Origin of the sequence: Streptomyces sp. NPDC079020 (assembly GCF_044542225.1) — a bacterium.
Classification (GTDB): Bacteria; Actinomycetota; Actinomycetes; order Streptomycetales; family Streptomycetaceae; genus Streptomyces.
This window is the reverse complement of record NZ_JBITUB010000005.1, coordinates 111,643-167,474: the sequence shown is the minus strand read 5'-3', so window position 1 is coordinate 167,474 and position 55,832 is coordinate 111,643. Positions and strand designations below refer to the sequence as shown.

Annotated in this window: 52 protein-coding genes and 3 pseudogenes (1 of these 55 running past the window's edge); 29 read left to right on the top strand and 26 right to left on the bottom strand. The window is 70.9% G+C overall.

From position 1 onward, the window contains the following. Positions 1-19: 19 nt before the first annotated feature. Entirely contained in the window at positions 20-349 is a 330-nt protein-coding gene (locus ACIGJO_RS12550) for a deoxyxylulose-5-phosphate synthase (RefSeq protein WP_399956164.1), read from the bottom strand. A 119-nt stretch (positions 350-468) separates the two neighbouring features. Next, complete coding sequence (locus tag ACIGJO_RS12545; protein WP_399956161.1) at positions 469-900, bottom strand: nuclear transport factor 2 family protein; 432 nt, start codon at positions 898-900, stop codon at positions 469-471. A 94-nt stretch (positions 901-994) separates the two neighbouring features. On the opposite strand from ACIGJO_RS12545, the gene ACIGJO_RS12540 reads away from it, so the two are divergent. From ACIGJO_RS12540 to ACIGJO_RS12530, 3 genes are all read left to right on the top strand, one after another. After that, the gene (locus tag ACIGJO_RS12540; protein WP_399956931.1) at positions 995-1,564 is read left to right on the top strand and encodes a PadR family transcriptional regulator; all 570 of its coding nucleotides are present in this window, start codon (positions 995-997) and stop codon (positions 1,562-1,564) included. Further along, the gene (locus ACIGJO_RS12535; protein ID WP_399956158.1) at positions 1,551-2,333 is read left to right on the top strand and encodes an SGNH/GDSL hydrolase family protein; all 783 of its coding nucleotides are present in this window, start codon (positions 1,551-1,553) and stop codon (positions 2,331-2,333) included. Before ACIGJO_RS12540 ends, ACIGJO_RS12535 begins: the two co-directional genes overlap by 14 nt. Before the next feature lie 99 nt (positions 2,334-2,432). Further along, positions 2,433-3,437 carry an alpha/beta hydrolase gene (locus ACIGJO_RS12530; protein WP_399956155.1) on the top strand — a complete coding sequence of 335 codons (1,005 nt, stop codon included), beginning with the start codon at positions 2,433-2,435 and terminating at the stop codon, positions 3,435-3,437. Between the two features lie 118 nt (positions 3,438-3,555). Here the strand turns inward: ACIGJO_RS12530 and ACIGJO_RS12525 are convergent, their stop codons facing one another. Together ACIGJO_RS12525 and ACIGJO_RS12520 are read right to left on the bottom strand one after the other, a co-directional pair. After that, positions 3,556-4,557 carry an amidinotransferase gene (locus tag ACIGJO_RS12525; RefSeq protein WP_399956152.1) on the bottom strand — a complete coding sequence of 334 codons (1,002 nt, stop codon included), beginning with the start codon at positions 4,555-4,557 and terminating at the stop codon, positions 3,556-3,558. Next, complete coding sequence (locus ACIGJO_RS12520; protein WP_399956149.1) at positions 4,554-5,063, bottom strand: hypothetical protein; 510 nt, start codon at positions 5,061-5,063, stop codon at positions 4,554-4,556. Before ACIGJO_RS12520 ends, ACIGJO_RS12525 begins: the two co-directional genes overlap by 4 nt. Before the next feature lie 173 nt (positions 5,064-5,236). Between ACIGJO_RS12520 and ACIGJO_RS12515 the strand changes: the two genes are divergently transcribed. Then, positions 5,237-5,764 (top strand): DinB family protein, encoded by a 528-nt coding sequence (locus tag ACIGJO_RS12515; RefSeq protein WP_399956146.1) that lies wholly within the window; start codon positions 5,237-5,239, stop codon positions 5,762-5,764. Positions 5,765-6,137: 373 nt separating this feature from the next. Here ACIGJO_RS12515 and ACIGJO_RS12510 read toward each other — a convergent pair whose 3' ends face one another. The 8 genes from ACIGJO_RS12510 to ACIGJO_RS12475 form a co-directional block, all read right to left on the bottom strand. Beyond that, complete coding sequence (locus tag ACIGJO_RS12510) at positions 6,138-6,938, bottom strand: APH(3'') family aminoglycoside O-phosphotransferase (RefSeq protein WP_399956143.1); 801 nt, start codon at positions 6,936-6,938, stop codon at positions 6,138-6,140. Between the two features lie 91 nt (positions 6,939-7,029). Further along, entirely contained in the window at positions 7,030-7,440 is a 411-nt protein-coding gene (locus tag ACIGJO_RS12505) for a RidA family protein (RefSeq protein WP_399956140.1), read from the bottom strand. 191 nt (positions 7,441-7,631) lie between these two features. Beyond that, complete coding sequence (locus tag ACIGJO_RS12500) at positions 7,632-10,439, bottom strand: hypothetical protein (protein ID WP_399956137.1); 2,808 nt, start codon at positions 10,437-10,439, stop codon at positions 7,632-7,634. After that, positions 10,436-11,548 carry an AAA family ATPase gene (locus tag ACIGJO_RS12495; protein ID WP_266928638.1) on the bottom strand — a complete coding sequence of 371 codons (1,113 nt, stop codon included), beginning with the start codon at positions 11,546-11,548 and terminating at the stop codon, positions 10,436-10,438. The genes ACIGJO_RS12500 and ACIGJO_RS12495 overlap by 4 nt, the downstream gene beginning before the upstream one ends. Positions 11,549-11,568: 20 nt before the next feature. Continuing rightward, positions 11,569-12,996, bottom strand: a complete 1,428-nt coding sequence (locus ACIGJO_RS12490) for a VWA domain-containing protein (RefSeq protein WP_399956133.1) — start codon at positions 12,994-12,996, stop codon at positions 11,569-11,571. Next, complete coding sequence (locus ACIGJO_RS12485; protein ID WP_399956130.1) at positions 12,993-14,411, bottom strand: hypothetical protein; 1,419 nt, start codon at positions 14,409-14,411, stop codon at positions 12,993-12,995. Before ACIGJO_RS12485 ends, ACIGJO_RS12490 begins: the two co-directional genes overlap by 4 nt. Further along, positions 14,381-14,884 (bottom strand): hypothetical protein, encoded by a 504-nt coding sequence (locus ACIGJO_RS12480; protein ID WP_399956127.1) that lies wholly within the window; start codon positions 14,882-14,884, stop codon positions 14,381-14,383. The genes ACIGJO_RS12485 and ACIGJO_RS12480 overlap by 31 nt, the downstream gene beginning before the upstream one ends. A gap of 528 nt (positions 14,885-15,412) precedes the next feature. Then, entirely contained in the window at positions 15,413-15,838 is a 426-nt protein-coding gene (locus ACIGJO_RS12475; RefSeq protein WP_399956124.1) for a hypothetical protein, read from the bottom strand. A 243-nt stretch (positions 15,839-16,081) separates the two neighbouring features. Here ACIGJO_RS12475 and ACIGJO_RS12470 point away from each other — a divergent pair, with 243 nt between their 5' ends. From ACIGJO_RS12470 to ACIGJO_RS12450, 5 genes are all read left to right on the top strand, one after another. Then, entirely contained in the window at positions 16,082-17,533 is a 1,452-nt protein-coding gene (locus ACIGJO_RS12470; RefSeq protein WP_399956121.1) for a hypothetical protein, read from the top strand. Beyond that, positions 17,533-18,891: a hypothetical protein gene (locus ACIGJO_RS12465; RefSeq protein ID WP_399956118.1), complete on the top strand. Its 1,359-nt coding sequence runs from the start codon at positions 17,533-17,535 to the stop codon at positions 18,889-18,891. The genes ACIGJO_RS12470 and ACIGJO_RS12465 overlap by 1 nt, the downstream gene beginning before the upstream one ends. Before the next feature lie 61 nt (positions 18,892-18,952). Next, positions 18,953-20,632: a hypothetical protein gene (locus tag ACIGJO_RS12460; RefSeq protein WP_399956115.1), complete on the top strand. Its 1,680-nt coding sequence runs from the start codon at positions 18,953-18,955 to the stop codon at positions 20,630-20,632. Next, complete coding sequence (locus tag ACIGJO_RS12455) at positions 20,629-21,951, top strand: CHAT domain-containing protein (protein WP_399956112.1); 1,323 nt, start codon at positions 20,629-20,631, stop codon at positions 21,949-21,951. The genes ACIGJO_RS12460 and ACIGJO_RS12455 overlap by 4 nt, the downstream gene beginning before the upstream one ends. A gap of 540 nt (positions 21,952-22,491) precedes the next feature. Next, a complete protein-coding gene (locus ACIGJO_RS12450; RefSeq protein WP_399956109.1) occupies positions 22,492-24,063 on the top strand; it encodes an ABC transporter substrate-binding protein in 1,572 nt (523 codons plus the stop codon). Between the two features lie 148 nt (positions 24,064-24,211). On the opposite strand, the gene ACIGJO_RS12445 is transcribed toward ACIGJO_RS12450, so the two are convergent. Further along, a complete protein-coding gene (locus ACIGJO_RS12445) occupies positions 24,212-24,418 on the bottom strand; it encodes a cold shock domain-containing protein (protein ID WP_399956106.1) in 207 nt (68 codons plus the stop codon). Positions 24,419-24,741: 323 nt separating this feature from the next. Between ACIGJO_RS12445 and ACIGJO_RS12440 the strand changes: the two genes are divergently transcribed. The 4 genes and pseudogenes from ACIGJO_RS12440 (at position 24,742) to ACIGJO_RS12425 (ending at position 29,068) form a co-directional block, all read left to right on the top strand. Continuing rightward, entirely contained in the window at positions 24,742-25,569 is an 828-nt protein-coding gene (locus ACIGJO_RS12440; protein ID WP_399956104.1) for a M55 family metallopeptidase, read from the top strand. Between the two features lie 70 nt (positions 25,570-25,639). After that, a pseudogene (locus ACIGJO_RS12435) lies at positions 25,640-26,368 on the top strand (class I SAM-dependent methyltransferase); the annotation flags it as partial. Between the two features lie 323 nt (positions 26,369-26,691). Beyond that, entirely contained in the window at positions 26,692-27,582 is an 891-nt protein-coding gene (locus tag ACIGJO_RS12430) for a M20/M25/M40 family metallo-hydrolase (protein ID WP_399956101.1), read from the top strand. A gap of 37 nt (positions 27,583-27,619) precedes the next feature. Next, positions 27,620-29,068, top strand: a complete 1,449-nt coding sequence (locus ACIGJO_RS12425; protein WP_399956098.1) for a M1 family metallopeptidase — start codon at positions 27,620-27,622, stop codon at positions 29,066-29,068. A gap of 202 nt (positions 29,069-29,270) precedes the next feature. On the opposite strand, the gene ACIGJO_RS12420 is transcribed toward ACIGJO_RS12425, so the two are convergent. After that, positions 29,271-31,442 (bottom strand): TerD family protein, encoded by a 2,172-nt coding sequence (locus tag ACIGJO_RS12420; protein WP_399956095.1) that lies wholly within the window; start codon positions 31,440-31,442, stop codon positions 29,271-29,273. 92 nt (positions 31,443-31,534) lie between these two features. Next, on the bottom strand, positions 31,535-34,060 hold the full coding sequence (locus tag ACIGJO_RS12415; protein WP_399956092.1) for a helix-turn-helix domain-containing protein: 2,526 nt from the start codon (positions 34,058-34,060) through the stop codon (positions 31,535-31,537). A gap of 234 nt (positions 34,061-34,294) precedes the next feature. Here ACIGJO_RS12415 and ACIGJO_RS12410 point away from each other — a divergent pair, with 234 nt between their 5' ends. The 4 genes from ACIGJO_RS12410 to ACIGJO_RS12395 all read left to right on the top strand — a co-directional run bounded on the left by ACIGJO_RS12410 (position 34,295) and on the right by ACIGJO_RS12395 (position 37,920). Then, complete coding sequence (locus tag ACIGJO_RS12410) at positions 34,295-34,522, top strand: hypothetical protein (RefSeq protein ID WP_399956089.1); 228 nt, start codon at positions 34,295-34,297, stop codon at positions 34,520-34,522. A gap of 126 nt (positions 34,523-34,648) precedes the next feature. Then, on the top strand, positions 34,649-35,872 hold the full coding sequence (locus ACIGJO_RS12405) for a serine hydrolase domain-containing protein (RefSeq protein WP_399956086.1): 1,224 nt from the start codon (positions 34,649-34,651) through the stop codon (positions 35,870-35,872). A gap of 154 nt (positions 35,873-36,026) precedes the next feature. Further along, entirely contained in the window at positions 36,027-37,049 is a 1,023-nt protein-coding gene (locus ACIGJO_RS12400; RefSeq protein WP_399956083.1) for an alpha/beta hydrolase, read from the top strand. A 442-nt stretch (positions 37,050-37,491) separates the two neighbouring features. After that, positions 37,492-37,920, top strand: coding sequence for a DUF3592 domain-containing protein (locus ACIGJO_RS12395; RefSeq protein WP_399956080.1), 429 nt, complete (start codon positions 37,492-37,494; stop codon positions 37,918-37,920). 25 nt (positions 37,921-37,945) lie between these two features. Here the strand turns inward: ACIGJO_RS12395 and ACIGJO_RS12390 are convergent, their stop codons facing one another. Further along, the gene (locus ACIGJO_RS12390; RefSeq protein ID WP_399956077.1) at positions 37,946-38,821 is read right to left on the bottom strand and encodes a hypothetical protein; all 876 of its coding nucleotides are present in this window, start codon (positions 38,819-38,821) and stop codon (positions 37,946-37,948) included. 110 nt (positions 38,822-38,931) lie between these two features. Beyond that, positions 38,932-39,774, bottom strand: coding sequence for an SDR family NAD(P)-dependent oxidoreductase (locus ACIGJO_RS12385; protein ID WP_399956074.1), 843 nt, complete (start codon positions 39,772-39,774; stop codon positions 38,932-38,934). A gap of 210 nt (positions 39,775-39,984) precedes the next feature. Here ACIGJO_RS12385 and ACIGJO_RS12380 point away from each other — a divergent pair, with 210 nt between their 5' ends. Together ACIGJO_RS12380 and ACIGJO_RS12375 are read left to right on the top strand one after the other, a co-directional pair. Then, positions 39,985-40,584 carry a TetR/AcrR family transcriptional regulator gene (locus ACIGJO_RS12380; protein ID WP_399956071.1) on the top strand — a complete coding sequence of 200 codons (600 nt, stop codon included), beginning with the start codon at positions 39,985-39,987 and terminating at the stop codon, positions 40,582-40,584. Between the two features lie 126 nt (positions 40,585-40,710). Then, positions 40,711-40,986, top strand: a complete 276-nt coding sequence (locus ACIGJO_RS12375) for a hypothetical protein (protein ID WP_399956068.1) — start codon at positions 40,711-40,713, stop codon at positions 40,984-40,986. A 314-nt stretch (positions 40,987-41,300) separates the two neighbouring features. Here ACIGJO_RS12375 and ACIGJO_RS12370 read toward each other — a convergent pair whose 3' ends face one another. From ACIGJO_RS12370 to ACIGJO_RS12345, 6 genes are all read right to left on the bottom strand, one after another. Continuing rightward, positions 41,301-41,711, bottom strand: coding sequence for a VOC family protein (locus ACIGJO_RS12370; RefSeq protein ID WP_399956065.1), 411 nt, complete (start codon positions 41,709-41,711; stop codon positions 41,301-41,303). A gap of 230 nt (positions 41,712-41,941) precedes the next feature. Next, positions 41,942-42,469: a hypothetical protein gene (locus tag ACIGJO_RS12365; RefSeq protein WP_399956062.1), complete on the bottom strand. Its 528-nt coding sequence runs from the start codon at positions 42,467-42,469 to the stop codon at positions 41,942-41,944. 416 nt (positions 42,470-42,885) lie between these two features. Further along, positions 42,886-43,728, bottom strand: a complete 843-nt coding sequence (locus tag ACIGJO_RS12360) for a DUF4097 family beta strand repeat-containing protein (RefSeq protein WP_399956059.1) — start codon at positions 43,726-43,728, stop codon at positions 42,886-42,888. A gap of 82 nt (positions 43,729-43,810) precedes the next feature. After that, positions 43,811-44,335, bottom strand: a complete 525-nt coding sequence (locus tag ACIGJO_RS12355) for a toxin-antitoxin system HicB family antitoxin (RefSeq protein WP_399956055.1) — start codon at positions 44,333-44,335, stop codon at positions 43,811-43,813. 264 nt (positions 44,336-44,599) lie between these two features. After that, positions 44,600-45,268, bottom strand: a complete 669-nt coding sequence (locus tag ACIGJO_RS12350) for a class I SAM-dependent methyltransferase (RefSeq protein ID WP_399956052.1) — start codon at positions 45,266-45,268, stop codon at positions 44,600-44,602. A gap of 9 nt (positions 45,269-45,277) precedes the next feature. Further along, a complete protein-coding gene (locus tag ACIGJO_RS12345; protein WP_399956049.1) occupies positions 45,278-45,835 on the bottom strand; it encodes a GNAT family N-acetyltransferase in 558 nt (185 codons plus the stop codon). 234 nt (positions 45,836-46,069) lie between these two features. On the opposite strand from ACIGJO_RS12345, the gene ACIGJO_RS12340 reads away from it, so the two are divergent. Both ACIGJO_RS12340 and ACIGJO_RS12335 read left to right on the top strand, forming a co-directional pair. Further along, positions 46,070-47,545, top strand: a complete 1,476-nt coding sequence (locus ACIGJO_RS12340) for an amidohydrolase family protein (protein ID WP_399956046.1) — start codon at positions 46,070-46,072, stop codon at positions 47,543-47,545. Between the two features lie 189 nt (positions 47,546-47,734). After that, complete coding sequence (locus ACIGJO_RS12335) at positions 47,735-48,250, top strand: FAD-dependent oxidoreductase (RefSeq protein ID WP_399956043.1); 516 nt, start codon at positions 47,735-47,737, stop codon at positions 48,248-48,250. A 64-nt stretch (positions 48,251-48,314) separates the two neighbouring features. Here ACIGJO_RS12335 and ACIGJO_RS12330 read toward each other — a convergent pair. After that, positions 48,315-48,513, bottom strand: a pseudogene (locus ACIGJO_RS12330) (ketosteroid isomerase); the annotation flags it as partial. 93 nt (positions 48,514-48,606) lie between these two features. Between ACIGJO_RS12330 and ACIGJO_RS12325 the strand changes: the two are divergent. The 5 genes and pseudogenes from ACIGJO_RS12325 (at position 48,607) to ACIGJO_RS12305 (ending at position 52,766) form a co-directional block, all read left to right on the top strand. Beyond that, complete coding sequence (locus ACIGJO_RS12325; RefSeq protein ID WP_399956040.1) at positions 48,607-49,917, top strand: hypothetical protein; 1,311 nt, start codon at positions 48,607-48,609, stop codon at positions 49,915-49,917. 148 nt (positions 49,918-50,065) lie between these two features. Further along, positions 50,066-50,992 carry an aminoglycoside phosphotransferase family protein gene (locus tag ACIGJO_RS12320; protein WP_399956038.1) on the top strand — a complete coding sequence of 309 codons (927 nt, stop codon included), beginning with the start codon at positions 50,066-50,068 and terminating at the stop codon, positions 50,990-50,992. A gap of 279 nt (positions 50,993-51,271) precedes the next feature. After that, a complete protein-coding gene (locus ACIGJO_RS12315) occupies positions 51,272-51,715 on the top strand; it encodes a hypothetical protein (protein WP_399956035.1) in 444 nt (147 codons plus the stop codon). A 107-nt stretch (positions 51,716-51,822) separates the two neighbouring features. Beyond that, a pseudogene (locus ACIGJO_RS12310) lies at positions 51,823-52,476 on the top strand (alpha/beta fold hydrolase); the annotation flags it as partial. Between the two features lie 17 nt (positions 52,477-52,493). Next, the gene (locus tag ACIGJO_RS12305; RefSeq protein WP_399956031.1) at positions 52,494-52,766 is read left to right on the top strand and encodes an alpha/beta fold hydrolase; all 273 of its coding nucleotides are present in this window, start codon (positions 52,494-52,496) and stop codon (positions 52,764-52,766) included. 98 nt (positions 52,767-52,864) lie between these two features. Here the strand turns inward: ACIGJO_RS12305 and ACIGJO_RS12300 are convergent, their stop codons facing one another. Further along, a complete protein-coding gene (locus ACIGJO_RS12300; protein WP_399956029.1) occupies positions 52,865-53,107 on the bottom strand; it encodes a hypothetical protein in 243 nt (80 codons plus the stop codon). Positions 53,108-53,336: 229 nt separating this feature from the next. On the opposite strand from ACIGJO_RS12300, the gene ACIGJO_RS12295 reads away from it, so the two are divergent. Continuing rightward, the gene (locus tag ACIGJO_RS12295; protein WP_399956026.1) at positions 53,337-53,909 is read left to right on the top strand and encodes a dihydrofolate reductase family protein; all 573 of its coding nucleotides are present in this window, start codon (positions 53,337-53,339) and stop codon (positions 53,907-53,909) included. Positions 53,910-53,990: 81 nt separating this feature from the next. After that, entirely contained in the window at positions 53,991-54,446 is a 456-nt protein-coding gene (locus ACIGJO_RS12290; protein WP_399956022.1) for a TIGR03618 family F420-dependent PPOX class oxidoreductase, read from the top strand. Positions 54,447-54,619: 173 nt separating this feature from the next. Here ACIGJO_RS12290 and ACIGJO_RS12285 read toward each other — a convergent pair whose 3' ends face one another. Beyond that, positions 54,620-55,156 carry a hypothetical protein gene (locus ACIGJO_RS12285; RefSeq protein WP_399956019.1) on the bottom strand — a complete coding sequence of 179 codons (537 nt, stop codon included), beginning with the start codon at positions 55,154-55,156 and terminating at the stop codon, positions 54,620-54,622. 114 nt (positions 55,157-55,270) lie between these two features. On the opposite strand from ACIGJO_RS12285, the gene ACIGJO_RS12280 reads away from it, so the two are divergent. Next, positions 55,271-55,832, top strand: the 5' portion of a protein-coding gene (locus tag ACIGJO_RS12280) for a DinB family protein (protein WP_399956016.1). 38 nt of this gene lie beyond the right edge of the window; only the first 562 of its 600 coding nucleotides appear in the window; the start codon lies at positions 55,271-55,273; its stop codon lies off the right edge, out of view.

Sequence of the window (55,832 nt, the reverse complement as noted above, 5' to 3'; positions counted from 1 at the left end):
GCGCGCCGCGGGGTAGGGGTCACGGCAGGTCGCGCCGTACGAGCGACCTGGCGATGGGCTCACCGCTCCGCTCGGCGAACGTCATCCGCTCACGCACCTCGTGCAGGGTACGCGGCCGGTAACCCGGCCCGCCGCAGCAGCTCTTGTGGAAGCGGATGCCCGCGTTGAGCAGGACGGAGAGTGTGCGCCAGGCCGCCGTGTCCCGGCGCCGGGGCACGGCGAAGGCCGATCCCGCATGGATCAGTGACCGTGCGCAGCGCGGGCAGATCCGTTGCCTCTCGTTGTCGTAGGGCTGCTTGTACGAGGCCCGGCAGGGCAGGCAGACGTACGAGGTCTTCGCATGGGTCATGCGGTCAGCTTAGGTATCGCCCCTCGGTGGCCGCGACGAGGTTTCGGGGCCGGCCCGGGCGTACGCCCGGGGCGGTGCGACAGCGGCCGACGGGCCTGGGTGCATGACGGGACGGGCCTTCAGTGGTCCGACGGGGCCGGGACGAGGCCGTCGGCGACCAGACCGGCGAGGACCGCCTTGCTCAGCACCTGCACCGCGGACTGCGGACGGACCATCACGGTGAACTCCTTGATCCGCCCGTCGTCGTCGAAGTGGAGCAGGTCGATGCCGTGGATCTCCTTGCCGTTCACGGTGGCACGGAAGAGCAGCACGGCCGAAGGGGACTCGGTGCCATCGGTGCCCGTCTGCGCGGCGCCGTCGAAGCGCCCGACGTAACGGAAGTCAGCGAACGTGCGCAGGAGGACCCCGAAGAGCCCCAGCACCATCGGCCTGCCTTCGAACGGGGTGAACTTCACCGGGCTGTAGAAGCGGACGTCCTCGGTGAACAGATCCTCCAGGGTGGTGAGATCGCGGCTGTCGACGGCGGCACGGAAGCGGTCCGCAGTGGTCATGGCTCCTCCTGGATACTCATGAAAGTGATTAGTCATTTTCTTGACTATCATGGAGGTGGTGTTCGTGGACAGAGGCGAGAAGGAGGCGGTCCGATTGGCTTTGCGTCACGCCGTGCTGGCGGCGCTGCTCGATGCGGAGCTCAGCGGGTATCAGCTGGCCAAGGCGTTCGACACGGGAGTGGCGAACTTCTGGCACGCCCTGCCGCAGCAGCTGTACGCCGAGCTGACGAAGCTGGAGAAGGAAGGGCTGATCACGGGCCGTGAGGTGGTTCAGGAGGCCCGCCCCAACAAGCGCCTGTTCCGTGTCACCGGCACCGGCCTGGCCGAACTGGAACAGTTCGCGGAGTCGGCCGCCAAACCCTCCTTCATCCGTGAGGACCTGCTCGTCAAGGTCCAGGCCGCCGACCATCTGGACGCCGGGACCCTGATCGCGCAGCTCACCGAACGGGCCGCCTTCGCCGAGGCCCGGATCGGACGGTTCGCCGAGCTGCTGAGGAACATGCGCGGTGAGCGCAGCGAGGAGGATTTCCTGCGCCACGGCGAGCGGATCGGGCCCTATCTGACCTGCCGGCGCGGCCTGGACTTCGAACGGGGCAACCGGGACTGGTGCATTCGCACCGCGGCGATCCTGCGGGAGAGGGAGGCGGCCCGTGCCGGGCGATGACCAGGTGCGGCGCTTCGTCGCCCTCGGGGACAGCCAGACGGAGGGGCTGGGCGACGGCGACGACACCGCAGGGCTGCGGGGTTGGGCCGACCGGCTCGCCGAGCGGCTCGCGCCGCACAACCCCGGTATCCAGTACGCCAATCTGGCCGTACGCGGCCGGCTCGCCGGGCAGGTCCGTGAGGAACAGCTCGCCCCGGCCCTCGCTCTGCGGCCCGACCTGGCCACCGTCGTCGCGGGTGTCAACGACCTGCTGCGGCCCCGCTTCGACGCCGACGAGGTCGCGGATCACCTGGAGGCGATGTTCGCGGCGCTCACCGGCGGGGGAGCCCGCGTCGCGACCCTCACCTTCCCCGACATGGCACGGATCACTCCGCTCGCCCGCCCGGTCGCCCCACGCGTCACCGCTCTGAACCACCGCATCCGGCTGGCGGCGCACCGGCACGGCGTCGTGGTGGCCGAAACCACGCACCACCCCGTGGTCACCGACCCCCGTCTGTGGAGCCCCGACCGGCTCCACGCCGGACCGCTCGGCCACGACCGGATCGCCGCCGCGGTCGCCGAGGCCCTGGGCGTGCCGGGCGCGGACGACTCCTGGACCCACCCCCTGCCCGGCCCGCGGGCCGCCCCCGCCGGATGGCGCACCGCGGCGGGCGACCTGCGATGGGCCGCCTCCTTCCTCGGCCCCTGGCTCGTCCGCCGCCTCCAGGGCCGCTCCTCCGGCGACGGCCGCACGGCCAAGCGCCCGGACCTGCTGCCCGTACACGGGTGAGGTGAGGGAGGAGACCCCGAGGCGGTCACTCCCGCCTGCCGTGATCCCCCACCGGGTGCCGTCCTCATGACGTGGCGGATTCCGGTCGAAGAATCAGGCATGACGAACTCACGCACACGCCGCACGGTCCTCACGGGCGCGGCCTTCCTCGGGGCCGGCGGACTGCTCGGTGCCGCTCCCGCCGCCGGTGCCACGAGCCGGGTGATCGCGGAGCGGAGGCCGGACGAACGGCTGGTCGAGCTGACCCTCGACTCCCCGGCTCTGGGCGGCCCCGCCACCGTGGCGCTGCTGACCCCGCGCGGCTGGGACCGGCGCCGCCCCGGCGACCGCTGGCCCACCCTCTATCTGCTCGCCGGCGGGGACGGCGACCGGACGACCTGGACGACCCTGTTCCGGGTGCAGGAGCTGGCCGAACTGCGCGATGTCCTGGTCGTCATGCCGGGCATGCCGTTGTTCGGGTTCTGGACCGACTGGTGGAACCACGGGAAGAAGGGCGCGCCCCGGGTGCGTACGTACTTCCTCCGCGAAGTCATGCCGCTGATGGAGCAGAGCTACGGTGCCGGGCCCGTCCGGGCGGCGGCGGGGGAGTCCCAGGGCGGCTTCGGCGCACTGGGCTTCGCGGCCAGGATTCCCGGGCTGTTCGGCGCGGTCGCCGCGTTCGGGGCCCCCGTCCACCCCGTCCGGCACCCGGAGATGTGGCTCTCCGGAGCCGGATTCCTGGAGGTGGACGGCTACGCGATCTTCGGCGACCCGTGGAAGGACTGGGAGGTCTGGCTCGGCTGGGATCCCTACCACCGCGCCCAGGGACTGCGCCGCACGGCCGTCTATCTGGCCTCCGGTGACGGAACCCCCGGGCCTCTCGACGGGGAGGAACCCGATCCGCATATTCCGGGCACGGAGAAATGGGCCGCGCTCGCCGACGACGATGTCGTCTCCCTCACCGAAGCCGTCTGCTGCGAGGAGACACGGCTGCTCAGTGACCGGCTCACGTCCCTGGGCGCCCCCGTGACCACGCACATCTACCCCGGCACCCACAGCGGGACCTACGGGTACCGCGAACTGCGCCATGCGCTGCCGATGCTGTTGTCCGCCCTGCGCCGCTGAAGCGGAGGGACGCCCGCTGCCCCGCGTTCCCGCGCCGCGTCGGTCCGGAGCCGCCGGCGTGCGCGAGGTGGGCACAGCCGACGCCGTTCCGGCCGGTCGGGTGCGGTGGCCGGACCGGTCACAGCTCCCTGACGAGCGGGTGGTGCGAGCAGCGGAAGCCGCCGGCGAACGGGGTGACCGCGTCGTAGGGCAGCGTGTGCACCGTGACGTCACGCGCGGTGAGCTCCTCCGCCAGGTGGGAGAGCCGTTCGTCGACGACGACTTCGCCCGGTGCCAGCACCAGGCTGTTGCCCGCCAGCAGGTTGACGGCTTCCCGGAGACCGATGTCGATCAGTTCCCAGTCCGCGACCGGCGCGGGGACGCCCTCGGTGAACTGTTCGCGGCAGATGACCGCCAGGCCCTCCCGGACGGTGGTGAGGCCGTCGTCGAGATGGATGACATCCGCGGTGAGGGGCACCTCATGGACGCGGTATCCGTCGCCGAGCCGCTCTGCCAGCCACCGGGCGCCGGCCGCGTCGGACGCCGTGCCGCCCCCCATTCCGACGAGGATGTCGCTTCCCATGAGCAGGACATCGCCGCCCTCCAGGAAGGGACCGGTGGCCGCCGCGATGTCCGGGACCGGTACGGGAGCCGGTGGCGGCATGACGGCCCAGCGCGCTCCCCTCGCCACGGCCTCCTCGAACACCGGCCGCAGGCCGAAGCGTTCCATGTAGCGGACCGGCAGCCGGAGAGCTGATTCCACGACCAGGTCGCCGACCACGACCATCGGGTCACGCACGAACGTCTGCATATGGAACGTGCCGCTGTCGCCGTACGGCGCGAGCTCGCTCTCCGTCAGCTCGCGCGGACGATGGACCTTCACCCCTCGGCCGGTGAGGAAGCGGGCGAGCCCCTCGACCTGTTCGACACACCGGCCGTAGCCGTCGGGATCCGCCTCCGACCACGGAAGACCGGCCCACCGGGGCATGTCGGCCCTGGTCCGTTCAGGCAGGAACCCCAGGGACGCGGGCACCCCCGAGGCGAGCGCGGCGGGGAACGTGAAGTCGATGACACGTCCGACGACCGTTTCCCTGAGGACGCCCCAGTCGTGGGTGACGTTGATCCGTTCGGACGCGGTCATGAGCCGGTCTCCTTTCCTTGGCGTACGGCGGGACGTACGGCAGCGATGTCCGGAGGAACGTGCGGCTGTGGCGGACAGCCGCGAGGGGAGGTTCCGCCCGGCAGGCGGTGCCAGAAGGCGAGCCGGTGCCCGGCGGCGTAGTCGACGGGCACGATGGCGTAGTCGACGGGCCCGATGGCGTCCGGAGCCAGTGACTGGGTGTACGGAACATCGGCCTCCGGCATGAACCGGGGCCACTTCGGCCGGCCGGGACCGTTCGGCGTACCGGTGCGGGCGAAGCGTGCCCATCGGTGCGCGCCCTTCGGCGCACCGGCGTGGGGAATGCCGAGGAAGACACGGTGGCCGGCCGTCCGGATGCCGCGGACCCGGCCGTCCCCGGTACGGACCACGGTCGTGGTGTCGTTCCGGGCCGCTGCGGCCGGCGCCTCCGAGGGAGCCGCTGCCGCTGCCGTCAACACGGTCACTCCCATGAGTGCGGCTGCCACGGCACCGCGCTTCCCTGTCATGTCCGGACTTCTCCTTCGGGGATCTGAAAGCATCCGAGCGCACCGCAAGGATGGTTCCTTGTGGAGTGATCGGCCGGTTTGTCCTCGGGCTCCACGGTGACGGCGGGATATCACCTGAATGTCGTCCCTGAGGCGACTGGGACGGAAGCGGCGCACTGTGCCAGGGTTGGCGGATGAACGCCTCTCGATGCGAACTGCTGCGCTGGCAGTTCGACTTGACCTGGTCGCTGTTCGACTATCACCTGGACCGGCTGGAGCCCGAGGACTTCCTGTGGGAGCCGGCCGGACTCTGCTGGACGGTGCGCCGGGGCAGCGACGGAACGTGGGTGCCGGACTGGGCCGAGAGCGAGCCCACGCCTGTTCCGGTCCCGACGTCGGGCTGGATCAGCTGGCATATCGGCTGGTGGTGGAGCGTGACCATCGACCACCTTCAGGGGCGGGTGCCGAGGGAGCGGGAGGAGATCACCTGGCCCGGTGACGGCGAAGCCGCCGTCGCATGGCTGCGTGATCTGCGTACGGACTGGCTGTCAGTGCTGGAACGGCTCACGGACGCCGACCTGGACGCCGTCGCGCCGTTCTCCTGGCACAACGACCCCGCCCATACCGTCGCGCACACGGTGGCCTGGGTGAACGCCGAGTTGATGAAGAACGTGGCCGAGATCGGCCAACTCCGGCTCCTGCGGGCGGTGTCCACCGGCTGAACCCGGCCCGTCCGGAGAGGATTCCCTCGCGGCCCCCGGATCCGCCTGCCGCAGGGGTGCCGAGGTGCCCGGGCGGGCGGCGTGACGGCGTCGGCCCGGGAACCTCGGGGGGCTGGCGCCAAACAGGGGACTCGGACCTGGGCGCAGCCCGTTCACCTTCTCGCGCCGGACGGAACCCGCGCGGTGACGCGCGGGCGGACGGACCGGGCGTCACCTCATCGGCTGCCCGCCGTCCCTGCCCCGCCGCCACCCTCTCCGGGTGAGAGCCGATCCCATGACGGGGCGCCGATGCCGCGACGGGCGCCGGTCAGCCGCGGACCGGCGCCCGGGGCCCGCACCTGCGGGTCACCGGGCCGCGACGCGGGCACACGGCCTACCCCCAGGTGAGCGGGTCGAGATGGAGATAGAACCGTTCACGGTCCCGGTCGAGCGCGATGCCGTACCGGTCGGCGAACGCTTCGTCCGCCCAGGCGGCCTGCCGGGTGTCGGCCCATGTCTCCCGGGAGTTGGCGAGAAGCAGGGCGATGTCGGCGTACGGGTCGGCCGCTCCCAGGCGGCCGAGATCGATGAAGCCCGCCACGTCCTTGGTCTCCGGATCGAGGATGATGTTGGGCAGACACAGGTCGCCGTGACAGACGACGGCCTCGGCGGCCTCCTGGGCCAGGCGGCGGTCGAGTTCGGGGACGAGGCGCGCGAGCAGTTCCCCGGCGGGAGTTCGCCGCTGGTCCTCCGGCAGGAACTCCGGATCGACCGCTCCTCTCGCGACGACGTCGCGGGCCCGCGCGATCATCCGCGCGAGGTCACGGCTGAACGGGCATCGGCGCAGGGGCAATCCGTGCAGACGGTGCACGGCGTCAGCGATCGAACCCCATGCCGCCCGGAGTTCCGCAGCCGGGACACGGTCGGCGGGTACGCCCACGACGGCGCTGGTGACCAGGCAGGCGCCGCCGGGGGAGAGGCGCCAGTCGAGTACACATGGACCGGGAACGCCCTGTCGGCTCAGCCATTCGACACGGTCCCGCTCCTCCTCCAACGGGGCCGCACGGTCCGCCGGGACGCACTTGGCGAACCGCGAGCCATCAGCCGAACGGAAGACAGCGGCGTCGGACTCACCGGCCGCGACGGGCTCCCAGCCGCCGTCCCGCGGCAGCCCCCCGAACGACGGACCGATCACGTGGGCCACCCCCACGAACCGCACGACGTGCCGCCGCAGACAGCGGGAAACCGCGCGTTCCCCGCTTCGGAGGCGGAGGTTCCCCTGGGCATCAGGAGTCGACCACGGCGGCGACGGCTTCGATCTCGACGAGCTGATCGTTGTACCCGAGCACCGTGACACCCATCAGGGTGCTGGGAACGTCATGGTCGCCGAACGCGTCCCGGACCACCTCCCAGGCGGTCACCAGGTCCTCCTGACGAGTGGAAGCGACGAGGACCCTTGTACTGATGACGTCCTGCGGAGACGCGTCGGCGGCGGCGAGAGCGGCCCGCAAGTTCTCGAAGGCCTTCGCCGCCTGGCCCGCGTAGTCCCCGACCGCCACCGTGGAGCCGTCCTCGTCGAGCGGGCACGCCCCGGCGAGGAAGATCAGCCGGGACTCCGCCGGCGCGGTGGCGGCGTAGGCGTACTCGGCGACGTCGGACAGGACGGAGGAGCGGATCAACGTAACGGCACGAGTCATGGTCGTACGCGTCCTTTCGCTTCAGGCACGGGACAGGGGGCCATCCTCGCAAGGTCCCGCGGACGGCGCCCCTCCTTTTCCGCCCGTGGCCAGGAGGGCTCGCGGACCGCGGACCCGACTCCGGCCGCACGGGCGAGTCCCGTACGGCCGGAGCCACCGCCGGGCCGCGTCCGGCCGGTACATCGCCGGAGTCAGGGGCCGGTCAGCAGCGCCTCCAGAGCTTCCGCCGTCGCGGGGTGGCGGGCGGTGAGCACCGCGCCGGACGCGGCGGAACCGGGTGTCTCCCACACCCCGTCGCAGCCCAGCAGGGCGGCCACCGCGTCGCAGGCCGCCGGGTGAGCGGCGAGCAGTACGCCGGTGCCGGTGCCGGTGCTGGGCGCGGGGCGCACAGCCTCGTCGGCCGGCTGGTCCAGCCAGGGCGGCACCCACTCGTCCAGCGCCGCGAGCCGGCCCGGGAAGATCCGCCCCGCCTCGCGGATGAGCAGGGGGGCCAGCTCCGCGCCGTCGGCGCGCAAGGTGCTGATCAGGGTCGGCAGCCACGGCAGCAGCACCGGATCCGGCAGGCGCGCGAACGCGCTCGACACCCGCTCCACGACGAAGTCGGACAGCTGCGGCACCGGTTCCAGCGCATGGAGGAAGCCGCTGAGATAGCGCGGATAGGCGGAGACCACCAGGGGGTTGCCCAGCATCTCCTCGCAGCGCGTGCGAAGGCCGGCCCGGGACAGCTGCCCCAGGTGCGTCTGAGCCGCCCACAGCAGCGCCACCTTGGACGGCTCCTGCGGATGCGCCTGCGCGACCGCCAGCTCCAGCTGGGTTCGGTCACATCCGAGCGACAGCGCCAGACTCTCCATGCTGAACAGGAAGCCCAGCATCGCGGCGACCTGACGGACGGTCGCGTCCTCGTCGGTGAACGCCGTCGGCAGCAGGGTGCAGTAGTGCGCGTAACCGGCCTTGACGAAGGACTCGATCCACGGCGGCAGCACCGGTTCGGCGGTCCGGTAGTACGCCAGGAGCCGGCGCACCCGGCGCAGCACCTCCGGCGCGCCGTCCACGCTGCGCTCGGTCGTCAGGATCTCCAGGGCGCGCGTGCCCAGCTCGTCGGCCAGGCGACGGCTGCGCAGATACAACGTCGCGTCCTCGACGGCCTGGAGGGCGGTCGCCGCCGTGGCGTGCGGGGCGTACGCGGCGCGCCGCAGACGCTGCTCCAGGACCTGCTCGATGCTGACGCCCTCGTAACCGAGCTCGATGAGGGCCCGCTGATGGGTGCCCAGTGCCAGGTCCCAGGACTCCTGGATCGGCCGCTCCCCGAGCTTCCGCTCACCCATGATCGGCCGCGCGGCGTTGTGCGGCAGCAGCCGGCGCAGCATCCACAGAACGTCGGAGCACCGTTCCAGTTCGGGCCGGGAGGACATGTCGAGCAACGCCCTTTGCACACCGCGCTGCTGGAGCTTCAGGTCCAGCGGAGCGAGCCGGTCGTGGACGTCGCGGGCCAGGGGCGGCAGCGCGTCGTATCCGACCTGGCCGACGCGGTCGCCGCCCATCATGATCTCCACGAGCCGGCGCACATCGCGCCGGCCCGGCACGGCGTCCTTCTCGATACAGGTGATCGCCGCGTCCTGGAAGTCGTACGGCGTGGGCCTGGCCCGGTCGCGCATCCCGGCCAGCAGGATCGATGTCTCGAACACGGCGATGGCGTCGGCGGTGGAGGCGAGGTAGCCGTTGCGGCGCGCGGCGCGCACGATCTCCACCGACCAGCCGAGGAGTTCGTTCTCGTCCAGTTGGTCCAGGACGGGCGGACGGCGCAGGAAACCGGTGAGCCTGTCCGAGGGCGCCTCTGTCGTCGCGGGGACGGGTGGCGCGGCGGGCTTGCCCGGTTTCGACGCCTTCTTCGTACCCGCCTGCCCCGCGAGCCGGAACGGCCGTACCTTCGCGCGCTTGACGTTCTGCGCCCACTGGGTCGCGGCGATGGACACCGAACCGGCGGCAAGGCCGAACTGCGCCTCGATGGCCGAGTGACTGGAGGGGATCAGGCCGTGCTGCCAGGTGCTCGCGCCGGGCGGACTGATCTCGAACGTGTCGGTGCCGTGCACGCCGAACTCCGCGACCCGGCTTGCCGCGTGGAAGGCGCCGCAGACGTAGAGGCAGTCCGCGGGGTCGGTACCGGACGCGGCGAGGTGTTCGCGCATCCGGGTCCACATGTAGCGCTCACGGTCCTCGTCCGTGCCGGACCGCTCGGGATCACCGGGCGCCAGCCGTCGGAACAGGCTGCCGATCAGCAGCATGACCTGCCGGTAGGTGTCGTGATCACTGTCGCCCAGGGGGAGTTCGACGTACTGGTGCCACCACTCCGACCAGTGCCGCACCCGCCCGTGGTGCAGCAGGTGTTCCTCCAGTTCGGCGAAGCGCGGCCGCAGGTCGCCGATCTCCACACCGACCGCGTCGCCGTGCAGCGCGGCCTCCTCCTCGGCGGGCGGCGCGTCGGGACCCGCGGCAGGCCCGCCGGGCCCGGTCCCGCGCATCTGCCACTGGAACACATGGTCCGAGGAGCGGTCGACGAGAACCAGCTCGACGCCCGGTGTGTCCAGCGCGTACGCGATCGCCTGGTACTCCGCCGACGCCTCGGTGATCGGAGCGACGACGGACAGCGGTGCCCATTCCGCCGGGAACCCCTCGATCTCGCTGGCGAACGCCTGCACCGCCACCGGGAGCCGGCAGTTGCGCAGCTCGGGCAGGAGCGGCGCCATGTCCTCGCACAGCTCCAGATAGACGACCTTCGGCTGCTTCTCCCGCAGCCGCCGCGCCATCGCGATCGCCGAGGCGGGTGAGTGATGGCAGACGGGGAAGATCTCCAGCGGTTCGCGCACCGCGCGGTCGACGTCGTCGACCATGCCGAGCAGGATGCCCTCCAGCGCGTCGGGCCCGTCGGCGAACACGGAGGCGGCTTCCTCCAGCTGCGTACGCAGCGCGTGGAAGGCCGGCCCTTCGGGCACGGCGCTCATGACAGGGTGGCGATCGCGTCGCGACCGCCCTCCAGGAACTCCGGCCAGGACCCGCCCTCCTCCTTGCTGCGCGGCTCGACGACACCGTGCAGGTACTTGTTGAGGATCGCCAGGTCCTCCGGCTCACGCCGCGCCAGGGACCCGACGAGCGACGAGGCGAGGGCACGGGCGGTCAGCGTGTGCTCGCCGAAGAAGTTGCTGTGCAGGATCGCGTCCTCCAGCACACCGATCTGCTCGGCGCTCGACAGCGCGGACTCCAGCTTCTCGTCGTCGCTGCCCGCCGCGGCGGCGGAGGCGCGCAGATCCGCGAAGCTCTGCAGCAGCACATCCAGCAGCGTCGGCGGCACGTCCAGCTCGATCCGGTGGCGGCGCAGCAGCTCCTCGGTGCGGAAACGGACGATCTCCGCCTCGGCCTTCCTGTTCGTCACGACGGGGATGCGGACGAAGTTGAAGCGGCGCTTGAGCGCGGAGGACAGGTCGTTGACGCCCCGGTCGCGGCTGTTGGCCGTGGCGATCACGGAGAAACCGGGCTTGGCGAAGACGATGTTGTCACTGTCCAGCTCCGGGACGGAGACGTACTTCTCCGACAGGATCGAGATCAGCGCGTCCTGGACATCACTCGTGGAGCGGGTGAGTTCCTCGAAGCGGCCGATCGCTCCGGACTCCATCGCGGTCATGATCGGCGAGGGGATCATCGACTCCCGTGACTGGCCCTTGGCGATCACCATGGACACGTTCCAGGAGTACTTGATGTGGTCCTCGGTGGTGCCGGCCGTGCCCTGCACCACCAGGGTGGAGTTGCGGCTTATCGCGGCGGACAGCAGCTCGGCCAGCCAGCTCTTGCCCGTTCCCGGATCACCGATCAGCAGCAGGCCGCGGTCGGACGCCAGAGTGACGATGGAGCGCTCGACGAAACTGCGGTCGCCGAACCACTTCTGCGGGATCTCCCGGTCGAGGCCGTCGGAGCGCTCCGAGCCCAGGATGAACAGACGGACCATCTTCGGGGACAGGCGCCAGGAGAACGGCTTGGGGCCGTCGTCGACCGACTCCAGCCAGTCCAGCTCCTCCGCGTACTTGATCTCGGCGGGGGCGCGCAACAGGTCGGACATATCGGGGCCTTTCTTAAGTCTTAAGCGAGAAAAGTCTTGAGCTCATGGACGAGCTTGCGAATGTGGCCGGAGAGCACCGGCGTACCGAGATCCTTGAAGCGCTCCCGGAACCACGGGTTGACGCTGCCGCGGCCGGCACTGTTCACCGATCCGACGGGGATGAATTTGGCCCCCGAGCGGTGGATGGCGGCCATGTTCTCGAACAGCTGCTCAACGCGTGTTTCGTAGAAGTCCGAGATCCACACCACGACGGTGTTGCGGGGCTCGGCGATCTTGGGCTGGGTGAGCGACATGGCGACCATGCCGTCGTTTCCCCCACCGAGATTGGTGCGCAGCAGGGTCTCGAAGGGGTCGTGCACCCATGGCGTGAGGTCGAGCGCCTGGGTGTCGTACGCGATGAGGTGGACGTCGACCTTGGGAAGCCCGGCGAAGATCGAGGCCAGGATCGTGCAGTTGACCATCGAGTCGACCATGGAGCCCGACTGGTCGACGACCACGATCAGCCGCTGAGGCGTCGTCCTGCGGGCGGTGTGGCGGTAGTGGAGGCGGTCGACATACAGCCGCTCCTCCTCGGGGCTCCAGTTGGTGAGGTTCTTCCAGATCGTGCGGTCGATGTCCAGGTTGCGGAAGACCCGCTTGGGCGGCACCGAGCGGTCCAGCGCGCCGACCGTCGATTTCTCCACCTGTGTGCGCAGCACCTCGGCGACTTCGTCGACGAAACGGCGGATCAGCGCCTTGGCGTTGGCCAGGGCCACACCGGACAGGTTGTCCTTGTCGCGCAGGAGCTGCTCGATCAGCGACATGCTCGGCGTCAGCTGCGCGGCGAGCTGCGGATCGGCGAGCACCTCACGAAGACGCATCCGCTTGACGAGGTCGGCCTCGATGGCACCGAGCTCCGGGCCGAGGGCGGGAATCAGCCGGCTGAGATCGGGTGCCGCACCGCGGCTCCCGGACCCGTGCGGTCCGACGCCGTGGCCCGTCGCGCCCCCCGCCGGCCGGCCGCCGCGCAGCCCGCCCGGCTCACAGCCCAGCGCCCGCTCCAGCCAGCCCGCGTCGGACTGCCAGCGCGACAACTGCCCGGCGGTGACCGTGCCGGTGCCGGGGGCGAAGACATTGAGCAGCACCTTCGACACGAGCGCCGCGCGCCGTACCTCGGCGGCACGGTCACGTCCCTCGTCCCCCGTGCCGTCGTCCGCGGTGCTCCCGGGTCCGGGCACCATCAGCCCGTCGAATTCGGCGGCCAGCTCGGGATGGCGCTGCACGATCGCGCCCACGGACGCCTGCGGGTCCAGCAGTGCGGCGGGCAGGTCCATGTCCTCGACGACCGCGAGGCTCGACGACTCCAGCGTCGCCTGCTCCTCGGGGTCGAAGAGCCTGGCGAGGAGCCGCCAGTAGAGAACCTGGCGCCGGTTGTCGTGCGCGGTCACCGCGGGATCCTGTTCCGTCATTTCCGCAACAGCCTTCCGGCGCGCTCGCGCAGTACCGCCGCGGCGTCGGTCGCGGCCTTCTCGGCCCTGACTCCCGCCTTGTCGGCCGTGCCCCCGGCCCAGGCCCCGGCGTGAACCGCGACAGCCTTCTTCCGCACGAGCGTCTCGACGGCGAGCGGCTGCACGCTGTACGTTCTGTCGTCCCAGCGCAGCAGACCGATGCACGCCCTGGACGCCGCCACGGCCTCGGGGGTGAGCGGGCCGGCGGCAGGCACGCGGTCGGTGTCGACGGCCAGGCGGTATCCGGCGACGGTGAAGCCCGGCGCCTCCCCGTCGCTCCACGCCTCGTACCCTTCAAGGAAGACCGGCACGGCGATGCGTGCCGGGTGCCGGTCCAGAGGGGCGGTCGGCGAAGCGGTCGCGGTGGGCAGCGCCACCCGGGCCGTGGTCAGCGCGTCGGCGGGCTCGCCCCGGCGCGCGTGCGCGTCGCTCCAGACGAGGTCGCCCTCGGCGGTGAGCGGCATGCCGGTCAGATCCATCGAGAGGCCTTCGCCCAGGGCCGCCAGGAGCGACATGTGCGGGCGGAGCAATTGCCAGAGCCCGGCTCCGAGGACCGTGTCGGGCTTCGGCACCGATACGGAGGCACGCACCAGCCGGGATGCCGTGCCGTCCGCCGGCTCGAACACCGCGTGCACCTGGGCCTGTACGGCCGTGGGGTGCTCGTGCACGTCCACGCCGAGGGGCAGGAGGCGGCCGGTGGCCGGACCGGTCACCGGCACGTCGGCGGCACCCGGCAGGGTCAGCAGCATCGCGCGTGACCACAGGTCGGCCCAGCGGCGTGCCGGAATCCGGTCCAGTGCCGCGCCGGGGCAGGAGGCGGCAAGTTCGGCGGCGAAGCCGTCGAGGAGCGCGGCCGGGCGGCGCAGGGCCGGGTCCGGAAGCATCGCGGAGACGACCGGCGTCGCCCCGGACACCAGGTCGTGGTCGATACCCCGCCACCCGGCGCGCGCCAGGTCGGACAGCCAGGACCGCGCCGCGGCGAGCAGGTTCGTCTCCTGGGGCGCGTCGGGCTCCGGCCCGGTCGCGTCGCCGCGTGCCCGGCCGGCCGCCTCCTCGACACGTTCCAGCAGCGCGTCGTGGACGGAGCCGAGCAGTGCGGTGCGGGCGGCGGCGAGAGCGACGAAGTGGTCCTCGCCCGCCGCCCCGGCCGCGGCCTTCTCCGCCGCTTCGGCGACCCTGGCGGCCAGCGGTGTCCCGGCGACCGCCCGCGCGATGTCCGCCAGTCCGGCGGCCTCGGCCGGCCGGGGGCGGAGGAGGCCCGCGACCAGGGCCCGGTCGAAGGAGTCGACGGCGGTCAGTGCCTCGTCCAGCCCGGCGATGGACTCGGCGAGCAGGTCGGCGCGCATCAGGCCGCCGCCCTGGTGGGCGGGAACCACTGCATCTCCGGCAACGGCACGGTGGCCGGGGCGAGTTCCAGATAGGCGAGGTGGCGCAGGAAGCGGCTGAAGACGGGGGCGGCGGCCCCGGCGTCCCCCTGCGGGGGACGTGTGCCGGTCATGCCGGAGGTGATGGACTGCGCGCTCGGCTCCCCGCCCGCGTCCTCGACCCGGAGGTAGCGGGCGACGCGCTCGGCGCCGTACTGGAGCACCGCCTCGCTGATCAGGGCCCGGAGGTGATTGCAGAACGAGCCCCGGGCGCCGCCGCAGGGCCGGTTGTTGTTGGTGCTGCAGGTGAACGCGTAGGTGCCGGCCGCGACCGACGAGACATAGACCCGCGCGATGTCCGAACCGCTGGACACCACACCCTGCAGCCGTCCGTCGGCCAGTTCGACGAACGGCACCTTGGCGAGTTTGCGTGGACGCGCGGGTGGGATCACCCGTGCGGTACTCGACCTCTCCCAGTCGGACAACTCACCATCTCCTGTACGCCAGAGGGAAGTCCACGCCGAGCGGCGGGACACGACTGAACATACTTGCGACCACTGACAACACCGATCAGGTGCGTCGGCCGCCGCCCCGGCACGGGACGTGGAGAGAGGTGCGTACGGGAGGGGGAAGGGCCGCCAGAGGCGTTGCCGCAGGGGAGAGGGACAACGGTGCGATGTCCGTACCGAAGTGGGGGCCTCGTAGGGGTCTTCTCGGCATCCGGAGCCGCCCGGCGGGCGATTTGCGGCGCACCAGCGGACGCGGCGCTTCCGGCGCCGGTCACCGGTGCCGCCGCTCCCGCCGGCGGTCTGATCCCCCACGGAACAGACCGGCCGCGGCGGGAGCGGTGACCCGGTAGGTGATTGGGCGGTGCCGCCGACGTGGTCGTGCTCGACACGTGCGGCCGGTGGTCCGTCCGGCCGCGGCGACGCTCATGCCCCGCTCAGCGGACCGGCCGCCTCAGCCGACGGCCGGGCCGCGCCGTCTGCGCGGTGCCTCCGGATTGCCGGGCCTCACGAAACACCGGCGTAGAGGTAGACACCGGGCTGCGCGGGGTCGGCGACCATCAGCACCTGCTCGCCGGCACGGGGTATCCGCAGTTTCGACACGATGGTCTGGAGCTCGATCCGGCCGGCCACCCCGGACGGCTGGGGGACCAGATCGACGACGAGTTCGACGACCGGCTCGAAGTTGACCAGCTTGCCCGTGTCGGCGATCGAGACGACGACGGCGGGTACGGGAGGCACCCCCATGGCGATCAGCTGCTGGGCGGTGAGGCCGGTGTTGTAGGCGCCGACCGACTCCTGGAGCCGGGCGAAGTCCTCGCCGCCCACGAACGCGCGTGTGGTCCGGCCGTAGAAGCCCTTGCCGCTCGCGACCTTGTTGGCGATCTCGTGGGCCCGCTCTTCGCGGCTCTTGCGGCGTCCGAAGAGTCCCATGGTGTTCTTCCCCTCTGCTGATGTCATGCCTCGGCGTGCCGGGCACCGGTGGTGAGGAGCCCGGGTGGCACGTGCCGGCCTTGCTCGCAGGGGCCCTGCTGTGAGGACCGTGCGGATGACCGTGGCGGCCATCAGGTCCTCTTCCCACCGTCGGACCTCCCGACGCTCTGGAGGCTAGACGGCCTGGCCGGCCTACCGATCCCAGGTTCGCCCGCCCGCTTCCGTCCGTCGTACTCTCGTGCCATGCCGTCCTCGACCCAGCCGCCGGGCGAACGCGTACCGCGCGCCATGGTCATCGACAGAGCCTGGCGCGGCCTCGGACCGGGGCTGGATCCGCTGAGCGGCCCCGGGGGCGCGCCCCTGACCCGGACGGTCAAGCTGATCGTGCTCCCCCTGCTGGTCAGGCCTTCGCTGCGGCCGGAACTCGCGACGGACTACCTCGGCCACACGGAGGCCGCGCGCCTTGAGGAACTGATCCACGGCGACCGCGCGCGCCTCGTGGCGACGGCGCGGTGGTTCACCCTGCTGAAGAAGACCCGCCGGGCCCTGGGCATCGTGGCGGGCAACCCCCAGGACCTGTACTTCCAGCTCTGCTTCGAGCTGGCCGCCGAACACGGAACGCCTTCGGCCGGCTCGGAGGCGCTGGCCAGGGCCACCCTCGAAGGGGTCGTGGACGCGGCCGGCGGCCGTACGGTGGAGGCGCTGAAGGACCATCTGGCCGACCCCCTCCGGCGTACGGCGCTGGAACGGGAACTGGCCGCCGCCTGGGAGAGCCGTCGGCCGGCCCCCGCCCGTGACGCGGTCGCCGCGGCCGCTCTGGCCACCGAAGTGCTCGAAGCCTGTGGCGCGACAGGCAGCTGTGATGCGACGGGCGCCCGTGGGCCGACAGGTCCGGAGCCGGCTTCGCAGGCCTTCACGGCCCTGATCGACGGCGAGTACGGGAGTCTGCTCGGCCGTGCGCTGTGGGCACACCCGCACGGAGTCTGGGGGCGCGAGGACCTGCCGGCCCATCTGAAGCTGACCGGACACCGGGTTCCCCCGCGCCCGGAGGTCGGCCGGGGAGCCTCGACCGCCACGCTTCCGGCACCGCTGGACCGCACGCTCTTCGAGCGGGTCTTCGCCGCGCTCCAGGCATCGGCGCGACGCGAGGAGCTGCCGACGGTGCCGGAGCTGGTCCGGCGCGAGGCCGGCCGCAGCTGCGCTCCGCTGGGCCTGTACGACGAGAGCCTGCGGGTCGCCGTGGTCCTCGGCGGCCGGCTCGCGGTGGGTCTCGATCCGCTGGGCAGCGGGGAAACCGCCGGACCGGGGCGATCCGGGGAGGCCGGGCTGGGCCGCACCGCGGCGCACCGGGCCGTCAACAGCCGCTGGCAGCGCGAGGCATCGGTCCTCCACGCCCGCAGGATGACCGTTTCTCCCCGGCGCGACCCGGACGGCGGGGTCCTGGACGCGCTCGCCCAGGACCTCCGGACGCCGTGGGTCGCCTACATGCGGCGCCTGTGGGTGAGGCTGCACGGGCGGGATGTCCGCGACGCGTCGCTGGACGGCATCGGCCCGGCCTGGGCGGTCCTCGACGGGGTGGCCCGCTCCGTGATGATGGATCACCGTGCCAGGGTCCGGGCAGCCTTGCGCACGCTCTCCGCGAAGGCGCCGGACCCGGGCACCGCGGTGCGGCCGGCCGGGCCGAGGAGCACGTGATGCCCGAGCCCGCCATCACGGTCACACGTGCGGGGGACGGCACGATCCTGGTCGCGACAGGGCAGGCCGTGCCCGGTGCGCCGGAAGGGCCCGTCGGGTTCGGGCCCGCCTTCGCACGGTCCGTACTCGATGTGGCGGGTGCGATTCTGACCTGGCCCGTTCTCCGTGCTCCGGGCCTGCCCGCGGCGGAGATCCATGACCCCGGGAGTGCGCAGCAGTGGCTGTGGGCGGTCTACGGCGAGCGCACCGCGGCCGCTGTCCAGGCGTGCGCGGAGGGCGGCGCGGACCGCACCGAGGTGGCGGCGGACGGGACCGCGCTGGCGGACCGCGCCGCCCGGCTCGCCCTCGGACACTGGGCGGCCCGATGGTGGCCGACGTCGTACCTGGACGGCATCCCCGGGCTCGAACCGGACCTGCTGGGGCTGGAACTGGCCGCGCTCACCCATGAGTGCCAGCAACTGTTCGGCACCCCCTACGACACCGCCCCCGACGCCTCGTACGGCATTCCGCACGAGACCGCCCAGCACCTCGCGTACGGCACCGCGTACGGCATCTCCGGAGACCGGCCCGACGACTGCGTGGCCGAACTGGTCGAGGACCATCAGGCCGGGCTCGGCCCACTGATCCAGTGGTGGCGCTCGGCACCGGAACCGTCCGGAACGGGAGACCATCAGCGACGCCACGTGGAGCACGTCCTGCGGCTGATCGACGAGGCCGCGGACAACGCCGGTCTGGACGGCCCGGCGCTGCGCCATCTCCGTATCTCCCTCGGCCGGGACAGCCCTAAGACCCCGCCGGCCGGCCTCGGCGCACTGTTCGCCCGGACCGCCGACTACGCCCTCGCGGCGGCGGGCGAACCTCCCGTCGCGGGAGGCCGGGTGATCGGACGGGGCTCGGGGACCAACGAATGGCATCGCTATCCGCCCGGCTTCGTCGACGCGGCCGAGAACGCCGTGTCCTGGACCGCCCGCGCGGTCGGTGCGCGCCGGGAGATCGAGGTCGAGGTCGTCACGGACGCCGCGGCGCCCGATTCGGCTGTGCCACTCGTCGCGGAGGTGCGTGTGGACGGCGGCCCGGAGAAACGGGTCCCCCTGAGAAGAGGGGGCGACACCTGGACCGGCCGGGCGCACCTGGAACTGATGGCCTCGACGGTGACGCCACGGATCGAGGTGGGCGTCCTGCTGCCCGGGTTCGATCCGGGCCCCGGTGACATCGGCGACGCCGCGTACCGTGAGGGGATCCGCTCCCTGGTCCGGCGACGGCTCTCGGACGCCGCGGCGGAACCCGTGCCGCACGACGCGTTCCCGGGGCCGTTCCTCGCCGAGATCGTCGCGGCGACCACCACCCAGGACTTCTAGTGCCCTCCCGGTACGCCGTGCCGGACAACTCCCCGAGCAGGCGGAGAACCTGATGGAACCCATGGACGGAAGGGACCCGATGGACCCGGAGCCGGCCGAGAGCGCTGCGGCGCCGCTGTTCGGCGAGCCGTTCGACAGTGGCCTCGCGCTGGCGGAGCTCCATCAGACGACCCCGGATCTCGCCGCCGCCGGGGCCGTCTGCGCGGAGCTGCTCACCCTGGCCGAGAACATGGAGGACACGGCCGACGTGCGGTTCCTGCGGGCGCATCTGATGTCCAACATCGGAGTGCTCCGGCTGATGGCCGCGGATCCGGCCGCCGCGGCGGAACCGATCGAGCGGGCTCTGGGACTCCTGCGCGGCATCCGGTCCGAGCCGATGGGGCCGCTGGGCCGCCAGCGATGGCTGGAGGTGCTGGTGAAGACGCTGCTGGGCAGGGCCGACCTGCTGCGCGGGTCCGGACGTCTGGACGAGGCACTGGCATCCCTCGACGAAGCGGCGGCGCTGCTGCCGGAGTTCGACGATCCCGAGGGATGGCGCACCGCCGAACTGGGCCTGAACCGGGTACATCTGCTGATCGAGCGCGGTGAATGGGGCAGGGCCGAGGAACTGGCCTCGGCACTGGTGGACACCACGCCCGCGACCGTGGTCCCCGCCGTGCCGCGCCTGCTGACCGGCCTCGGGCTGATCTGCGCCTCGACCGGCCGGTTCGAAACAGCCGAGGACTACTTCGCCCGAGCGGAGGAGGGCTATCGGGCAACGGCGGACACCGGTGAGCGGCAGCAGCTGACGGCGCACCGGGCGTATGCCGCGATGCGCCGGGGCGACCTGGACCTTGCCGAGCGGCTGTATGCCGAGGCGTCCGCGGTCTTCGAGCGGCGGCGGCAGTACGGCGATCTGGCGGTCTGTGAGCAGGCGCGGGGCTTCCTCGCCGGGCTGCGCGGCGACCCCGCCCGCGCGGCCGGACTGATGGATTCGAGCCTGGCCCGCTTCGAACGGCTCGGTGCCGCGATCGCCACCGCCGACACCAGGCTGCTGTCCGCCCAGCAGGCCTACGCCCGGGGGGACATCACCGGGATGCGGCGGCTGACCCAGCAGGCGCGCGAGGTGTACGAGGCGCAGGGAGTGTACGAGCGGTGCGCACAGGTGGACCTCATGCTCGCGGCGGCCCTTGAGGACCATATGAACCGGGCGGATCACGGGGACCGGCTGATGGCATCCATCGGTACCGCGATCTCCCTGGCGCTCCCGGCCGCGCTCGCGCTGGAGGCGGCACGGTACGACTTCGTCACCGCTCACGCGCGCAGCCAGTGGCTGGAGCTGGCCGACGACGCGATGCGCCTGGTATTCCGCCTCGCCGTACGCCGTCAGGATCAGGGGCTCCTCTTCGAACTCGTGGAGCACCGCTGCGCGGGGGCCTCGCTCGCCCTGGACCGTACGCCGCCGGAGGCTTCGAGTGCGGCCCGCGAGAGGGCACGGGCCGCCGGGGACGCGGAGGGCGTCTTTCCGGCCTCCGGGATGAAGGCCCACGGGCACAGCGGCGGTCCGGCGCTGCTGGGGGGCGCCGGTGCGGCGGAGGCCGCCGCCTCGGTCGGACTGCGTGTGGCGCCGCCGCCGCAGGTGCGGATGTCGCCGGAATCCGGCCGCACCGCGCTCCAGGAGTACATCGCGGCGGCCGAATTCCGCTATCACCGGCGGATCGTGAGTGAGGAAGAGGTGTCGCCCTGGACGCCGACGACATGACGGACCGCCCGGTGGTTCAGGTCCGGCTGGCCGACGCCGGTGACCTGTTCATGACCTGGACATGGACGAGCGGGGCCCGCGGGTTCGGCACCGGGCACGCGCCCGGCGCCGAGGTCGACCGGGCGGTCGGCGCGCTGGCCGCCGCGCTGCCCGGAGCGGGCCCGGCAGACGGCACCGGTGCGGGCGCGGACGGTACGGCGGCAACGGCGGGCGGAGCGATCCGGACCGACGGTGCGGAGGGGATGCGGCGCGCCTTCGACTCCGGGGCGATGGCCGGCCGCGCGAGCGAGCACCGCCTCGCGCGGATCCTCTCCGAGGCATTGTGGCCGCCGGGGCTGACGGCGCAGATCCGCCATGTGTCGGCGGGCGGCGCGCGGCCTCGCGTCCGGATACAGCCCTCGCCCCGGGTCGCCCAGGTGCCGTGGGAACTCCTCGCCGTCGACGGTGAGGGCGTCCGGCTCATCGACCTCGCGGATGTCGTGACGACCGCACCGGTCTCGCTGCGGCGCCCGGCCCGTGCCGGGCGCCCGGCGTCGGACGGGGGCGCCGTCGTCCTCGTCCTCGACCCCAGGGTGCCCGGCTTCCGGGCCGACTCCCCGCTCGGCTCCGTACTCGGGCCTCCGGGCTCGGACCGTGCGCTGCTCTCGCTCGTGCAGAGCCGCCTCGACGCGGGCGGTGTCGTACCGCCCCTGCGCACGGCGGCGGAAGCCTTCCGGCGTACGGACCTGGACCGGGACTGGCTGAGCGGGGTGCTGCGCGAGGGCGCGGACCGGCTGATGTATGTCGGACATGTGAGCAGTGCGCCCGTCGGGGGCGGGCAGAGCGAGGACGTCACGCTCCATCTGTGCTGCGGTCCGGGAACGGAAGGTCTCACCGATGTGGTCCGCACGCACCGGCCGCTGTCGGCCAAGGACCTCCTCCTGGGCACTCTGCCCCTCCGGGCGGACGGCAGGGCGGGGGCGGAGCTGTGGCCCGCACCACGCCGGGTCGCGCTGATCGCCTGTGAGAGCGGTGGCGATCTGCGGTTCGCCGAATCCTTCGGCCTGGCGACGGCGATGATCCACAATGGTGCGGAGCTGGTCACCGCCACCCGCTGGGCGCTGCCGACGAACCTCGCGTTCCACCGGCTGGCCGGAGTGGCGCAGTCCGTACGCCCGCTGTCGGAGGCGGTCATCGCCGTCGACACCGCCCATGAGCACCGCGACCCCGTGCACCGGCTCGGCCGCTGGCAGCGGGAGCAGCTGGACCACTGGCGCACCGGCGGCCGCATCGAACACTCACCCCTGCTGTGGGCGGCGATGACCTGCATCGTGGTGTGACCGGTGTGCGTCCGCCCGTACGGGCGGACGCATGACGGCATCCCGGTCCCACCCGGACCCTTCGTGCGGATCGATTGCGGCATGCGGTCGTCCGGCGTTCACCTCAAGGTCCTCAATCTGTTCGTATAGACGGACAGGTTGTACTGAGGCATGAAGCATCCGGCTTGACCAGTTGGATTTCCGAGATGTCCGGACACTCATTCGCGGGTTTGGGTCCGCGCGGGTTCGGAAAGCTGCCGAACGAAGATTTTTTTCGTACGATGTTCCACCGTGCATCGCGGTATCCCAGTAGATTGTCAATCACCACCAAGAGATCGATCACGACCTGCCAACTGCCTTTCACCTGCTGGCAATTGGCGGTCAATCACTATGCATGGAGTTCCTGGCGAACACCGAGTCCGGTCAGTCTGCCGGTCCGCACCACCGCCCCGGTCGGGTCGGCTGTGCTGGACGGTCGCGGCGTTCGCCGTAGTTTCTGACCTGATCCGGTTGTCCGGGGACACCCCCCACGCGGCCGGCCGAGAGTATGAGGCACGTTCTGTGAAGGTTCGTACGAGGCGGCCGATCACCCTTATCGCCGGGGTACTGGCAGCGCTGCTACTGGCGGGTTGCGGTTCCCAGGACGACAAGGAAAGGATAGTTGTCGGGATGTCCGACGACATTCTGGCCACGGATCCGGCTGCGGGATACGACCCCGGGTCCTGGCTGCTGTTCAACAATGTCTTCCAGTCCTTGTTGAGCTTCCCGCCCGGGGGTTCCACCCCTGTCCCGGAAGCCGCGAAGGAGTGCAAGTTCTCGGACGGCAGCACGACCTATACGTGCACCCTGCGGGACGGGCTGAAGTTCAGCAACGACAACAGGCTCACGTCGGCGGACGTCAAATACTCCTTCGACCGGACGATCAGGATCAACGACCCGGCCGGTCCGGCTCCGTTGCTCTCCACGATCGCGTCGATCGACACCCCGGACGAGGAGACGGTCGTCTTCCGCCTCAAGGTGCCCGACGCCACCTTCCCCAGCAAGATCGCGTCGGGTGCCGGTTCCATCGTGGACCGTCAGATCTACCCCAAGGACAGCCTGCTGGAGGGTGGCAAGGCGGTCGGCTCCGGCCCCTACAAGCTGGACTCCATCGAGGAGTCGAAGGCTGTCTTCTCGGTCTACTCCGGGTACCGGGGAACCGCCGAGGTGAAGAACTCCGGCGTCACGCTCCAGCTCTTCCGGGGCAACCAGCAGGACCTTCAGTCGTCCCTGGAGAAGGGCGACGTCGACATCGCCTACCGAGGCCTCAGCGCCAAGGCGATCGCCGCTCTGGACACCTCGTCCACCGAGGAGAAGGAAGGGATCGACGTAGTCCAGGGCAACAGTGCCGAAGTCCAGCACATGGTGTTCAACGTCGATGACCCCGTGGTCGGGAAGCTCGCGGTGCGCAAGGCCATCGCCTATCTCATCGACCGCTACTCGCTGGTCAGCGAGGTCTACCAGTCCACGGCGACACCGCTCTACTCGGTCGTCCCGGTCGGTATCACCGGCCATGGCACGTCCTTCTTCGACACCTACGGCGACAGCCCGCAGCCGAAGCAGGCCAAGGAGGAGCTGCGGGACGCGGGCATCACGGACAAGGTGGAACTCACCCTCTGGTCCACCCCGAGCCGCTACGGTCCCGCCACCGACGACGAACTGCAGACCATCGCCGACCAGCTGAACCGGAGCGGACTGTTCGACGCCAGGATGAAGTCCGTGCCCTTCGACGAGTACGAGAAGGGCATCGCCGAGGGCAAGTACGGCGTGTACGTCAAGGGCTGGGTGCCGGACTACCCCGACCCGGACAACTTCACCCAGCCGTTCTTCGGCGAGGGCAACGTCCTGTCGAACAACTACGAGAACAAAGAGATCACCGACAAGATCATCCCCCAGACCTCGTCGATGACCGACCGCGCGAACACCCGGCAGGAGTACATGAAGCTCCAGGACATCGTGGCCCAGCAGCTGCCGATGCTGCCGCTCTGGCAGGGCAAGCAGTACGCGGTCGCCCACGAGGACATCCGAGGCCTGCAGAACTGCCTGGACACCTCCACCGTCTTCCGGTTCTGGGAACTCAGCACCGCCTACTAGCCGGGAGAGCCCGCCGTTTGATGTCCCGCCAGGACCCGTCCTCGTGAGGCTGCGGTCCCGTCGGGGCGGGGCGGCCGGACGCGGCGCGTTCCGGCGGACCGGCCGGCAGCGTGGCGTACCGCGCGGCCACGGCTTCGGCCGCCCCGTTTCACGGGCGAATGTTCCGGGCCACGAACCTGCCCTCGCCGAGTTCGATGACGAAGGACACCAGCTGGCCCTCCGAGAGGACCCGGCGTTCGGCGTCGATGTCGTCAGCCGTTATGAACAGCGCTTCCTTCCGGCCGTGCGGGACGACGAATCCGTACCCCTCGGCGGAGCTGTAGAACTGGACGATCCCCTCGCTGCGCTCGCTCATGACAGCGTGTCCGCCGGCCGTGCCCGACCCGGCGAATCGGGTTCCGGACGGTCGGCGTAACCGCGAAACCGCAGACCGGAACCGCAGGGGCGGGCGAGAACCGTGTGTGATTCCATGCCCGGCTACCTTCCCGGACTCTTCATGGGCACGCGTGTCGTACTGAGGTGGGACGGGGCGTGCGGTGTCACAGCCCGGCTCACGAAATGCCTGGGGCCGCGCCCCTCCGGCCGCCCCCGGAGAGATGGCAGCGCCGATCCGCCGATCCGCCGATCCACTGATCCGGGCTCGGGCCCCGCCGGCCCATCACGTAGGGTCCCGGAGGTATGAAGATCCTGATCTCAGTCGACATCGAGGGCGTTTCCGGGATCGTGCATCCCACCGAGACGAACCCGGACCGCTACGACTTCGAACGCGGCCGGGCACTGATGACGGCCGAAGCGAACGCCGTGATCGCCGGAGTCCTGGACGCCGAACCGTCCGCCGAGGTTCTGGTCGCCGACGCCCATGGCACGTACCGCAGTCTGCTGCCGGAGGAACTGGACCGACGGGCACGGCTGGTACGCGGGAAGCCGCGCCCGTTCGGCATGCTCGGAGGGCTGGACGCGGACACCGACGCCGTGTTCCTGATCGGCTACCACGCCCGTGCCGGCGGCGGGCCCGGTGTGCTGTCGCACTCCATGAGCGACGACATCCTTGATGTACGCGTGGCGGGACGCTCCATGGGGGAGATCGGTCTCAACACGGCCATGGCCGGGCATCTGGGTGTGCCGGTCGTCCTGCTCAGCGGCGACGACGCGGCCTGCGCCGAACTCCTCGGCCTGGTCCCCGCCGCGGCCACCGTCCCGGTCAAGCAGGCACTCGGCCAGGCCGCCGCGATCACACTGCACCCCCAAGTGGCCCGGGAGCGCCTGCGTGAGGCGGCCGCCGAAGCCGTGAAGCGGACCGCGGCGGTTCCGCCGCTGACCATCGCCGGGCCGCTCGATGTCGAGATCGATCTCCACAACCCGTCCACGGTCGACCTGGCGACACTCGTACCGGGAGTCTCCCGCGCCGAGGGCAGCCGGACGGTCACCTTCACCGCCGCCGGCTTCGCCGATGCCTACAAGCTGGTCCTCCTCTTCGTGCAGCTCGCCACCATCAAGCCGCGCTGAGGGCCGGCCACTCGGGCGAGGGGCCGAAAATCCGTCGACATCGCCGCTCGCCCGAGGAATGGTTGCCGGCATGCGAGAGAACCGGATCTGGGACGCCGAAACAGCCCGGAGCTATGACACGCCCGGCACCGGAATGTTCGCTCCGGAGGTTCTGGATCCGGTGCTCGACCGGCTCGCCGAACTCGCCGATGGCGGGCGGGTGCTGGAGTTCGCCATCGGTACCGGCCGTGTGGCGGTCCCGCTCGTACGGCGCGGAGTGCCGGTCACCGGCATCGAGCTGTCCCGGCCGATGATCGACCGGCTTCGTACGAAGGCGGATGCCACGACGATCCCGGTCGTCGTGGGAGACATGGCGACCGCCAGAGCCCCCGGCACGTTCCAGCTCGTCTGTCTCGTCTACAACACCATTTCCAACCTGCTCACCCAGGACGAACAGGTCGCCTGCTTCCGCAACGCCGCCCGGCACCTCGCACCGGGCGGGCGGTTCGTGATCGAGCTGTGGGTTCCCGAGCTCCGGAAGCTCCCACCGGGACAGCAGGCCGTGGTCTGGCAGTCCGAGACCGGCTACATCGGTCTGGACACCTACGACGTGCTGCGCCAGCGGGTCGTCTCCCACCACTTCCGGTTCGACGACGACGGGACGTCGCAGTTGTTCCGCAGCCCGCACCGCTACATCTGGCCCGCCGAGCTGGATCTCATGGCGCGGCTGGCCGGCTTCGAGCTGGAGACCCGGCACGCCGACTGGAACGGAGGCGGGTTCACCGCCGAATCCCGCTCCCATGTCTCCGTCTACCGGCTCGCACACGGGTTGCGCGGCGCGAGGACGGCGCAGTCGCGGGGGAGCGGCTGTGCCCGCGGCGTACTGCCGCGCCGGGCCCCGGCCGGCGAGCGTCGGTATCCGACCGGAGCCCGCACGCCGCAGGCCGCGCACCCCAGCAGTAGCTCCGACCCGGTATGCGGGCCGCCCCCGGACGCGGGCGGAACCGCCGAGCGTGCCGCCCGTGCGCCGCGAACTACCGTGCGGCCACAGGTTTCTGACAGCTCCCTGACATCCACCGGCGACTCTCTTCCTCCGGCTCCACGCCGGACGTTCCGCCCTTCCCCTCAAGGAGAGAGTCCCGCATGGACATACACCGCCGGATCCGGCGCACGGGCGCGGTGCTCGGCCTGTGCGCGGCGCTGATCGCCGCCCCCGCCGCGGCCGCGGCGGGGCCCCCGGAGCCGAAGTCTCCGCACGCCCCCGAGGTCACCGCGGACCAGGTCATGCCGCACCTGCGGGCGCTCCAGTCCGCCGCGGACCGTACCGGAGGCAACCGCGCCCACGGCACCAGGGGATTCCAGCAGTCGCTGACGTATGTGAAGGGGGTGCTGGACAGGGCGGGCTTCCGTACGAGCCTGCGGCCGTTCACGCACAACGGCGCCCCCGGGTACAACCTCATCGCGGACTGGCCGGGCGGCGGCGACCCGGACCACGTCGTTCTCGTCGGCGCCCATCTCGACAGCGTCGGGGCGGGGCCCGGCATGAACGACAACGGCTCCGGTTCGGCCGCCGTGCTCGCCACGGCCGTCGCCATGTCGCGGGCGGGCGTCGCGCCGAAGCGCCACCTGCGGTTCGCCTGGTGGGGTGCGGAGGAACAGGGCCTGATCGGCTCCAAGGACTACGTGCGCAAGCTCTCCGCAGCCGAGCGCGAGAAGACCGATGTCTACCTCAACTTCGACATGACCGGCACCAGGAGTGTGCGGCAGTGGCTCGTCGTCCATGACGAGCCCAGGGCCACGGAAGCGTTCGAGGCGTACTTCGCGGCCGTGGGGCTGCCCACGTTCGACGTCGGCATCGGAGGTTCGGACCACGAATCCTTCGGCGACGCCGGAATCCCGGTCTCCGGCTTCAGTACCGGCCTCGGCGACTGCTACCACGACGCGTGCGACCGCATCGGCAATGTGGACCCCGCGGTCCAGACCCTCAGCGCCAACGCCGTCCTCGGCGTGACCTGGCAGCTCGTCACCCGCTGATCACCGACCACCGCCACCACGGCTGGGAGCAGGACCTATGCACAGCACAACGAGAGGTCGCCGCTGTCCCGCGCTGGTGGGCATCCTGGCAGGCAGCGTACTGCTGACCGCCGTGCCCTCCGCGGCCACCACCGGCGGCAACGGGTCCGGCATCGGGGACCCCTACTACCCCGACGACGGAAACCCCGGATACGACGTCTCCCACTACGACGTCCGCGTGGCCTACGACCCGGACCGCCCCGACCGTCTCACCGGCGACACCACCGTGAGCGCCACGGCCACCGTCGGCCTCGACCGCTTCCACCTGGACCTGGAGGGCTTCGAGGTCGGTTCGGTCACCGTCGACGGCCGCCCCGCCAAGAGCTTCACCCGCATCGGGGCGCACGAACTGGTCATCACCCCGGCCCGCCGCATCACCGAGGGAAGCCGCTTCGCCGTACGTGTCCGCTACTCCGGAAAGCCCGTCGGCGAGAGCTGGCACAGCTTCGCCGACGGCGGGGCGAACGTGACCGGCGAACCGCACTCCGCCACCGCCTGGTACCCCGCCAACGACCATCCGTCCGACAAGGCCACCTTCCGGCTCACCGCGACGGTCCCCGACACCTGGACCGTGATCGGCAACGGCCGCCCCGGCCCGGTCACCTCATCGGCCGAGGCCACCAGGACCTTCCGCTGGTACGAGGACAAGCCGCTCGCCACCTACGTCAGCACCATCGCCATCGGCAGGTTCGCCGTCAACACCTCGCAACTGGCCGACGGCACCCCGGTGATCCACGCCTACGGTCCCGGGGCCGTGATCGATCCCGACGCCGAGGCACTGCTGCCGGAGATCATCGGCTTCCTGGCCTCGAAGTTCGGCCCGTATCCCTTCTCCTCGGCCGGCGGCATCGTCACCGGCTCCCCGGCCGAGGAAGGCAGCGGCCCGCTGGCACTGGAGACCCAGAGCCGTCCGACGTACGAGGGCGTGATGTTCGACTCCTCGATGGTCCACGAGTACGCCCACCAGTGGTTCGGCAACAGCGTCTCGTTCTCGGACTGGCGTGACGGCTGCCTCGCCGAGTGCTTCGCCCAGTACACGAACCAGCTGTGGGAGGAGAAGGGCGGTGCCGACCTCGACACCGGCTTCTACGCCGGCACGGTGGAGGAGAACAGGGAGAACCCCGGGTTCTGGAATGTGCGGCTCTACGACCCGGGCCGGGGCAAGGAGCTGGACCCGGCACTGTACGACAAGGGGCCGCTGATGCTGCACGCGCTGCGGCGGACCGTCGGGGACGCGGCCTTCTTCGGGACCCTCAGGCGGTGGCAGAAGGAACACCGTTACGCGAACGCCTCCTGGAGGCAGTTCGAGGCGCTCGCGAAGAAGGTCTCGCCGCGGCAGGACCTCACTGGGTTCTTCGACGCCTGGGTGCACGGCACCGTCATTCCGGAGCGGAAGTACCTGTACCCCGGAAGCCTCGGCGCCGTCGCGGCCGCAGGCAAACGGTAGCCGCCGATCCGGCGGCCCGTCCAGGAGCGCGGAACCGCCGTGGGAGCCACGGCCGCCCGTCCCGGGGGCGAGGACGACGATGCCGGGCTGCCGTTCGGCACCCCGGCATGACGTCGGCGGCAAGGAAAGCGGAGGGACTGGTATCTGTGAGAGGAGTGAGAAGGAAGTCCGTCCATGGCCTCGCCGGGGCCAACGGTAGCAGTCAGGCGGGGATCAGGGCACGCAGGTTTTCCGGGGTGATGACCAGCGAATCCGGGTGCAGTCCGTCCGGGCGTTCCAGACCGATGTAGGTGACGGGGCCGGCCGGGACCGAAGCGCCGTCCCAGAGCGTGACGGCGCTCGCGCGAGTGGCCATCAGGCCCGTGAGGTACCGGACGGTGAGGTGATCGCGCTCGACGATGCCCCGCACCAGCGTGGCGACCGACACCCGGTTCCCCTCGACGCGGTTGGCGTGCGGAGCACCCCGGAGATACAGGTGGAGCCACTTGGCGTACCAGCGGCCGTCACCCCCGCGCAGGAACACCAGGGGCAGCGCGACGCGGCCGGGCCCCCGCAGTTCCGACTTCATGCGCACGGTACGCGGCTCGAAGGGACGGCCCCGCTGCTCGGCGTTGCGCAGCATGAAACCGAAGAACGACTCCTCGACCTCTTCGAAGCCTTCCCCCGCGTAGATGTTGACCTGCGGAACGATGAATGTGCCGCGCACGGCGTCCAGACGCAGATCGATGAACTCCGAGGCGCCGTCGGGCGCGTCGGTGATGTCGCCGGAATGCGCGCCCCCGACGTCCGAGAGAGCGGTGTACGACAGCCAGGAGACGGTCGCGTACGAGGCGTCCAGCATCAGCGCCGACAGATCGTAGTCGGTTCTGCGCTCCGTCTGTTTCCAGTGGACGAAGAAGCGCAGCAGCTCACCGTCGACGGGGGAGAGGGAACCGCGCGGCAGCACGCCGAGTCCGGAGGCCGTCGCCCTGCCGCTGAGCGGGAGCGCGACATCGAGGATGCCGGGGTCGATCAGGAGGTGCTCCGGCTCCGGAAGGCGGCTGCGCGTCTCCGCGTCGAGAACGGCGGTCAGGCGTTCGCGCTCGGACGGCGGCACAGGAGGGCGGGTGTCGGCGGTGACCCAGGCCCGGGCGAGACCGTTGACGAAGACGCGGCGGTCGCCCGCCTCCCGCACCCGGTTGTGGAAGTGCTCGCGGACCGACAGCAGGACCCGGCCGGAGACCTGCGGGGCGGCCCGCTCGGCAGCGGCCACGACGGCATCGCGCTCATCCTGGGTGCGGCACACGCGCAGCAGACGGTCCAGGGAGCGGAACAGCTTGCCCGGGGCGGCCGTCAGCAGCCGTGTGGCACCCATGACGTCGTTCCTGCCCAGCAGCTCTTCGACGTGGCTGTCGAAGGACCGGGCCTCCTTCTCCCCCCGGGCCACGGCGAACACATCGGCGGCGTGCGGCCGGCCCGGGTACTCGTGCGGGTGGAGGCGCTCGCCGAGCCGCTTGAACGCCTCGCGGTGCGCGGTGACATCGGCGAGCTTGGCGGGGGCCGCCGCGACGACCGCGTCGAGGCCGGCGATCAGGGCGCGGCGGACGGGCCGGGACAGCGACCGGAACCGGGTGGGCTGCACCAGGCTCACATCCCCGTCCGACAACGCGCAGGCGAGACGGAGCACATCGGTGACCGTGTCCAGCAGCAGGTCCCCGCCGGCGCCGAGGCGGGCGATGTTGATGACGGCGCGGACCTCCCGTACCGGGATCGCCTCCGGCTGGGGGCCGTCGGCACAGTGCTCGGCAAGGACACCGAGGTCGCGCAGCCCGTCCTCGCCCAGCGGGGTGGTGCTGCCCGCCAGGGCCAGGTACAGGGCGGTGACCTCGTCGTCCGGGCTGCCGCCCAGATGCAGCACCGTCATCCGGTCGCCCGCCGCCGCGATCAGCTCGTCATGGGCGGCGAGCATCTCGGCGTACGTGTGCCGGTAGTTGCCGTACGACGGGAGGGTCAGCAGGTCGAGCACACCGGTGCCGAGCTGCGCGAGAGTGCTCTCCCGTGAGGCCTCGTCGGCGAGCGCTTCTGCGAGGCACCGCATCCAGAAGTCGTACGTGTCCGGCACATTGGCCGGGAAGTCGACGAAGTAGACGTTGTGCCGCACGTGGTCGCCGGCCATCTCGCGGACGCTGTCCAGCGTGCGTACGGCCGTATCGATGACGGTCTCCTCGGCCAGCCCCGACAGATGCTCCATCAGGGCGGCCGAGAGCTTGAAACCGACGGACATCAGTGCGGCGTCGAACCGGCGCGCCGCGACGTCGCCCCGGCCTTCGGGTCCGAAGGGGGCCGGGAGACGGTGCGTGTGCCGGATGACCAGGGGTTCGAGGCGGTGTGCCATCCGGGCATGCTCCCAGAACCGCGCAGGCCGGCGCACTCGGGTTTTCGAACGCCGCACGTACGGCCGGGCGGGCGCACGGCCGGTGGTGGGAGCTACCCCTGGCGCGTGAACGTGGCCGGCGCATAGCCGGACTGCTGCTCCCGGAACACCCTGCCCAGATGGTGCTGGAGCCGGATATGACGGAACTGGTAGACGGCGCCGGCCCTGCGCAGCACCCCTCGGCGATAGGCGTCGTCCAGGAACGCGGCCGTGTCCCAGGGCAGTTTGCCGGTCAGAGGCAGCCAGAGTCGGCACAGGACCACCCACCGTCCCCAGGCGGTGAAGGAGAGCGCATACGAGAACGCACCGCCGACCCCGCCGACCGAACCGATGACGAGCCCGTCCGACACATTCCAGTTCATCGGCCCCAGGACCCCCTGGAGCAGGGAGGTGACCAGATGCCCGACCAGGGCGATCGCGAGGGTGAGCGCCGGTACGAGTACGAGGACCTGCCGGCGCACCGTCGCGCGGTTCGAGGACAGCAGACCGGCCGGCGTGGCGGCCGAGGAGATGTCCAGCGGCGCTTCGAGCGCGGCCAGGAGCCCGAACACCAGCCCGGCGCCCGCCCCGAAGATCAGCCCGAAGGCCAGCATGTTGATGAGCATGCCCTTGATCACCGCATCGTCGACGAGCGGGAGCCCGTGGTAGAGACGGCGCTGGAGGGCGAGGGCACACGCACACCCGACCCCCATCACGAAGCCGCCCAGCAGCACGGTTCCGAACCGGGCGGTGAAGGTGCGCACCGGCCGACGGCCGACGCCGCTCCCGGTGCCGGGCAGCCGCAGCCGCACATGGGCGGGCTCGAACTCCTCGGCCCCGAACGAGGCGATGAGCCCGTACACGGATCCGAAGGCGAGTCCTGCGACCGACCCCATCAAGGCGCCCAGCAGCAGGACTTCACCGATCGGGTACGGCGCGAACAGGAGGGCGACGAGCCACTCGGAGACGGCGACGCACACGGCGGACGCCACAACGACCGTCATGACACGTGTCGGGAGAGGCAGCGCATTGCCTATCCGCCACCAGGCGAGATCCTGCTGCTCACGGTCGAGCCGGGCCAGGTGGTGAGCGAGATGGCCGAGCCAGCGCTCGGCCCGCGCCGCGCCCCAGTCCCGCTCCGGGGACGGGCGGCCGTCGACGGTCCGCTCGGCGGCCCGGTGCCGGTAGACCGTCGGCACGAAGCCCGCCAGCAGGTGTTCCTCAAGTGAGTGCGCGTCGGGGAAGCGTGCGGAGTCCAGCAGCTCCATCGGATCGCTGCCGGGCGCTTCGCTGTACATCGTCCGTGCCAGGGTGATCATGAGAGGGGTGCTCAGCACCCCGGCGAGGGCGGGCTCCGTACCGCCCTTCCGGGCACGCAGTTCCCTCAGTACGGGATCCCATAACGCCCCACCGCCGCTCCGGCCGTGACCACGGGCGACCGGCCGGGCCGTCCGGGGCAGATAGACGGCCAGGTCGTCGAGGGTGAGGTCGCCGAGCTCGATACCCGCCGCCCACACCAGCGGGGAGCCGGCCTCCTGGACCGCCTCGGCGAACTCGCCACGCCGACTGGTCACCACGAGCGGGAGAGAGGTGGTGTTGAGTGCCTCCAACGCCGTACGCCGAAGTCCTTCCGCGATCTCGTCGAACCCGTCCAGGACGGGGAGTACGAGATCGGCGTCGACCAGGGCGGCGGCCAGTGTCGACCCGCCGGGGGCCCGTCGGGTGAGGTGCGGATGGTCACGCACCAGCCGGTCGATCAGCCAGTCCCGCAACGCGATGGCCGTCGGGTCCCAGGACCCGACACTGAAGATCACCGGCACCCGGTCGAGAGCGGCCCGGGTCTCCAGGAAGTCCAGGACGAACCTGATCGTCAGAATCGACTTGCCCGATCCGGCCCGGCCGAGAACGACCAGCCGCCCGGACGTGATCCGCCGGTAGACCTCGGCCACATTGCGCAGATCACCGCCGAGGTCCAGGTGCGGGGGCGTCGCCCCCGACGGCAACCGCTGAATGTTCTCGGGGTGGTCGGTCAGTGAGGACGGCGCGTCCTGCCAGCGCACCGGCAGGGGAAAGGGATCGTGCACCCGGCGCTGTTCCTCCTCCCGCCGCCAACGACGCCTGATCTCCTTCGCCAATTCGTCGGCGGCGGTGGGGAGTACACCGGGATTCGGCGACGCCCTGCGACCATTTCCCGAAACAGAAAAGGAAACAGGAACAGGAACAGAAAGCGGAATGGGAACGGGCGCGGGAGCGGCGGCACTTTGGGTGGCGGGCCGGCCATCGACCGCTTCGAGCACGTGGGCCGCTTCCGGTACTTCGACCGCTTCGGTCACTTGGGCGGCCGGTAGTCCGGGCGTTGCGGGAGCCGGTACGGTCTGCGCGCCCGTGAGGGTGGCCGCGAGCCGCTGGCGGTCCTCCGCCCCGGCCTCCAGCGCGTCCGCCAAGAGGTTCAGCGTTCCCAGCCGGTGATCTCTGGACCTGCCCGTCTCCAGTCTGCGGATGGTGCGCACACTCACCCCGGACCGTTCCGCCGTCTGCTCCTGCGTCAGCCCCGAACGGGTCCGCAGCCGACGCAGCAACGGGCCCAACTGCTCCGCCACTTCGATACCCCCTCCACACCGAGCGCGGTCGGCCGTGAGCCTACCGTGACGGCCGGTCATATATGGCCGGTGCCATGGCCTGTCCCGCCAGCCGCGGGGAACGCCACGATCAGTGGGTGCCCGCCGCCCGCCACCGGGTGACGTACTCCGCGGGGCCGGACCGGCCCCTCCGCCGCACCCGGACGCCTCCCGTCCCATGAGCACACCACCGACCACGGCCCATGAGGAGTCGACATGGCATACCGCTACTGGTGCGGCGAGTGCGGGTTCAAGACGCCGTGGCTCGGTGAATCCCAGGGCGAGCAGCGGCAGATGGACCACTACGCCCAGCGGCATCCCGGAATTCCCCCCGGCGGCCAGGTCGAGACCGGCCGGAAGGGTGTGGACGGCGGCTGCGGATGTGTTCAGGCGGTGGGAGTCCTCATTCTGCTGCTCTTCATCGCGGCCGCGTGCCGGCGCTGAGGGCTGGGTCCGTTCCGTAATCGTCACCGGATTCCCGTGAACCCCGGATTGCCTCCGCGCGTCGGACCAGACGGCGGCCGGAGGGAATCGGGTCACTCAAACACCATGGAGAACAAAGAGATGAGCATGCTCGACACCCTTGCGGCCCGTACCTCGACGGAAGCGGGGAACTCACCTGCCGACGGCGCGGACAGGCGGCCCGCGCCGGGCCCGAAGCACCGGCGGTGGATGCTGCCTGCCGCCGTGATGTCCTGCCTCCTGCTGAGCGGTGTCGGCCCGGCGAACGCCGCGGACAAGACCCCGGCCGACCTGCTGCGGGCAGGCGCCGAACTGGGGATAGCCGACGGATACCCGGGCGTGATCGGCATGGTGCGCCAGGGCGACACCACCGAATACGTGCGCGCGGGCGTCGGAGACCTCTCCAGCAAGGTGCCCGCCGACCCGAAGGCGAAGTTCCGGATCGGCAGCAACACCAAGGCCTTCACCGCCGCCGTGCTGCTCCAGCTCCAGGGCGAGCAGCGGCTCTCCCTGGATGACACCGTTGCCAGCTGGCTCCCGGGAGCGGTCGACGCCAACGGCTACGACGGAACGAAGATCACGGTCCGTCAGCTGCTCAACCACACGTCGGGCCTGCCCGAGTACTCCAGCAGTGCGCAGATCGCGGGCCCCTACCTCCTCAACTCCAACCCGCGGCAGACCTGGGCCCCGCAGACGCTGGTGGACGTCGCCCTCGCGCAGCACGCCCCGAACTCCGTACCGGGCGAGAAGTTCGGCTACGCCAACACCAACTATGTGCTCGCAGGCATGATCATCAAGGCTGTCACCGGCGCCGACGCGGCCAAGGAGATCACGCGGCGCATCATCGAGCCCCTGGGCCTGAGCGACACCGGCTTCCCCACCACCGATCCCGTCATCTACGGCAACCACCTGCGCGGCTACGTACATCCGGTGACGTTCATCACCTACGACGTCACGGTCTCCGACGTACAGATCTTCGGGCCCGCGGGTGCCATGGTGTCGACCCTCGACGACCTGGCGGCGTTCGGGAGGGCGCTGCTGACCGGAAAGCTGCTGGCGCCCGCGCAGATGACGGAACTCAAGACCACCGTGCCCGCGAACAGTTCGGGAACCTCCGCCTATGGTCTCGGCATCCAGCATCTCCAGCTGCCGTGCGGAAAGTGGGGCTGGGGGCACAACGGCGCGGTGCTCGGCTACTTCAGCCAGTGGCTGTCCAGCGAGGACGGCGACAAGCAGGTGCTGCACGCGAACAACGAGTTCCACATGATGGGCAACACCAAGGGACAGCTCGACACCAGCAAGGGCGCGGTGGACGCCTTCTGCGCACTGTAGGACGCCGGCAGGCCCATCGAACGCAGTAGGTCCAGCAAGTCCCGCACACCGCGGGAACCCGTACTCGGAGAGGACACCCGTGAAATCGCCGCTCGCCGCTTGGCGACCGCACGTGAAAGCAGCGGTCGTTGCCACGGCAATGACTGTCACCGCGATGCTCGCGACGCCGTACGCACACGCCGAGGGCTCCGCCCCTCCCGTGCTGGCCGACGGGTTCGGCCTGACCCAGGTCGCCGGCGGTACCGTGACGCATTCCGACACCGACTTCACGATCACCGTGACCACCCCGGAGGTGTCCGGCCCGCACCGGATCCGGATCTTCCTCCCCCGCGACTACCGGGCCGACCCCGCCAAGCGGTGGCCGGTGACGTACTTTCTGCACGGCGGGGGAGGGACCGTGGACGACGCCGCGGCTGCTCCCGCGCTGCGCTCGGACTCCATGATCACCGTGGTGCCGGACGGCGGCCTGAAGAGCTGGTACGCCGACTGGGTCATGCAGAACACTCCCGTCGGCGCGGCGAACTGGGAGACCTTCCACCTCAATCAGGTCGTCCCCTTCATCGACGCGAACCTGCGCACCATCGCCGACAAGGACCACCGGGCCGTCGTCGGCCTGTCGATGGGAGGTTCCGGGGCCCTGCACTACGCCGAGGCCCGGCCCGATCTCTTCGGCCACGCCGCCTCCCTGTCGGGCGGCCTGGACTTCGACATGGCGGAGATCCGCGGCGCCGTCCTGGCCACCGAACTCAACCTCACGGGCGCATGGTGTGCCGTGAGCACATCCACCCCGGCCGGCACCGGCAAGTGCACCGGCTACGGACCCATCGTCGACAGTGACGCGATCTACGGCTCCCCCTACCCGGTCTTCGACGCGGATCGCGTCTGGAAGGCGGTCAACCCCGCCGCCACCGGCAACCTGGCCAGGCTCACCGGCGTCGAGACCACGATCTACACCGGCGACCAGGGCCTCATCGACCACTTCACCGACATCGCCGCCCGACGCGTCAAGGCCCGAATGGACCAGCTGGGAATCGACAGCCGGCTCGTCGCCTACGGCAACGGGGCGGCGCTGTCCCCAACCTGCGACGGCGGTCACAACTACGGCTGCTGGTCCGCCGCGCTCGCGGACTACATTCCCCGGCTCCAGGCCTCGTTCGACCGACGGGGAGCGGCCTGACACCTGATCGGGGGACACCACCGCCCGGCATCCCTCGTCGCGCCGCCCCGGCGTGCGCGACGAGGGATCACCCCGGGATCATCCGCCGGACGACGTGGAGCGTCCGGCCGGTTCCGTCCTCACCGTCGGCAGCGAGACCGGCACTGCCGGCCTGAAGGACGCCGCGCAGACCGGCGCGGCGCAGGGCCCGCACAGCGATCCCGCTCAGTCGCTCGCGCTCCGGGGCGGGCCAAGGACCGGGAGACGGAGGTCATCGCGCGGGCGGCCGGGACGGCGACCGGGCGCCGCTGCGCCTGCCGCGCTCCCAGGGGTTCCTTGGCGAAGAGCCGCCCCTTGCCGACGGTTGACGCACACGGAATCATGGCCGCCTCCACCCCTGCGGAATTTCGGCCGTCGGGCATACCGGTGCCCGAGGCCGGGCCGTGAGCATTACGGGAGAATCATGGTCATCGCTGTCGTCTATCTCGTCGTCTCCCTGAGTGCGAGCGTGATCTACGGCCGGATACTGGACCGTCAGCTCAAGGGCCCGCAACTGCGGGCCGTCTGGGCGGAGGGACTCACGGCCGAGGCCCGGTGCACGGCTGTGCGGACCGAGGAAGGGCAGGACGCCGAGGGCGGCTTCGTCACTCACCAATACCCCACGCTGGAATTCCGTACGGCCGACGGGCGCACCGTCAGCATCGAGGAGCGCCAGTCGCGTCATGCCCCGGCCGAGGGGAAGTCCGTGACGGTGTATTACAGCGCCGGGAATCCGGACGGCGCGACCACCCGTGCCGCTTCGTTCGGCATGCTCCACGCCAGGGCCCTGATCACCGGGGTGGGCGCGGTGCTGGCGGTGGTCACCGCGGCCGTCCTGGCCCTGGTGCTCTGACCCCGCGGCCCCGTACGCCGGGACTTCATCCGGCCGGCGGCGCGGCGTGCGCGGTACCGTCCGCCGCCGGGTCGATGCCGCTCGTGCGGAAGACCTGTTCCGCCTTGCGCAGGCGGGCGAAGAGGAGCTCCCGGTCGAGCTGTTCCTCGTCCTGGTCCTCGTCGTCGCTGAAGACCTCGTCCACCAGTATTTCGCGCAGCACCTCCTGTACGCCCGTGCCGTACCCCTGCTGGTAGTCGTCCGGAGTGAGGTGGGTCTCCGCCTCCACCGTGGCATCCGTGCGGTGGTCGTCCTCGATGACCAGCCGGGCGCGGATGGTGCGTGCCCGCAGCGTCTGATTGTTGTAGTAGCCGTAGACGACGTCGGCTTCGATGGCGCCGCCGACGGACATCTCGCCTTCGGTGTGCACGGCACGGGCCCGCACATCACCGCCGACGGCGACGACGGAGTCGGGAGCGCAGTCGGCCAGAACGCCGCTGACAGTCAACGAGCCGGTGACCACGAACGTGGACCACACGTCCAGATCCCCGTCCACCACGAGGTCCCCGTGGTGGAAGAACGGGGTGTTCAGCTCCTGGCCGCCGGCCGGCGTACGTACCGTACGGGCGTCCTCGCCCAGAACTTCCGCGCACAGCCCGGGTATCAGAGACAGCCGGTCGGGACGGGCGTGGCCGCGCAGCGCGGCGGTGAACTCCTCCCAGCTCCCGAAATCCGGCTGTACGAGCTCCGTCAGCCAGCCGTTCCCGTCGGGCGGCCCGGCGGCCCGGCCGGCTTCGGTCCGCGTGACCCGCCTCGCCGCGACGACCCGGCGCGCGACCACCATGTCGATGGGCAACGGCCTTGCCACCGACGCCTCCAGCGGGGCCACGGTCTCTGCCCGCGATTCCTGGGCGGGGCTCACAACGCCTGGGTGTGATGGGTTCATCGGGTCATTCATGACCGGATCCTACGAGGGACCTCTGACAGGCCGCCCCCGGCGGCTCAGCATCGACGGTGCGCCGTTCGGCGCGACTACGGTCTCCGGCGGCTCACCAGATCATCGGTGAGGCGATGCAGACGCAGCGCTGCTTCCTGATCGAACGCGGGTCCCTTCAGCGGGAGCCGGCGGGAGGTGCGGTAGGCGGTGAAGCGCTCGCCCGGCGGCTCGTCCAGGAGCCGGGCCATCGGCGCGACGGCCTTGGACACGGACGTCGCGATCAAGGCGAAGGACGCCTTGGTCAGGGCGCGCAGGGGCGGGGGCAGATGGCCGGGCATGCCGGTCGACACCACGCCGGGGTTGTAGCCGACGTAGCGGACCGGTGTGTCGGTGTACAGGGCGGCGAAGGCCACGCCGAGCAGGTCGTTGGCGCGGAAGGACTGGAGCGTGGCCTTGGTGCCGCTGTAGCGGCGTGTCAGTTGCGGGTCGTCCCAGTGGATGCGGCCCAGGGGGGTTCCCGGGGTGCCGACGTTCATGATGACCGGTCGCGGCGCGGACTCCATCGACTCGCGCAGGCCGTGACCGAGGACGTAGCGGCTCAGGTAGGCGAGGGCGAAGCTGTGCTCGAACCCTTCGGGGGTGACGGTGCGGGGGCCGAAGAGCCGGTACCGCTGGGCGCACAGGACGAGTTTGTCGACCGTGGCGCAGGTGCTCCTGACCGCGGTGACGAGTTCCCGGGCCGCGGCGACCGAGGTCAGATCGGCCCGCAGGAAGACGGCTCGGTCCGCGGCCGCGAGGGCTCCCGCCTCCTTCAGCAGAGCCTCCCCCTTGGCGGGCGTACTGCCCACGGCCACCACGCGTGCTCCTCGGCGCAGATAGTGCACGGCGAGCCCCCGGCCGAGTCCGTCGGTTCCTCCGGTGATGACCACGGTCTGCATGTCTGGCTTCCTTCCCTTCCGAACCGAGCGGCCGGCACGCGGCGGGGCGCGTCGGAGCCACTATGCGGATATCGAATATCCACTTAGAGGGACCGTAGCATGAACCGGATATGCTGTATCCGGTTGTGGTCGGGGCATGTGAGCGGAAGGGAGCCGCGGATGGGTGCGCGGAGGGCGGACGGGGAATCCGGTGCCGCGGAGTCACGCCCGTTGAGACGGGATGCCGAGCTCAATCGCCGGCGCATCCTCCGGGCCGGGCACGAGGTCTTCGCCGCACGCGGGCTTCAGGCGACACTCAACGACGTCGCGCACCACGCGGGCCTCGGAGTGGGCACCGTCTACCGGAAGTACCCGGACAAGCAGGCCCTCGCGGCGGCCGTCTTCGCCGAAGAGCTCGACGGGATCGCGGCGATGGCGCGGGAGGCGCTGGCCGAGGACGACGGGTTCGCCGCTCTGGCGGGTTTTCTGGAGAAGGCGCTGGGGCGGGCCGCGGACAACCGCGGACTGCGCGAGCTGATGCGCGACGGCATCATCGAGGGAACCGGCCTGGCCCGAGCGCGGCAGGAGATCAACGCGCGCTGCGAGCAGTTGGTGGCGCGGGCCCACGCCCAGGGAGCGTTGCGCGACGGCGTCACCGGGGCCGATGTCGTACCCATCGCCGCGATGATCGACGCCGTCATGGGCCTGTCGGCCGAACGCCCGCTCGAGACATGGCGCCGGTATCTGGTGATCGTTCTCGACGGGCTTCGTGCCCGGCCGGACCAGGCGCCGTTGCCCACGGCCGGCGGCACGGACCGGCCTCGACGATGAACGCGTCTCACGCCCGGGGGTGTGGCGGGGGCGCGGACCGTGAGCGTGGAGACTTGCGTACGAGAGGTGTTGATGGCGACGGGGGCTCCCGGGCCGGGGCGCGCGTGGTGATCCTCGGGAGGATCGGTGGAACTGCTCCAGCTGCTCGACGAGGCGGTGGCCGCCCTCAAGGCCCCTCTGGAGGAGGCCGACCGGGAACAGGGCTGGACCGATGACCTGCGCAGGGAGTTCCAGGAAGAGATCTCGATCAGCCGTTCGGTACTGCGTCGCCACGGCACGGGCATGACGCGGCACCTGCGTCCGCGCTTCGACGAGTGGCTGGACCACGAGGGCGTACGGCGGGGGAGGCTCCGAGACCTGGTGGCGGAGGTGCAGCAAGGGCTCGTGGACGCACGCGGCTGACTGCGGGGGCGCGATGTGCGCGACGGTCCACCGGCACCATCGATCTGCTGACCTTCGCCTCCGTGCCGCCCGGCAGGACCCCGCCGGACCGGCGGGAGTTCAGGGACCCCGTCCGTCCACGGCTCGTACCCGCCCGCAAGCGCCGTGACGACGTACGTATGTGGGCCATCGACGGTGGGGTACTCGTCCTCGGCCGTGGCGTGGCCGGGCGCCGGGAGGCGGTCGTCGAGGTGGAGGAGGACGTACGCCACCGGGGCACGTGCCGGGCACGCCGAGGCCGCTCAGGTGCTGCGCCGAACCGATGGCCGGACGGCTCAGCCGAGCTGCTGGACGCGGACCAGGTTGCCCGCGGGATCGCGGAAGGCGCAGTCGCGGATGCCGTACGGCTGCTCGGTCGGTTCCTGGACGACCTCGGCGTGCCCGGCCTTGACCTGCGCGAACGTGCCGTCGAGGTCCCGGGTGGCCAGCAGGATCCAGCCGTATGTGCCCTTGGCCATCATCTCGGCGATGGTGCGGCGCTCGTCCTCGGTGATCCCGGGGTCGGTGGCCGGCGGCGCCAGAAGGATGGAGGTGCCGGGCTGGCCGACGGGACCGACCGTGATCCAGCGCATCCTGCCCTGTCCGACGTCACTGCGGACCTCGAAGCCGAGGACGTCGCGGTAGAAGGCCACGGACGCGTCCGGGTCGACGTGGGGGAGGACGCTCGTGTGAATGGTGATGTCCATGATGATCATGCTAAGGGCTGTCCCGCGATCCCCGGCGGATCAGCGCGCGGTGCCGGATGTGGTGCGTCGCGGGGGCGGAGGGCTTGCGCACGTGGATGCGTGCGGGCGTTCCGGCGACGCCGTCCTGGTCGATCCGGCCTGATGAGACCTGATGAGACCCGTTCAGGGCCGGAGCGACACGAGTTCACGGCCGCTTCGCCCGACAGCGGCCGTCCGGGCGGTGGGTACCGTCAGAGGCTGATGACGGCCCAGAGGCTGCGGCCGTCGGTACCGGTGTCCGTGCCGCACGCTGTCACCCCCGTCTGCGCCGTGATCCGGTGAAGGACATCGTCCCCGTCCGGGCTGTGTCCGGGAGTCGGGCCGGTCCGGTGCGACAGGGCGACGATGCACGCGTACCCGTCCTGGTCGGAGAGGTGGACACTGACGCGGCGCCCGGTGTCGGCGACCGCGGCGGTCACCAGGAGCGTGGTCACCGCCCGCACCGCCTCCAGGACCGCGGTGCCGGGCCGGTGTCCCCACTCTCCCAGCTGGGCCACCACTCTGCCTCCGGCGTTGCGCACCGACCACGGGGCGGACTCGAAGGTCCAGTTCGCTCCGCGCCGGTCCCGCATGCCCGCACCGACTCGCGCGGTTCCGGTGAGCGGCCCGTCGGCTCCGACCTCCGGACGGGGCGGCGAGGACGGCTTCTTCGGAGGGGGCGGAGTCTTCGGCGGGTAGCTCGGCGGCGTACCGGGCTCTTCCGCTACAGGCGCGGCCATGAGGATCTCCCGTCGTTCCGGGCATGTGAGGGATGTGCCCGGAGCCAGGGTAGGCCGAGTGGCGACTGCCGACGCCGGGGCGGCCTCGGATCCTTCTGTTCACCGGGCTCGTCCCGCTCGCCCGGTCGACCGGGTTGACCAGGGAGTCGCCGGCCGGTGCTGAACGGCGGCCGGCGGGGTGTGCGGGATGCCTTCGACCCGGACGGGTGACTCGGGGCCGAGAGGCGAACCTCTTGCGAGTCCTCATCGCGACCGGGCCGGTGACGCGCCGGCCGGCGGCGGAACCGCCGCCGCGCTGTGAGGGCGTGTGGCACACGAGGGTGCGGCGCGGCACAAGCGGGCAGGGCGCGCCCTCATTTCCTTCCTGGGCCGAAGTGCGCGGAGATGTACGTGACTTGGGGCTGCTCCTTCCGGGCTCAGGCGCGGGCGCGGCGGATGTCGATGTTGCCGTACCGGGTCCTGGCGTGGACCTCGACGGTGTTCTCGGTCTTGGCGGGGGTCTCGGACGTGGTGAGGGTGTTGCGTACCTGTCCGGAGCTTGAGCTGACGTCGAGCCAGGCCGCGGTGCCCTCGCGGACGCCGATGTCGATGGCGCCGTAGCTGGTTTCCAGCTGGACGGTGCCTCGGGCGACTTCGGCGACGCGCAGGGCGCCGTGGGCGGTGGTGGCGGTGACGGAGTTCTCGGCGCGCTCGATCTGGATGTCGCCGTTGGCGCCGCTGACGCGCAGTTCGCCGGTCGCGGCGCCGACGGTGGTGGTGCCGTGCGAGTTCTTGAGGACGGCGGTGCCGTCGACGAGGCCGACGCGCAGGCTGCCGGAGCTGGTGGTGATCTCGGCGGGGCCCTCGACGCGGTCGACGGTGATCGATCCGTGGGAGGCGGTCAGTTTCAGCGGGCCGGTCGTGTCGAGGCGGACGTCGCCGGACGAGGTCTTCACCCGGACCTCGCCGAGCCGGCCCTCGCCGAGTACCTGGGTCCAGGCGCCGGTCAGGTCGATGCGCGAGTTTGTGGGCAGGTCGACCGTCACATCGACGGTGCCGGTGCGGCCGAGCAGGCTGGACTTGGGTGTTCTGACGGTCAGTACGCCGCTCGCGTACGTGGCCTCGGTCTGCTCGGCGGCCTTTACGTCCTTGTCCTTCTTCGGGTCGCGGGGCCGTACCTCGACGACCGTGTCGGGGCGGTCGGCGGCGGTGAACTGGATGGATCCCGCGTCCACCCGGGCGGTGACCGAGATCGGCTGGGGAGTGTCGAAAGAAGGCATGGCTGTCCCGTCCTCTTGGCTCTCTGGCACGTCCTCGCTGGTGGGACGTGGTGTGGGTGAAGCAGTGCGGGGCGGGGTGCGGCTAGTGCACCCAGCCCGTGAAGCTCTGACCGACGGCCCGGGCCTTCTCCGTCGTGCGCGTCCGGGTACCGCCGTCGACCGCGGCCGACACGGCGCGCACCAGCCACGCGTTGAGCGACAGGCCCTCGTGGGCCGCGGCCTCCTCGGCGCGGGCCTTGAGGTGGGCCGGCAGGCGCAGGTTGACGCGGGCCGTGCCGCCCTCGTCGCCGTCGGCCTGGGCGGGGGACGGTGCGGTGAGCGGTTCGGCGGGCAGGGCCGGCTCGGCGGGGGCGTCACCATCGGTGGGCGGCCGTGTCACCACGAAGTCGGGGTCGAGCCCGCGCAGCCGTACGTCGACCGAACCCGGGGCGAGTTCGCGGGTGATCTCGTCCGTCGCGGCGGAGAGCACATTGAGCATGGCCAGCCGGGTGGCCGACTCCAGCGGGGCGGTGAGCCGCTCCGCCAGCTCGCGGGCTTCGTCGCCACCGGCTTCGGCGGCCACCGAGAGTTCGCGGCGGAGGTTGTCGATATACGGCGTGAGGTCCATGATGCCATGATGGCATCACTGTGGCCCTATGTGCAAGTTGCGGAGGGTTCCCTCCCTGGCGGGAGAGGGAGGGAACCCTCTGACCTGCGAGAATGTATCGATTGCTCGTTGCGTGGGCGTGGCGTCGCCCATGTCCACGTGCCCTTGAGAGCGAGAAATGGTGCCGCGTGGCGTCAGATGGCGCCACGCGGCGCCATGTGGCGTCATGTGTATCGGGCGGCGCCATATGGTGCCGGGCGGGGTGGAGCCGCATCATCCGACGTGTCAGAGTCCGGAACGGGTTTCCGGTTTCCGTGCCATGAACGTGGCGATCGTCCTCGTCGCCCCGTCGCAGGGCGCCTCCACCAGGTGCGCGCCGACGGCCAGCCCGGCCCGGCTCAGCAGTTCGGCGATCCGGCCCGGCGGCAGCAGGTGGGACTCGTACGTGACGGCGTGTCCGCCATAGGCATGCGCGGGGCGCCGAATCTCGTCGTCGCCCACATGGCCGACCAGCATCAGATGACCGCCGGGCGCCAGGGTGCGATGGAACTCGGCGAACACCACCGGCAGCAGTTCAGCCGGCGTGTGGTGCGTGGAGTAGTAGGCGAGGATGCCGCCGAGAGCGTCCTCGCCGAGTTCCAGCGAGGTCATCGAGCCCACGGCGAACCGCAGGTGAGGAAAGGCCTCCCGGGCCAGCTCGATCATCCTCGGCGACACGTCGATCCCGAAAGCCGGCACTCCCTGCTCGGCCAGGTGGGCCGTCACCTTTCCGGGCCCGCACCCCAGGTCCGCGACCGGTCCGAGGTCGGCGGCCCGAACGAGTTCGGCGAACGCGGAAAGCATCGCGCGTGACAAGGGATCAAGCTCGGAAGGGGACTTGACGCGGTCGGCATAGTCGGCGGCAACGGTGTCGTACGACTCCCGGACCGCGGTGAGGTAGGCAGGTTCGGTCACGCCGAGAATCTAGTGCCCCGCCCCGCCGGCTCTCGCCCGAGGGGCGGCGGAAGTCCCCTTCGTCGCGGTGAGGGAGCGCGTCAGCAGACGTGTGGTGCTGCCGTCGTCCTCGGTGATGTCCCGTACGTGCGTGAAGCCGATTCTGCTCAGCAGAGCCAGGGAGCCGCTGTTCTGCGCGGCCACGGTGGCATGGACGTCGGACAGCCCGAGGGCGACGAAGCCGTGGGCGACGATGGCCTCGGCCAGCTCCGTACCCAGGCCCGATCCCCAGGTATCCGGGGCCAGGGCGTAGATGACCTCATGACCCCCGGTCGCCTCGGTGGGCTTGATCTCGGCGTGCCCGATCAGCACACCGTCCCGGCGGACCGCCCAGACATCGAACAGTTCCTGTGCGTAGACCTTCGTGAAGATCCGTCCGAACAGGGCACGGGTCTCCGCCTCCGGCGTCGGCCCGTCACCCATCCACCGTGACACCCGAGCGTCCTGGAACAGCGCGACGAAGGCCTCCTCGTCGTCGGGGACGTACGGCGACAGGCGCAGGCGTTCGGTGAGCAGAACCGGGGTCATGGAAACCGACGCTACCCAGCGGACATCGTGCACGGCAAAGCACTTTCACCCCGGGCGAGCGGCCGGGATCCGGACGCTCCTGGAGGCCGACACGACTTCTGCCTACCCGGAATCGTCGGGGCACACGAACCGGCCGCCAGGGTTTCGTCCGCCCGGATGAACAGCGGTTCCGGGTTCTCTCCTAGGGTCGCCCGGAAGACCAACAGGTGCTCCGCGATCTTGAGGAGACGAAGCGTGCAGACACTTTTGCGCGGTGGCCGTGTCATCGACCCGGGAACCGGGCTCGACACCATCGCCGATGTGCTCGTATCCGATGGCGTCGTCGGCGCCGTCGCCCCGGGGCTCGACGCGCCGCCGGGCTGCGCGATCGTCGACGTCACCGGTCTCATCGTCGGTCCGGGCTTCGTCGACCTGCACAGTCATGTGCACTCGGTCGCAGGGCAGCGGCTGCAGGCCATGGACGGCGTGACGACAGCGCTCGACCTCGAAGCCGGCCTCATGCCCATCGAGCGGGCGTACGCCGAGGCAGCGGCGGAGGGACGGCCGCTGCACTACGGGTTCTCCGCCTCGTGGAGCAGTGCCAGGGCACAGGTGCTCTCGGGCATCCAACCCGACGCGGGGGCGGTGAGCAGCCTCGCGGTGCTGGGAAATCTCACGTGGCAACGCTCTTCCTCGGACCGTGAACTCGCGCAGTGGCTGGCACTGATCGAGGGCGAGCTCGCCGCCGGAGCGCTCGGCATCGGAGTGCTCCTCGGGTACGCGCCCCACAGCGAGCCCGCCGAGTTCCTCGCGGTCGCCCGGCTCGCGGCGAGGGCCGGCGTGCCGACGTACACACACGTCCGCGAGCTCGTCGAGATGGACCCCGCCACGCCTGCGGACGGCTCGCAGGAGATCGTCATCGCCGCGGCCGAGACCGGCGCCGCGATGCATCACTGCCACGTCAACAGCACGTCGGGCCACCACATCGATCGCGTGTTGAGCACGTTGGACAGCTCACGGCGGTCGGGATCACGCGTGACCGTCGAGGCCTACCCGTACGGCGCGGGCAGCACGGCGATCGGGGCCGCCTTCCTCGATGCCGAACGGCTGCGGATGAAGGGCTTGTCCCCGTCGAGCGTCGTGATGCTCGAATCCGGGGAGCGCATCGCCGATGAGGGCCGCCTGCGGCAGTTGCGGAGCAGCGACCCCGGGGCCCCGTGCATTCTGGAGTTCCTCGACGAGGGGAACCCGCGCGATCTGGGGATGCTGCGCAGCGCTCTTGCCTTCCCGGACGCGATCATCGCCAGTGACGCGATGCCGGTCTTCTGGAAGGACGGCAGCACCGACAGCACCGTTTGGCCGCTTCCGCCGGGTGGGAGGACGCACCCGCGAACGGCGGGCACGTTCGCCAGGTCGCTGCGGGTGATGGTGCGGGAGAGTGGTGCCTGGGACTGGCCGGAGGCCTTCCGGCGGTGTGCCCATCTGCCTGCGCGCGTCCTCGACGAGGTGGCGCCCGGCGCGCGGGCCAAGGGACACCTGGGGATCGGCGCGGACGCCGACATCGTCGTCATCGACCCCGCGACGATCACCGATTCCGCCACGTACTTCGACTCCACACGGCCTTCCGTGGGCGTGCGGCATCTGTTCGTCGGCGGTGTGCCGGTGGTCAGCGCGGGGGAGTTGCAGGTCGAAGCGTTGCCGGGGAAGCCGTTGAGGGGCGAGTCGCGTTGACGTACCCGACGTGCGCTGGCGCGGCGGTGTGACGGGAGGTCCGGGAGCGCTGCCGCGCCGGGGGCGGCCCCGGGCGGCGACGATACGAAGGGTCCGGCCGCCCGGGATGACATGGGGGCTCCGCGGAAGGAGCCCCCTGTCGGCGTCGTCGGCTCATGAACCAGCGGGCGGTGGAGCCGGGTACGGCGCATGCGCCGGTTCTCCGGGCTGTGGCTGATGGCCCAGCGCAACGCGAGCGGCGGCATCCGCGTCTACGTCGCCTTCCGCGGCCCGCTCGACTGGCACGAGGGCATCGGCCCGGCCGACACCGAAGCCGTACGCGCCCGCCTGCTGGGCATGTACGAGGGCTTCGACGACAGCTTGCTCGACCTGATGCGGCACAACGACGGCGCGTTCACCAATCAGCCCGTGTTCGTCCTCCCGGTCCCGCACACCTGGAACCGTGTCCCCGGCATCACCCTGCTCGGCGACGCCGCCCATCTGATGCCCCCTGCCGGTGACGGCGCCAACCTCGCCATGCTCGACGGCGCCGAACCCGCCCGGAATATCGTCGGCCAGCCCACCATCGACGATGCGGTCGCCGCGTACGAGAACGTCATGATGCCCCGCTCCATCGACCAGGCCGCCGCCACCGCGGAAATTCTGGCGACTCTGATCCCTGACAGCGACTCCACCGAACCGGACTTCCCCGGCGCCCCCGGCTGACTGCCGTACGTCTCCTTCCGGCCGCCGAACCGCCGCTGTGCGGCGACCGACAGGCCGTCCTCGCAGTGAGGCGCGGAGCGAACGGACCCTCGAAGCGCTGACCCGTCGCTCGTACGGTCCCGCACAGGTGCCCCATGAGGACGGCATCGGCGCCGTCGACGAGGCAGACATCGGCGGAGGCCCGCGCATCCGCGGATACGGGTGTGCTCCGTCAACTCCCCTTCCTGGGCCGCACATGAGGCGGCGGCGGAGCGCGGCCGGGCAGGTCGAATGCCTGGCCGTCCCGTCGGCGCCCATGACATGATCGGCCGCATGACTGAATCAGCAGCACGGAAGGGCGGCCACCGCCCCGTACGGTGAAGTGGCTGGACGAGGCCGTTGCCTGCGCCTCGGCCACCACACCCGCCCACCCTTCCCGCGTCGCGGTCCTGGACGCCGTACGCGCCGACCGCTCCGGACCCGTCGCCGCTTGGTTGCTCCAACTCGCCGACTCGGACGACCCCTTCGTACGTCGAGAAACCCTGCTGCTCCTCCAGAGCCTCGTCCACGACGGACCCTGGCCCCGGGCGGCCGAGGCGGCGACGGTCCGTCTCACCGACCCCGACGAGGCCGTCCGGCGCGAAGCGGCTCGGCTCCTCGTGCGTGCGGGACGTGACGATCTCGCCGCCCTCGCTGAGCTCACCGATCCCGTTGCGCGCACCGCCCTCGCGGAAGCGCTCGGCGGTGCGGTCGGCCACCTGCGGGGCGATGCGTCGGCATCGGTCCGTTTCCTTGCCCACCTGGAGACACTGAGAACGGCCCCTCCCGCACACCGGCCCGCCGTGGACGCCGCGTTGTTCGCCGACGCGCGGGAGGCCGGACAGCATGTGGAGGGCATGGGCGAGCGCTGGGGACGGGTGCTGTACGGGTTGCGGCGTGAGCGGCACACGTATGACGTCGTGGCCCGCCTCCTCGATGATCCGGCGACCCGGGACACCGGTGCCGGGCTCGCCCGCTCGGCCTGTCATGCCTGGCGGGCTGCCCCGGTGGAGTTGGTGCCCCTGCTCGTCCGTCACTGCGGAAAGGGGACAGGCCCGGCCGTGGCCGAGGCACTCGCGACAGCGCTGATCTCGGAGGAGGCGAAGCGCGTGCACGATGCCGCGACGGCACGGGTGACCTTCACCCCGTACCCGAAGGCCTGCGGCCCCCGGGGCGGCGCCGGGCCTTCGTACGACAGCGCGTCCGCCGCCGGACTCCTGGCGGGCAGACCCATGGGCATCGGCCGCCTCACGCACGCCTCCGAAGTCTTCCGCGCCCTGCTGGACGAGGGCCCGCTGACGTTCCGGCAGGCGGCCCAGCTGTACAACCTCACCTTTCGGCGGCCGGGCCGGACGCAGGCCGTGTGCGCACCGTTGTGGCTGCGGCATGCAGGCCCGCGCTCCCTGCCGGGGCTGCTCGCGCTCATGGTGCCGCACATCGCCGACTACGCGGTGGGTGAGTACTACCTCGACGCCCTCGCCCGCATGGGCCACCGGGCCCTGCCCGTGTTGCCGGCCGTGACGGCGATGATCGACCGGCGTACCCGGATTCCCGTCAACGACTCCACGCGGGACGGTGAGATGGAACTGGACGAACGCCTGCTGAGGGCCGCTCTCGGTGCCCGCCGTGCGATTCTCACGGGTGGCTGAGGTGGCTGAGGTGGCTGAGGCGGCCGAGGTGGGAGCAGCGGGAACGGCGGGAACGGCTTGACGGGAGCGGATCGCCGTGGCCCCGCGTACCGCGACGGGACGGCGGACGGCCGCCCGCGGTGGCCCGCGCCGGGCGTATCGTGCCGGGATGATCACGATTCCAGAAGCGTTCGCGCGAGGCACCGTCGAACGCGAGGGAGAAGCCGGGGCGGAGTGGCTGGCGGAACTGCCGCGGACCGTGGAGGAGTTGCTGGGGCGCTGGGCATGCGTCCCGGACGGCGGGGTCGTGCACGGGGGTGTCGGTGTGATCGTCCCGGTGCGCCGGCGGGACGGGGCAGCCGCCGTGCTGAAGGTGTCGTTTCCGCACCCCGGCAATGTCCATGAGCCCGATGCCTTCACGGCGTGGGGCGGACGCGGTGCCGTTCTGCTCCACGAGCGCGCGGACGACCGGTTCGCGATGCTGCTGGAGCGGGGCCGGATGTCGACCCTGGCGGAGATCGAGGACGGTGACCTGGTGGTGACGGTCGCCGGAGGGCTCAGCCGCCGCTTGGCCATCCCCGCCCCGTCCGGCCTGCCACGGCTGCGGGAGCAGGCCGCCGCCTGGGAGGAGCAGCTGCGTGTCGATGCCTCGGAGCCGGCCCACACGCTCCCGCGCCATGTGCTCGACGCCGCCGTGGCGACCGTCCGGGAATTGGGCCGGGACCAGCCCGACATCCTCATCCACGGCGACCTGCACGCCGGCAACATCCTGCGCGCCGACCGCGAGCCATGGCTGGCCGTCGATCCCAAGGGGTATGTGGGGGATCCCGCGTACGACGGCGGTACGTTGCTCAGGTCCCGAACGCTCGCGCTCCTGGCGGCGGAGCACCTGCACAGGGCCGTCGACCGTGTCCTGGACGTGTTCGCCGAGGCTGCGGAACTCGACCGCGAGCGCGTCCGGCGGTGGGCCCAGTTCCATGCCGTCCAGGGTTCCTTCTGGGGCCGCCGCCACGACGTCCGTGTCACCCGCGGCGGACCACGACTGAGCCTGCTCACCGAATTCACCGACGAGCTGGCGGAGTTGCTCACGGAATAACGGTCGACCGGGGTGGTTCCGGTCGATAAGGGCCGTCGGGGCAGCCCCAGGACAGGAGCGATGAAGTCGTGGGCTTCTTTCTCCCGCGTCGTGGCCCGGACCAGGCCGAAGGGGAGCGCGGCCGGAGCCCGGCCATGATGCGGACCGAGCCACACCCGCAGCGGTTTCGGCGGCCCGCACGGCAGCCCCCGCTCGGTCGGCCGACGCCGTTCGGCGGCCCGCGGCCCGTCGGCACGTTCCTGAGAACGCACCCCACACCCCCGGACGTAGCCTGCGTGCATGAGTGATCTCTTTGAGCTTCAGCTCGCCCTCGATCTGCCCGACTCACTGTCTTCTGCCGAACTGGCAATTCTGCGCTGGCACTTGGGCGGAGAGAGCGACAGTGACAGCGAGACGGACGGGTCGGGGGAAGCGGGGGAGCACCCGTTGTTGTCGTCGACCGGTCCGGCACGGCACATCGGCGGGGCCCTGACCGGTGTCCTGTGCCGCGGACCAGGCGGATGGGCCCTGCTCGCCCGTCAGGAGGTGCACCCCGATGAGTTCGAGGACCTTCGCCTCCTCCTCATATGGCTTGCGGCGCGAACGGCATCGACAGGTGCCATCGGTCACCTTCGCTTCTACGAGACCGAGATTCCGGATGTCCTGATCGCGGAATCGGGCAGCGTCCGCCGAATGGTTCTCGCGCCCACGGGCACGGCCGGAAACCCACTGCTACCGGACTGAGCAGATGGCCATCGCCCGCAGGCGGTCTGCGGTGCGGTGGGAGGCGGGAGGCGGGAGGCGGGTGGGCGGCGCGGCTCGTGTTGCCGGTGGCGCGGTCCGCCCTCAGCATGGCTTGTGGGGCCCGGAGCGCGTACCACCCGGAGGCTCCCCCGACCGATCCCGCCCCGCCCCGGTGCGAAGGCCCTCGGTGCCGGTCCGCCCCGAACCTTCGAAAGGACGGACGCATGCCTACGGTGACCACACGCGACGGTGTCGGGATCTTCTACAAGGACTGGGGCAAGGGACGCCCCGTGGTCTTCATCCACGGCTGGCCGCTCAATGGCGACGCCTGGCAGGACCAGCTCAAGCACGTTGCCGACAACGGCTTCCGGGGCATCGCGCACGACCGGCGCGGTCACGGCCGCTCCACCCCCGTGTACGAAGGCTACGACTTCGACACCTTCGCCGATGACCTCAACGACCTCATCAACACCCTCGATCTGCGCGACGTGACACTCGTGGCCCATTCGATGGGCGGCGGCGAACTGGCCCGCTACATCGGACGGCACGGCACCGGGCGGATCAGGTCCGCGGTCCTGCTGTCCGCGATCACCCCGCTGATGCTCAAGGGGCCCGACAACCCCGAGGGCGTGCCGCAGGACGTTTTCGACGGGATAAAGGAAGGCATCCTCAAGGAACGCTCACAGTTCTGGAAGGACGCCTCGGAAGGGTTCTTCTCCCCGGCCGTCCGGGCAACAGGGTCACAGAGGGGAACAGGGACGCCTTCTGGTACATGGCCATGGCCGAGACCATCGAGGGCGGCGTGGCCTGTGTCGATGCCTTCGCGCACACGGACTTCCACGAGGACCTCAAGAAGTTCGACATTCCCACCCTCGTGGTGCACGGCGATGACGATCAGGTCGTACCGATCGACGCCACCGGCCGCAAGACCGCGAAGCTCATCCCGAGCGCGACCCTCAAGGTCTACGAAGGCGGCTCCCACGGCATCGCACTCGTCCCGGGTGACAAGGAGCAGTTCAACCAGGACCTCCTGGACTTCCTCAAGGGCTGAGAGCGGGCCGGCCGCGGTGAGGGAGGCGACGCGGCCGCCCGAGTGCTGTTCCGCCCCGTCCGTGACGGGCGCGCGGAGGCGTCGGCGGCCGCCGGTGGCTACTCCCCGGCGGCGCGGTTCCGCTGCCGTTCCCGCTCTCGTGCCCTGACGTCCTCCAGGCGCGCGAAAAGCGCCTTCCACTGGCGCTTCGCCGCCGCCTGCTTCTGCTGCTGGGGCGGATCGATGTAGCCTGTCTTGCCCTTCCCCTTGCGCTTGTCCTTCGGCCCGCTGTGGCTGCCGCTGGTCAGATGGGCGCGTTTGGGAGCACCATCGCGGCTGCGCTGTCGATTTCCGCTGGTCATGGCGTCACGCTACGCGTCTGCCGCGGAGCGGGGAACAGCAGGGCAGTGGGTACGGGAACGGCCGGGGCGGTGCGTACGGGACATCATGGAGGCGGGCGGCGGCCGATGAGTTTCTCCAGGGCCGACGGTCTTTCAGTCAGCAATACTCAGTACGCCGCGCTTGCCGGTCCGGCCGAGGAGCACACCGACCGAACCGGCCGAGAACAAGACAGAACACCGGGAGACATTGATGCGCACCCTGATCAGCACCGCTTTCATCTCGCTCGACGGCGTCGTGGAGGCCCCGGGCGGCGAGCCCGGCTACCGGAACGCGGGCTGGACCTTCAAGGACGTGGAGTTTCTCCCCGAGGCATTCGCCATCAAGGGCCAGGAGCAGGAGGACGCCACCGCGATGTTGATGGGCCGGGTCAGCTACGAGGCGTTCAGCCCGGTCTGGCCGGGCATGGAGGACTTCGCCGGATACAAGGCGATGCCGAAGTACGTGGTCTCCACCACGCTCACCGAGGACGACCTGGTCGCGGACTGGGGCGAGACCACCATCCTGCGCTCGCTCGACGAGGTCGCCGCGTTGAAGGAGACCGAGGGCGGCCCGATCATCGTCCACGGCAGCGCCACCCTGAACCGGAACCTGTCGGACGCCGGGCTGATCGACCGATACCACCTGCTCGTGTTCCCGCTGCTCCTCGGCGCGGGCAAGCGCCTGTTCAGCGACACGGACAAGGACACCCAGAAGCTGAAGCTCGTCGAGCACGAGGCGTACGCCAACGGCCTGCAGAAGAACGTCTTCGACGTCGTCCGCTGACAGCGCTCCCGCGCGGGCGGCTGTCGTGACGGAGATGACCGGGGAGTGTCCGTCGGCTCGTTCCGGGGCAGAAGTCGGTGCATGGTCGCACTGTCGAACGAAATCCGCCTGAGGGTCGAGGCGCCGCACATCTGGTACGTCGGAACGGTCAGCCCGGACGGGGCGCCCCATGTGAGCCCGATGTGGGTGGGCATGGACGGGGACCTGCTCCTGTTCAACACCGCGATCGGCCGGATCAAGGAACGCAACCTGCGCGGTGACCCTCGCGTGTGCCTCTCCCATGCGGATGCCGCCGATCCGTTTGACCGGGTACAGATCCGTGGCCGTGCCGTCCGGTTCGTGAAGGGCCCGGAGGCGGACCGGAACATGGACATGCTGGCGCGCGTCTACCTCGGCACCGAGCGATTCGAGTGGCGCGTGCCCGGCGAGCAGCGGGTCATCGTGCTGATCGAGCCGACGCGCGTACGCCGTGTGGTCGGGGTCGAGCCGTTCCCCGCAGGGGCGCCCGGGGCGCGGGATCCGTCGGACACACGCTGACGCTGTGTTGAGGACCGCGGACGCCAGGAGTCGCAGCACGTCCGCTGCGGCTCCTGGTGTTCATCCACCCGCGCACCCATCCTGTCCGAGGGGCCGACTGACCGACTGACCGGCTGACCGACTGACCGAGGGGCCGACCGGGCCATCTGCGGTGGCACAGGCGGTCCGCTTCCTCAACCGACGAGGGCTTCGGCGATACAGGCCACTGTTCCCACAGCCGCTCCGTATCCCGGTATGGCGATCAGGGGCCATGGCACGGGACGGGGAACGAGCACACGTACATGAAAGGCGAAGTCGCGGTATTCGGGCATGCCTTCGGTGCCGGGAAGCACCATGAAGCGCGGCTGCACGGTGCAGAACAACCACCAGTCAAGGACCACCAGATCGAAGAGCGTGAGGGCGAGGAAACCGACCGCGCCGAGGGTGAACGGAGGCCAGAAGCCGAGTGTGCCCTCCGTCCGGTCGCGCAGATCGAGTACGCCGATCACCGGCACCACGATCAGGGCCAGAAGATTCAGCAGCCCGGCCGCTGCCGCCGTCCGGCGGCCCCGGGCGCTCTGGGGCCCGTATCTCTCGCGGATGGCCCGCGGGTAGTCCGGGAGCAAGGAGTCCCGGGAGACGTGGAGAGCCCCAATGACGACGACCGCGAACAATGCCACCAGCAGGAGCGCGTAGCCCGTGCCCACCCTTGCCACTTCCCAGAAGCCCATGAAGGCAGCATAGAAAGAAGTCAGGCATGCCTTGCCTTATCGGCGAACAGGGGAGGGGAAGGGCGGCATTCCCGTGCCGGCCGACTGTCAGTGCTGGATGCGAGACTGCCCGGCATGATTGAACCGAACCCGAAGGCGGACCTTCTCCGCTATCTGCAGGAAGCCCGTGAAGCCCTGGTGTGGAAGCTCGACGGGCTCTCGGAATACGACGTCCGCCGCCCGCTGACACCTACCGGCACCAACTTGTTGGGAGTGGTCAAGCACTGCGCGGGTGTGGAGTTGGGGTACTTCGGCGATACGTTCGGCCGGCCGTTCTTCAGTGAGGAGCCGCCTCCCTGGTGGTACACGGAAGGCGCCGATGCCAACGCCGACATGTGGGCGACCGCGGACGAGTCCCGCGAAGAGATCGTAGGGCTCTACCGCCGGGCGTGGGAGCACTCGGACCGTACGATCGAGACGCTGGCGCTCGACGCGATCGGACACGTTCCGTGGTGGCCGGAGGAGCGACGCGAGACCACACTGCACCATGTCCTGGTACGAGTGATCGCCGATGCCAGCCGGCACGCCGGACACGCGGACATCGTGCGGGAACTCATCGACGGGGCAGTCGGGTGGGTGAACGGCAACGACAGCATCCCGCCGGGCGACCAGGCGTACTGGGAGACCCACCGGAGCC

Bases quoted from the DNA above. Each gene is read 5' to 3' on its own strand.
- ACIGJO_RS12550 (WP_399956164.1), bottom strand. From the start codon at position 349: ATGACCCATGCGAAGACCTCGTACGTCTGCCTGCCCTGCCGGGCCTCG.
- ACIGJO_RS12545 (WP_399956161.1), bottom strand. From the start codon at position 900: ATGACCACTGCGGACCGCTTCCGTGCCGCCGTCGACAGCCGCGATCTC.
- ACIGJO_RS12530 (WP_399956155.1), top strand. From the start codon at position 2,433: ATGACGAACTCACGCACACGCCGCACGGTCCTCACGGGCGCGGCCTTC.
- ACIGJO_RS12525 (WP_399956152.1), bottom strand. From the start codon at position 4,557: ATGACCGCGTCCGAACGGATCAACGTCACCCACGACTGGGGCGTCCTC.
- ACIGJO_RS12520 (WP_399956149.1), bottom strand. From the start codon at position 5,063: ATGACAGGGAAGCGCGGTGCCGTGGCAGCCGCACTCATGGGAGTGACC.
- ACIGJO_RS12515 (WP_399956146.1), top strand. From the start codon at position 5,237: ATGAACGCCTCTCGATGCGAACTGCTGCGCTGGCAGTTCGACTTGACC.
- ACIGJO_RS12505 (WP_399956140.1), bottom strand. From the start codon at position 7,440: ATGACTCGTGCCGTTACGTTGATCCGCTCCTCCGTCCTGTCCGACGTC.
- ACIGJO_RS12500 (WP_399956137.1), bottom strand. From the start codon at position 10,439: ATGAGCGCCGTGCCCGAAGGGCCGGCCTTCCACGCGCTGCGTACGCAG.
- ACIGJO_RS12495 (WP_266928638.1), bottom strand. From the start codon at position 11,548: ATGTCCGACCTGTTGCGCGCCCCCGCCGAGATCAAGTACGCGGAGGAG.
- ACIGJO_RS12490 (WP_399956133.1), bottom strand. From the start codon at position 12,996: ATGACGGAACAGGATCCCGCGGTGACCGCGCACGACAACCGGCGCCAG.
- ACIGJO_RS12475 (WP_399956124.1), bottom strand. From the start codon at position 15,838: ATGGGACTCTTCGGACGCCGCAAGAGCCGCGAAGAGCGGGCCCACGAG.
- ACIGJO_RS12470 (WP_399956121.1), top strand. From the start codon at position 16,082: ATGCCGTCCTCGACCCAGCCGCCGGGCGAACGCGTACCGCGCGCCATG.
- ACIGJO_RS12465 (WP_399956118.1), top strand. From the start codon at position 17,533: ATGCCCGAGCCCGCCATCACGGTCACACGTGCGGGGGACGGCACGATC.
- ACIGJO_RS12460 (WP_399956115.1), top strand. From the start codon at position 18,953: ATGGACGGAAGGGACCCGATGGACCCGGAGCCGGCCGAGAGCGCTGCG.
- ACIGJO_RS12455 (WP_399956112.1), top strand. From the start codon at position 20,629: ATGACGGACCGCCCGGTGGTTCAGGTCCGGCTGGCCGACGCCGGTGAC.
- ACIGJO_RS12445 (WP_399956106.1), bottom strand. From the start codon at position 24,418: ATGAGCGAGCGCAGCGAGGGGATCGTCCAGTTCTACAGCTCCGCCGAG.
- ACIGJO_RS12440 (WP_399956104.1), top strand. From the start codon at position 24,742: ATGAAGATCCTGATCTCAGTCGACATCGAGGGCGTTTCCGGGATCGTG.
- ACIGJO_RS12430 (WP_399956101.1), top strand. From the start codon at position 26,692: ATGGACATACACCGCCGGATCCGGCGCACGGGCGCGGTGCTCGGCCTG.
- ACIGJO_RS12425 (WP_399956098.1), top strand. From the start codon at position 27,620: ATGCACAGCACAACGAGAGGTCGCCGCTGTCCCGCGCTGGTGGGCATC.
- ACIGJO_RS12420 (WP_399956095.1), bottom strand. From the start codon at position 31,442: ATGGCACACCGCCTCGAACCCCTGGTCATCCGGCACACGCACCGTCTC.
- ACIGJO_RS12410 (WP_399956089.1), top strand. From the start codon at position 34,295: ATGGCATACCGCTACTGGTGCGGCGAGTGCGGGTTCAAGACGCCGTGG.
- ACIGJO_RS12405 (WP_399956086.1), top strand. From the start codon at position 34,649: ATGCTCGACACCCTTGCGGCCCGTACCTCGACGGAAGCGGGGAACTCA.
- ACIGJO_RS12400 (WP_399956083.1), top strand. From the start codon at position 36,027: ATGCTCGCGACGCCGTACGCACACGCCGAGGGCTCCGCCCCTCCCGTG.
- ACIGJO_RS12395 (WP_399956080.1), top strand. From the start codon at position 37,492: ATGGTCATCGCTGTCGTCTATCTCGTCGTCTCCCTGAGTGCGAGCGTG.
- ACIGJO_RS12385 (WP_399956074.1), bottom strand. From the start codon at position 39,774: ATGCAGACCGTGGTCATCACCGGAGGAACCGACGGACTCGGCCGGGGG.
- ACIGJO_RS12370 (WP_399956065.1), bottom strand. From the start codon at position 41,711: ATGGACATCACCATTCACACGAGCGTCCTCCCCCACGTCGACCCGGAC.
- ACIGJO_RS12365 (WP_399956062.1), bottom strand. From the start codon at position 42,469: ATGGCCGCGCCTGTAGCGGAAGAGCCCGGTACGCCGCCGAGCTACCCG.
- ACIGJO_RS12360 (WP_399956059.1), bottom strand. From the start codon at position 43,728: ATGCCTTCTTTCGACACTCCCCAGCCGATCTCGGTCACCGCCCGGGTG.
- ACIGJO_RS12355 (WP_399956055.1), bottom strand. From the start codon at position 44,335: ATGGACCTCACGCCGTATATCGACAACCTCCGCCGCGAACTCTCGGTG.
- ACIGJO_RS12345 (WP_399956049.1), bottom strand. From the start codon at position 45,835: ATGACCCCGGTTCTGCTCACCGAACGCCTGCGCCTGTCGCCGTACGTC.
- ACIGJO_RS12335 (WP_399956043.1), top strand. From the start codon at position 47,735: ATGCGCCGGTTCTCCGGGCTGTGGCTGATGGCCCAGCGCAACGCGAGC.
- ACIGJO_RS12320 (WP_399956038.1), top strand. From the start codon at position 50,066: ATGATCACGATTCCAGAAGCGTTCGCGCGAGGCACCGTCGAACGCGAG.
- ACIGJO_RS12315 (WP_399956035.1), top strand. From the start codon at position 51,272: ATGAGTGATCTCTTTGAGCTTCAGCTCGCCCTCGATCTGCCCGACTCA.
- ACIGJO_RS12305 (WP_399956031.1), top strand. From the start codon at position 52,494: ATGGCCGAGACCATCGAGGGCGGCGTGGCCTGTGTCGATGCCTTCGCG.
- ACIGJO_RS12300 (WP_399956029.1), bottom strand. From the start codon at position 53,107: ATGACCAGCGGAAATCGACAGCGCAGCCGCGATGGTGCTCCCAAACGC.
- ACIGJO_RS12295 (WP_399956026.1), top strand. From the start codon at position 53,337: ATGCGCACCCTGATCAGCACCGCTTTCATCTCGCTCGACGGCGTCGTG.
- ACIGJO_RS12290 (WP_399956022.1), top strand. From the start codon at position 53,991: ATGGTCGCACTGTCGAACGAAATCCGCCTGAGGGTCGAGGCGCCGCAC.
- ACIGJO_RS12285 (WP_399956019.1), bottom strand. From the start codon at position 55,156: ATGGGCTTCTGGGAAGTGGCAAGGGTGGGCACGGGCTACGCGCTCCTG.